General features: G+C 62.1%; 64 protein-coding genes (2 of these 64 cut by a window edge). 41 read left to right on the top strand and 23 right to left on the bottom strand.

The features are described 5' to 3' along the window. Nucleotides 1-381, bottom strand: the 5' portion of a protein-coding gene (gene rsxA, locus C0V76_RS15765; protein ID WP_101943641.1) for an electron transport complex subunit RsxA. 207 nt of this gene lie to the left of the window's left edge; only the first 381 of its 588 coding nucleotides appear in the window; the start codon lies at nt 379-381; the stop codon falls past the left edge of the window. 344 nt (nt 382-725) lie between these two features. Here rsxA and C0V76_RS15760 point away from each other — a divergent pair, with 344 nt between their 5' ends. From C0V76_RS15760 to fdx, 6 genes are all read left to right on the top strand, one after another. Further along, nucleotides 726-1934, top strand: coding sequence for an IscS subfamily cysteine desulfurase (locus C0V76_RS15760; RefSeq protein WP_170021976.1), 1209 nt, complete (start codon nt 726-728; stop codon nt 1932-1934). A 71-nt stretch (nt 1935-2005) separates the two neighbouring features. Beyond that, a complete protein-coding gene (iscU, locus tag C0V76_RS15755) occupies nt 2006-2446 on the top strand; it encodes a Fe-S cluster assembly scaffold IscU (RefSeq protein ID WP_101943638.1) in 441 nt (146 codons plus the stop codon). A gap of 11 nt (nt 2447-2457) precedes the next feature. Then, entirely contained in the window at nt 2458-2808 is a 351-nt protein-coding gene (gene erpA, locus C0V76_RS15750) for an iron-sulfur cluster insertion protein ErpA (RefSeq protein ID WP_101943637.1), read from the top strand. A 111-nt stretch (nt 2809-2919) separates the two neighbouring features. Next, nucleotides 2920-3240, top strand: a complete 321-nt coding sequence (iscA, locus tag C0V76_RS15745) for an iron-sulfur cluster assembly protein IscA (RefSeq protein ID WP_101943635.1) — start codon at nt 2920-2922, stop codon at nt 3238-3240. Nucleotides 3241-3326: 86 nt separating this feature from the next. After that, nucleotides 3327-5204: a Fe-S protein assembly chaperone HscA gene (gene hscA / locus C0V76_RS15740; protein ID WP_101943634.1), complete on the top strand. Its 1878-nt coding sequence runs from the start codon at nt 3327-3329 to the stop codon at nt 5202-5204. Further along, nucleotides 5201-5533, top strand: a complete 333-nt coding sequence (gene fdx / locus C0V76_RS15735) for an ISC system 2Fe-2S type ferredoxin (protein WP_101943632.1) — start codon at nt 5201-5203, stop codon at nt 5531-5533. The genes hscA and fdx overlap by 4 nt, the downstream gene beginning before the upstream one ends. Before the next feature lie 182 nt (nt 5534-5715). Here fdx and C0V76_RS15730 read toward each other — a convergent pair whose 3' ends face one another. After that, entirely contained in the window at nt 5716-6147 is a 432-nt protein-coding gene (locus C0V76_RS15730; protein WP_158239256.1) for a SoxR reducing system RseC family protein, read from the bottom strand. A 438-nt stretch (nt 6148-6585) separates the two neighbouring features. Between C0V76_RS15730 and nifA the strand changes: the two genes are divergently transcribed. The 4 genes from nifA to C0V76_RS15710 all read left to right on the top strand — a co-directional run bounded on the left by nifA (nt 6586) and on the right by C0V76_RS15710 (nt 10013). Next, on the top strand, nt 6586-8229 hold the full coding sequence (gene nifA / locus C0V76_RS15725; RefSeq protein ID WP_170021382.1) for a nif-specific transcriptional activator NifA: 1644 nt from the start codon (nt 6586-6588) through the stop codon (nt 8227-8229). A 45-nt stretch (nt 8230-8274) separates the two neighbouring features. Further along, on the top strand, nt 8275-8901 hold the full coding sequence (locus C0V76_RS15720; RefSeq protein WP_101943628.1) for a GNAT family N-acetyltransferase: 627 nt from the start codon (nt 8275-8277) through the stop codon (nt 8899-8901). Further along, the gene (locus C0V76_RS15715) at nt 8843-9436 is read left to right on the top strand and encodes a DUF938 domain-containing protein (protein WP_101943626.1); all 594 of its coding nucleotides are present in this window, start codon (nt 8843-8845) and stop codon (nt 9434-9436) included. The genes C0V76_RS15720 and C0V76_RS15715 overlap by 59 nt, the downstream gene beginning before the upstream one ends. 70 nt (nt 9437-9506) lie before the next feature. After that, nucleotides 9507-10013, top strand: coding sequence for a hypothetical protein (locus C0V76_RS15710; protein ID WP_101943625.1), 507 nt, complete (start codon nt 9507-9509; stop codon nt 10011-10013). A gap of 264 nt (nt 10014-10277) precedes the next feature. Here the strand turns inward: C0V76_RS15710 and C0V76_RS15705 are convergent, their stop codons facing one another. From C0V76_RS15705 to C0V76_RS15670, 9 genes are all read right to left on the bottom strand, one after another. Beyond that, nucleotides 10278-10985, bottom strand: a complete 708-nt coding sequence (locus C0V76_RS15705) for a hypothetical protein (protein ID WP_101943624.1) — start codon at nt 10983-10985, stop codon at nt 10278-10280. Between the two features lie 96 nt (nt 10986-11081). Next, nucleotides 11082-11504 carry a tetratricopeptide repeat protein gene (locus C0V76_RS15700; RefSeq protein ID WP_101943622.1) on the bottom strand — a complete coding sequence of 141 codons (423 nt, stop codon included), beginning with the start codon at nt 11502-11504 and terminating at the stop codon, nt 11082-11084. Nucleotides 11505-11834: 330 nt separating this feature from the next. Beyond that, nucleotides 11835-12131 (bottom strand): hypothetical protein, encoded by a 297-nt coding sequence (locus C0V76_RS15695; RefSeq protein WP_101943620.1) that lies wholly within the window; start codon nt 12129-12131, stop codon nt 11835-11837. 118 nt (nt 12132-12249) lie between these two features. Next, entirely contained in the window at nt 12250-12690 is a 441-nt protein-coding gene (locus C0V76_RS15690; RefSeq protein WP_101943618.1) for a DUF2628 domain-containing protein, read from the bottom strand. A gap of 74 nt (nt 12691-12764) precedes the next feature. Next, on the bottom strand, nt 12765-13052 hold the full coding sequence (locus C0V76_RS19695) for a hypothetical protein (protein WP_143707444.1): 288 nt from the start codon (nt 13050-13052) through the stop codon (nt 12765-12767). Nucleotides 13053-13449: 397 nt separating this feature from the next. Continuing rightward, nucleotides 13450-14016, bottom strand: coding sequence for a flavodoxin (locus C0V76_RS15685; protein WP_101943616.1), 567 nt, complete (start codon nt 14014-14016; stop codon nt 13450-13452). Nucleotides 14017-14034: 18 nt separating this feature from the next. Then, a complete protein-coding gene (locus C0V76_RS15680; RefSeq protein ID WP_101943615.1) occupies nt 14035-14481 on the bottom strand; it encodes a hypothetical protein in 447 nt (148 codons plus the stop codon). Between the two features lie 26 nt (nt 14482-14507). Further along, entirely contained in the window at nt 14508-17111 is a 2604-nt protein-coding gene (locus C0V76_RS20135; RefSeq protein ID WP_143707443.1) for a SagB family peptide dehydrogenase, read from the bottom strand. Further along, a complete protein-coding gene (locus tag C0V76_RS15670; protein WP_101943611.1) occupies nt 17089-17523 on the bottom strand; it encodes an Ohr family peroxiredoxin in 435 nt (144 codons plus the stop codon). Before C0V76_RS15670 ends, C0V76_RS20135 begins: the two co-directional genes overlap by 23 nt. Before the next feature lie 288 nt (nt 17524-17811). Between C0V76_RS15670 and C0V76_RS15665 the strand changes: the two genes are divergently transcribed. The 18 genes from C0V76_RS15665 to C0V76_RS15580 all read left to right on the top strand — a co-directional run bounded on the left by C0V76_RS15665 (nt 17812) and on the right by C0V76_RS15580 (nt 29565). After that, nucleotides 17812-19395, top strand: a complete 1584-nt coding sequence (locus C0V76_RS15665; RefSeq protein ID WP_101943610.1) for an FAD-dependent oxidoreductase — start codon at nt 17812-17814, stop codon at nt 19393-19395. A gap of 206 nt (nt 19396-19601) precedes the next feature. Continuing rightward, entirely contained in the window at nt 19602-21227 is a 1626-nt protein-coding gene (gene nifB, locus C0V76_RS15660; RefSeq protein ID WP_254048267.1) for a nitrogenase cofactor biosynthesis protein NifB, read from the top strand. Nucleotides 21228-21278: 51 nt separating this feature from the next. After that, nucleotides 21279-21482 (top strand): 4Fe-4S binding protein, encoded by a 204-nt coding sequence (locus tag C0V76_RS15655; RefSeq protein ID WP_101943608.1) that lies wholly within the window; start codon nt 21279-21281, stop codon nt 21480-21482. Between the two features lie 7 nt (nt 21483-21489). After that, nucleotides 21490-21897 (top strand): iron-sulfur cluster assembly accessory protein, encoded by a 408-nt coding sequence (locus C0V76_RS15650; protein WP_101943606.1) that lies wholly within the window; start codon nt 21490-21492, stop codon nt 21895-21897. A gap of 17 nt (nt 21898-21914) precedes the next feature. Continuing rightward, nucleotides 21915-22487: a tetratricopeptide repeat protein gene (locus C0V76_RS15645; RefSeq protein WP_101943605.1), complete on the top strand. Its 573-nt coding sequence runs from the start codon at nt 21915-21917 to the stop codon at nt 22485-22487. After that, complete coding sequence (locus C0V76_RS15640; protein WP_216821768.1) at nt 22484-23275, top strand: 4Fe4S-binding leucine-rich repeat protein; 792 nt, start codon at nt 22484-22486, stop codon at nt 23273-23275. Before C0V76_RS15645 ends, C0V76_RS15640 begins: the two co-directional genes overlap by 4 nt. Next, nucleotides 23268-23675, top strand: coding sequence for a nitrogen fixation protein NifZ (locus C0V76_RS15635; RefSeq protein ID WP_101943604.1), 408 nt, complete (start codon nt 23268-23270; stop codon nt 23673-23675). The genes C0V76_RS15640 and C0V76_RS15635 overlap by 8 nt, the downstream gene beginning before the upstream one ends. Beyond that, nucleotides 23659-23916 (top strand): nitrogen fixation protein NifZ, encoded by a 258-nt coding sequence (locus tag C0V76_RS15630; protein ID WP_101943602.1) that lies wholly within the window; start codon nt 23659-23661, stop codon nt 23914-23916. The genes C0V76_RS15635 and C0V76_RS15630 overlap by 17 nt, the downstream gene beginning before the upstream one ends. 16 nt (nt 23917-23932) lie before the next feature. Then, nucleotides 23933-24292 (top strand): hypothetical protein, encoded by a 360-nt coding sequence (locus tag C0V76_RS15625; protein ID WP_101943600.1) that lies wholly within the window; start codon nt 23933-23935, stop codon nt 24290-24292. Continuing rightward, nucleotides 24289-25428 (top strand): cysteine desulfurase family protein, encoded by a 1140-nt coding sequence (locus tag C0V76_RS15620; RefSeq protein WP_101943598.1) that lies wholly within the window; start codon nt 24289-24291, stop codon nt 25426-25428. The genes C0V76_RS15625 and C0V76_RS15620 overlap by 4 nt, the downstream gene beginning before the upstream one ends. A gap of 26 nt (nt 25429-25454) precedes the next feature. Beyond that, nucleotides 25455-25670: a putative nitrogen fixation protein NifT gene (gene nifT / locus C0V76_RS15615; protein WP_101943597.1), complete on the top strand. Its 216-nt coding sequence runs from the start codon at nt 25455-25457 to the stop codon at nt 25668-25670. Further along, the gene (locus C0V76_RS15610; protein ID WP_216821767.1) at nt 25667-25933 is read left to right on the top strand and encodes a hypothetical protein; all 267 of its coding nucleotides are present in this window, start codon (nt 25667-25669) and stop codon (nt 25931-25933) included. The genes nifT and C0V76_RS15610 overlap by 4 nt, the downstream gene beginning before the upstream one ends. A 17-nt stretch (nt 25934-25950) precedes the next feature. Next, the gene (locus tag C0V76_RS15605; protein ID WP_173894006.1) at nt 25951-27099 is read left to right on the top strand and encodes a DegT/DnrJ/EryC1/StrS aminotransferase family protein; all 1149 of its coding nucleotides are present in this window, start codon (nt 25951-25953) and stop codon (nt 27097-27099) included. Nucleotides 27100-27132: 33 nt separating this feature from the next. After that, complete coding sequence (locus C0V76_RS15600) at nt 27133-27969, top strand: SIR2 family protein (RefSeq protein WP_101943592.1); 837 nt, start codon at nt 27133-27135, stop codon at nt 27967-27969. Between the two features lie 19 nt (nt 27970-27988). After that, complete coding sequence (locus tag C0V76_RS15595) at nt 27989-28285, top strand: 2Fe-2S iron-sulfur cluster-binding protein (protein ID WP_101943590.1); 297 nt, start codon at nt 27989-27991, stop codon at nt 28283-28285. Nucleotides 28286-28417: 132 nt separating this feature from the next. Continuing rightward, nucleotides 28418-28660 (top strand): hypothetical protein, encoded by a 243-nt coding sequence (locus C0V76_RS15590; RefSeq protein ID WP_101943589.1) that lies wholly within the window; start codon nt 28418-28420, stop codon nt 28658-28660. A gap of 162 nt (nt 28661-28822) precedes the next feature. Beyond that, nucleotides 28823-29197, top strand: a complete 375-nt coding sequence (locus tag C0V76_RS15585; RefSeq protein WP_101943587.1) for a hypothetical protein — start codon at nt 28823-28825, stop codon at nt 29195-29197. Between the two features lie 17 nt (nt 29198-29214). Further along, on the top strand, nt 29215-29565 hold the full coding sequence (locus tag C0V76_RS15580; protein WP_101943586.1) for a hypothetical protein: 351 nt from the start codon (nt 29215-29217) through the stop codon (nt 29563-29565). A gap of 86 nt (nt 29566-29651) precedes the next feature. Here the strand turns inward: C0V76_RS15580 and C0V76_RS15575 are convergent, their stop codons facing one another. The 3 genes from C0V76_RS15575 to C0V76_RS15565 form a co-directional block, all read right to left on the bottom strand. Beyond that, nucleotides 29652-30659, bottom strand: a complete 1008-nt coding sequence (locus C0V76_RS15575) for an aldo/keto reductase (protein WP_101943584.1) — start codon at nt 30657-30659, stop codon at nt 29652-29654. A gap of 123 nt (nt 30660-30782) precedes the next feature. Continuing rightward, nucleotides 30783-31166, bottom strand: a complete 384-nt coding sequence (locus C0V76_RS15570; RefSeq protein ID WP_101943582.1) for a tautomerase family protein — start codon at nt 31164-31166, stop codon at nt 30783-30785. A gap of 94 nt (nt 31167-31260) precedes the next feature. Continuing rightward, nucleotides 31261-31875: a TetR/AcrR family transcriptional regulator gene (locus tag C0V76_RS15565; protein ID WP_101943581.1), complete on the bottom strand. Its 615-nt coding sequence runs from the start codon at nt 31873-31875 to the stop codon at nt 31261-31263. Between the two features lie 204 nt (nt 31876-32079). On the opposite strand from C0V76_RS15565, the gene C0V76_RS15560 reads away from it, so the two are divergent. The 7 genes from C0V76_RS15560 to C0V76_RS15530 all read left to right on the top strand — a co-directional run bounded on the left by C0V76_RS15560 (nt 32080) and on the right by C0V76_RS15530 (nt 38946). After that, nucleotides 32080-32868, top strand: a complete 789-nt coding sequence (locus C0V76_RS15560) for an SDR family oxidoreductase (protein WP_101943578.1) — start codon at nt 32080-32082, stop codon at nt 32866-32868. Next, the gene (locus tag C0V76_RS15555) at nt 32865-33878 is read left to right on the top strand and encodes an alpha/beta fold hydrolase (protein WP_254048266.1); all 1014 of its coding nucleotides are present in this window, start codon (nt 32865-32867) and stop codon (nt 33876-33878) included. The genes C0V76_RS15560 and C0V76_RS15555 overlap by 4 nt, the downstream gene beginning before the upstream one ends. Nucleotides 33879-33927: 49 nt before the next feature. Then, nucleotides 33928-34728 (top strand): SDR family oxidoreductase, encoded by an 801-nt coding sequence (locus C0V76_RS15550; RefSeq protein ID WP_101943575.1) that lies wholly within the window; start codon nt 33928-33930, stop codon nt 34726-34728. 65 nt (nt 34729-34793) lie between these two features. Further along, entirely contained in the window at nt 34794-35870 is a 1077-nt protein-coding gene (locus C0V76_RS15545) for an alkene reductase (RefSeq protein ID WP_101943573.1), read from the top strand. A 41-nt stretch (nt 35871-35911) separates the two neighbouring features. Continuing rightward, a complete protein-coding gene (locus C0V76_RS15540; RefSeq protein WP_101943572.1) occupies nt 35912-36724 on the top strand; it encodes an oxidoreductase in 813 nt (270 codons plus the stop codon). A 72-nt stretch (nt 36725-36796) separates the two neighbouring features. Continuing rightward, a complete protein-coding gene (locus C0V76_RS15535) occupies nt 36797-37783 on the top strand; it encodes an MDR family oxidoreductase (RefSeq protein WP_101943570.1) in 987 nt (328 codons plus the stop codon). Between the two features lie 161 nt (nt 37784-37944). Continuing rightward, a complete protein-coding gene (locus tag C0V76_RS15530; protein WP_101943569.1) occupies nt 37945-38946 on the top strand; it encodes an NADP-dependent oxidoreductase in 1002 nt (333 codons plus the stop codon). Nucleotides 38947-39356: 410 nt separating this feature from the next. On the opposite strand, the gene C0V76_RS15525 is transcribed toward C0V76_RS15530, so the two are convergent. Beyond that, nucleotides 39357-40265 carry a pirin family protein gene (locus C0V76_RS15525; protein WP_101943567.1) on the bottom strand — a complete coding sequence of 303 codons (909 nt, stop codon included), beginning with the start codon at nt 40263-40265 and terminating at the stop codon, nt 39357-39359. Nucleotides 40266-40438: 173 nt separating this feature from the next. Between C0V76_RS15525 and C0V76_RS15520 the strand changes: the two genes are divergently transcribed. From C0V76_RS15520 to C0V76_RS15510, 3 genes are all read left to right on the top strand, one after another. Next, a complete protein-coding gene (locus C0V76_RS15520; protein ID WP_101943566.1) occupies nt 40439-41140 on the top strand; it encodes a pirin family protein in 702 nt (233 codons plus the stop codon). Nucleotides 41141-41180: 40 nt separating this feature from the next. After that, on the top strand, nt 41181-41591 hold the full coding sequence (locus C0V76_RS15515) for a DoxX family protein (RefSeq protein ID WP_101943564.1): 411 nt from the start codon (nt 41181-41183) through the stop codon (nt 41589-41591). A 103-nt stretch (nt 41592-41694) separates the two neighbouring features. Then, nucleotides 41695-42639, top strand: coding sequence for a LysR family transcriptional regulator (locus tag C0V76_RS15510; RefSeq protein WP_101943562.1), 945 nt, complete (start codon nt 41695-41697; stop codon nt 42637-42639). Between the two features lie 347 nt (nt 42640-42986). Here C0V76_RS15510 and C0V76_RS15505 read toward each other — a convergent pair whose 3' ends face one another. Together C0V76_RS15505 and C0V76_RS15500 are read right to left on the bottom strand one after the other, a co-directional pair. Continuing rightward, nucleotides 42987-45191, bottom strand: coding sequence for an OsmC domain/YcaO domain-containing protein (locus C0V76_RS15505; RefSeq protein WP_101943561.1), 2205 nt, complete (start codon nt 45189-45191; stop codon nt 42987-42989). Between the two features lie 444 nt (nt 45192-45635). After that, nucleotides 45636-46595 (bottom strand): LysR family transcriptional regulator, encoded by a 960-nt coding sequence (locus C0V76_RS15500; protein ID WP_216821766.1) that lies wholly within the window; start codon nt 46593-46595, stop codon nt 45636-45638. A gap of 129 nt (nt 46596-46724) precedes the next feature. Here C0V76_RS15500 and C0V76_RS15495 point away from each other — a divergent pair, with 129 nt between their 5' ends. The 3 genes from C0V76_RS15495 (at nt 46725) to C0V76_RS15485 (ending at nt 49989) form a co-directional block, all read left to right on the top strand. Next, the gene (locus C0V76_RS15495; protein WP_101943559.1) at nt 46725-47873 is read left to right on the top strand and encodes an iron-containing alcohol dehydrogenase; all 1149 of its coding nucleotides are present in this window, start codon (nt 46725-46727) and stop codon (nt 47871-47873) included. Nucleotides 47874-48110: 237 nt separating this feature from the next. After that, the gene (locus C0V76_RS15490; protein ID WP_101943558.1) at nt 48111-48779 is read left to right on the top strand and encodes an NAD-dependent epimerase/dehydratase family protein; all 669 of its coding nucleotides are present in this window, start codon (nt 48111-48113) and stop codon (nt 48777-48779) included. 64 nt (nt 48780-48843) lie between these two features. Further along, a complete protein-coding gene (locus C0V76_RS15485) occupies nt 48844-49989 on the top strand; it encodes an MBL fold metallo-hydrolase (protein ID WP_101943557.1) in 1146 nt (381 codons plus the stop codon). A 69-nt stretch (nt 49990-50058) separates the two neighbouring features. Here C0V76_RS15485 and C0V76_RS15480 read toward each other — a convergent pair whose 3' ends face one another. The 6 genes in view from C0V76_RS15480 to cbiE are tightly spaced (at most 2 nt apart) and all read right to left on the bottom strand, a layout consistent with a single transcriptional unit that may run on beyond the window. After that, complete coding sequence (locus tag C0V76_RS15480; protein ID WP_101943555.1) at nt 50059-50445, bottom strand: ferredoxin; 387 nt, start codon at nt 50443-50445, stop codon at nt 50059-50061. After that, the gene (gene cobJ, locus C0V76_RS15475; RefSeq protein ID WP_254048265.1) at nt 50442-51446 is read right to left on the bottom strand and encodes a precorrin-3B C(17)-methyltransferase; all 1005 of its coding nucleotides are present in this window, start codon (nt 51444-51446) and stop codon (nt 50442-50444) included. Before cobJ ends, C0V76_RS15480 begins: the two co-directional genes overlap by 4 nt. Before the next feature lie 2 nt (nt 51447-51448). Further along, nucleotides 51449-52543 carry a 5,6-dimethylbenzimidazole synthase gene (bluB, locus tag C0V76_RS20255; protein ID WP_101943553.1) on the bottom strand — a complete coding sequence of 365 codons (1095 nt, stop codon included), beginning with the start codon at nt 52541-52543 and terminating at the stop codon, nt 51449-51451. Beyond that, on the bottom strand, nt 52540-53301 hold the full coding sequence (locus C0V76_RS15465) for a cobalamin biosynthesis central domain-containing protein (RefSeq protein WP_101943551.1): 762 nt from the start codon (nt 53299-53301) through the stop codon (nt 52540-52542). The genes bluB and C0V76_RS15465 overlap by 4 nt, the downstream gene beginning before the upstream one ends. Continuing rightward, on the bottom strand, nt 53298-54110 hold the full coding sequence (cobI, locus tag C0V76_RS15460; protein WP_101943707.1) for a precorrin-2 C(20)-methyltransferase: 813 nt from the start codon (nt 54108-54110) through the stop codon (nt 53298-53300). Before cobI ends, C0V76_RS15465 begins: the two co-directional genes overlap by 4 nt. Continuing rightward, a protein-coding gene (gene cbiE / locus C0V76_RS15455) for a precorrin-6y C5,15-methyltransferase (decarboxylating) subunit CbiE (protein ID WP_101943549.1) crosses the window boundary here: on the bottom strand, nt 54100-54128 show its 3' portion. Its footprint extends 1315 nt past the window's final position; only the last 29 of its 1344 coding nucleotides appear in the window; its start codon lies off the right edge, out of view; the stop codon is at nt 54100-54102. Before cbiE ends, cobI begins: the two co-directional genes overlap by 11 nt.

Genomic DNA, 54128 nt, shown 5'->3' with positions numbered 1-54128 from the left:
GTTGCCCTGCGCGTTAAGCAGCGGAATGCCCAGCACGGCACAGTTGGTGGTGATCAGCGGCAGATAGATCCCCAGTACGCGATGCAGCTCCGGAGAGCTTTTCTTGATCACCATTTCGACAAACTGAACCACAGCGGCAATCACCACGATGTAGGTCAGGATGCGCAGGTAGCCCAGATCGAAAGCCTGCAGCAACAGATGTTCGATGGCCCACGCCGCGGCGCAAGACAAAGTCATGACGAAGGTGGTAGCCAGCCCCATTCCCACGGCGCTGTCGACCTTGGTTGACACGCCCATGAAGGGACACAAGCCGAGGAACTTCACCAGCACTACGTTATTCACGAGCACGATGGCAACGATGGTCAAAAGCATTTCACGCATGGCACGGTCTCCTGTCTGGCCACGCCGTTGCATGCTTCGTGCCATCGGCTGGAAAGCCCTTGTGGCAAGCGCTTTGGCTCAATTCACGGCATTTCGCGGGAGGTCGCTTTTGTCATTCTTGAAGTGCCGGAATGTACACAACGGCCGGTGCGGGCCGCGCCGCCAGGGTCCGAACACAACTCTGACAGTTGCTACATTTGCTTCAACATTTCTGACAGCTGCACACCGACCGATCACCGCAAGCTAGCCGCAAACGCCGATCTGGCGGGGCATTCAAAAACTGGTTCGATATTTGCTGTAGCTCCTGCAAGCCCCCACAAGCCAGACGCAGGAGAAGCAGCATGATGCCCCGCCCCATATATCTGGATTACTCCGCGACCACGCCGGTCGATCCGCGAGTGCTTGCAAAAATGATTCCCTGGCTCTCCGAAAATTTCGGCAATCCGGCCAGCCGCTCGCATGCCTATGGCTGGGCGGCAGAGGAAGCGGTGGAGATTGCCCGTGAGCAGGTGGCCTCGCTGATCGGGGCAGACCCGCGCGAGATTGTGTGGACCTCCGGCGCCACCGAATCCAACAACCTTGCGATCAAGGGAGCTGCGCGCTTTCACTCCGCGCGCGGCAAGCATCTGATCACGGTGAAGACCGAACACAAATCGGTGCTCGATACCTGTCGCGAACTGGAGCGCGATGGCTTCGAGATCACCTGGCTGGATGTGCAGGAAAACGGCCTGATCGATTTCGACGTGTTTGCTGCCGCGATCCGCCCGGACACCATTCTCGCTTCGGTGATGCTGGTGAATAACGAGATTGGCGTGATCCAGGATATCGCCCGGCTCGGCACGCTGTGTCGCGAGAAAGGGGTGATCTTCCATGTGGATGCCGCCCAGGCCACTGGCAAGGTGGCCATCGATCTGGCCAGCCTGCCGGTAGACATGATGTCGCTCTCGGCGCACAAGACTTACGGCCCCAAAGGCATCGGCGCTCTGTATGTCAGCCGCAAGCCGCGCGTGCGGATCGACGCACTGATCCATGGCGGCGGCCACGAGCGCGGCATGCGCTCGGGCACCCTGCCCACCCACCAGATCGTCGGCATGGGGGAGGCCTACTGGATCGCCCGCGAGAATATGGGGGCGGACAACGAACGCGCCCGCTGGCTGCGCGATCGACTGATGCAAGGCCTGATGAAACTCGACCAGGTGTTCGTGAATGGCGACATGGATCAGCGCGTGCCACACAACCTGAACCTGTCCTTCAATTTCGTCGAAGGCGAGTCGCTGCTGATGGGCATCAAGGATGTCGCCGTCTCCTCAGGCTCGGCCTGCACCTCGGCCAGCCTTGAGCCCTCCTACGTGCTGCGCGCACTGGGCCGCTCGGACGAACTGGCACACAGCTCGATCCGCTTCTCGATCGGCCGCTTCACCACCCAGGACGAGATCGATGCGGTGATCGAGAAGATCAGCGCCTCGGTCAGCAAGCTGCGCGAGCTCTCCCCCTTGTGGGACATGCACCGCGACGGCATCGATCTCTCCACCGTGCAGTGGGCCGCTCACTGAGCCCGCAAACGGAACAAACCCCAGGCTGAAGCCCCCACGACAGCCCCCAACCCACACAACGGAGAATCACCATGGCATACAGCGACAAGGTTCTGGACCACTACGACAACCCTCGGAACGTCGGCTCGATGTCGGCCGGCGATGACGACGTCGGCACTGGCATGGTCGGCGCACCGGCCTGCGGCGATGTGATGAAGCTGCAGATCAAGGTCAATGCTGAAGGCATTATCGAGGACGCCAAGTTCAAGACTTATGGCTGTGGCTCGGCCATCGCCTCCTCTTCGCTGGTCACCGAATGGGTGAAGGGCAAGAGCCTGGCTGAAGCGCTCGAAATCAAGAACACCGCGATCGCCGAAGAACTGGCCCTGCCGCCGGTGAAGATCCACTGCTCAATCCTCGCCGAGGATGCCATCAAAGCCGCCGTGGCTGACTACCGCGCCAAGCAAGGCGTTGTTGAAGAAACCGAAAGCGGCGCCTGCCCGGCCGTCGTCGTCGAAAAAGCCGCCGCCTGAAAGGACTCATCATGAATGCACCAACTGAAATCCCCTCCCCTGTTTTCTTCTCCGACGCGGCCGCGGCCAAGGTGGCCGAGCTGATTGCCGATGAAGGCAATCCCGCGCTCAAGCTGCGCGTGTATGTGAATGGTGGCGGCTGCTCGGGTTTCCAATACGGCTTCGCCTTCGAGGAAGAAGACAAGGAAGACGATCTGGCCATCGAAAAGGGGGGCGTGAAGCTGGTCATCGACGGCATCAGCATGCAATACCTGATGGGCGCCGAGATCGACTATGAGGACAGTCTTGAAGGCTCGCGCTTCATCATCCGCAATCCGAACGCCACCTCCACCTGTGGCTGCGGAAGCTCCTTCTCGGTTTGAGGCCGCGGCGAGAACGCTTCTGGCCTTGTGGTGGCAGCGCTTCGCCCCGTGCGGCCAGAACACTGCGTTTCATTTTTTGTGCAACTTCATCTGTGTAGTGAGGACAAGACCATGATCACCGTCAGCGAAAAAGCCGCCCGCCATGTGCAGAAGAGCCTCGCCAAACGTGGTGGCGGCATCGGCCTGCGTCTGGCCGTCAAGACCAGCGGTTGCTCGGGCCTCGCCTATTCCCTGGAGTTTGTGGATCAGCCCGAAGCGGAAGACCAGCTCTTCGAGAGCAATGGCGTGACCATCGTGATCGATCCGAAGAGCCACGTCTTCCTTGATGGCACCGAGCTGGACTTCGTACGCGAAGGACTCAACGAAGGCTTCAAGTTCAACAACCCGAACGCCAAGGCGGCCTGCGGCTGCGGTGAGAGTTTCGCGGTTTGAGTGAAAGCCGCCGTCATGCCCACGTATGCAGGCATGACGGTAGCGCTGGAAGCGTCGCGCCAAAGGCGCCTCGATGGAGATGAATCATGGCCTTGCTGCAAATTGCCGAACCCGGCCTGAGCGCTGCCCCGCACCAGCATCGTCTGGCTGTAGGCATTGATCTTGGTACGACCAATTCGCTGGTTGCCAGCGTGATCAGTGGGGTGACTACGGTCATGCCTGACGAGGCCGGCAAGATGCTCCTGCCCTCGGTGGTGCGCTACGGCGAGGAGGCCGGTGGCATCACAGTGGGCTATGCGGCCCAGGCCGAACAGGTGACCGATCCGCGCAATACCATCGTTTCGGTGAAGCGCTTCATGGGCCGCCAGCTGGCAGACCTCACAGCCTCCGGCAGCACACCCTACGAGCTGCTGGACACGCCGGGCATGCTGAGTCTGAATACGCGTGCCGGGGCCAAGAGCCCGGTCGAAGTCTCAGCCGAGATATTGAGAGCCCTGCGCAGCCGTGCCGAGGCCTCGCTGGGGGGCGAACTGGTCGGGGCGGTGATCACGGTGCCCGCCTATTTCGATGATGCCCAGCGTCAGGCCACCAAGGATGCAGCGAAGCTCGCCGGCCTGAACGTATTACGTCTGCTCAACGAGCCTACTGCTGCGGCGATTGCCTATGGGCTGGACAACGCATCCGAAGGCACGTTCGCGATCTACGATCTGGGCGGCGGCACCTTCGATATCTCCATTCTCAAACTCACCCGCGGCGTGTTTGAAGTGCTCGCCACCTCGGGCGACGCTGCCCTCGGTGGCGACGATTTCGATCATCGCATCGCTGACTGGATGCGCGCCGAAATCGGTCTGGAGACACAGACCCCGCAGGATACCCGGCTGCTGATGGCGCTGGCACGGCGCGCCAAGGAGTCGCTTTCGAATGCTGCCAGCACCGTCATTCGTGGCGAGTTGGCCGATGGCCGCGCCTTCTCGCTGGAGCTCGCCAGAGCGCAGTTTGAAAGCATGACCCGCGATCTGATCGGACGCAGTCTCGCGCCGGTGCGCAAGGCCCTGCGCGATGCAGGCGTGAGGGCCGAAGACGTTGATGGCGTGGTGATGGTGGGAGGCTCCACGCGCATGCCGCAGGTGCAGGAAGCCGTGGCGAAGCTGTTCGGCCGCGCGCCGCTTAATAATCTCAATCCGGACGAAGTGGTGGCCCTTGGCGCTGCCGTGCAGGCCAATATTCTCGCCGGCAATCGCGGCACCGGAGATGACTGGCTGCTGCTCGACGTGTGCCCGCTGTCGCTGGGCCTGGAGACCATGGGCGGGCTGGTCGAGAAGATCATTCCGCGCAATTCCACCATCCCCACGGCGCGCGCACAGGAATTCACCACCTTCAAGGATGGCCAGACCGCCATGGCCATTCATGTGCTGCAGGGCGAGCGCGAGCTAGTTGCGGACTGCCGCTCGCTGGCGCGCTTCGATCTGCGCGGCATACCGCCCATGGTGGCGGGCGCAGCACGCATCCGCGTCACCTTCCAGATCGACGCGGATGGCCTGCTGTCGGTGGCAGCGCGCGAGATGATCTCCGGCGTCGAGGCGCAGATCCAGGTCAAGCCCTCTTACGGCCTCAGCGATGAACAGGTGGCCGGCATGTTGATGGACGCCTTCGGCAAGGCCGATACCGACATGGCCACCCGCATGCTGCGCGAAGCCCAGGTGGATGCACGCCGCCTGCTCGACGCCACCGAGGCGGCGCTGGCCGAAAACGGCCACGCCCTGCTCAGTCACGACGAGTACGCCAGGGTGCAGCAAGCGCTGTACGCACTGGCCGAAGCGCTCGAGAGCGAAAACGATACGGCCGCCCTCAAGCGCGTCACCGAAGGCCTCAACACAGCCTCGACCACCTTTGCCGAGCGACGCATGGATGCCAGCATCCGCAGCGCACTCGCCGGCACCTTGCTGACGGAGCTATCCGCATGAGCACCATCACCCTGCTGCCACATCCGGAACTGTGCCCGACGGGCGCCCGTATCGAAGCCCGTCATGGCAGCAGCCTGTGTGATGCCTTGCTCGGCGCCGGTATCGAAATCGAGCATGCCTGCGAGAAAGTCGCCGCCTGCGCCACCTGCCATGTGTATGTGCGCGCTGGGGGTGCCAGCATTGCTGCCCCGAGTGATGAAGAAGAGGACCAGCTTGACGACGCCTGGGGGCTGGAAGCGAGCTCGCGTCTGGCCTGTTGCGTAAAGCTGGGCGACAGCGATCTCACCGTGGAATTGCCAGTGCATACGCGCAATCACGCCCGCGAGTGAAGCTTACGGAGTCGGCTCGGGCAGCTGCAGCTCGGGCCGCATGGGTGCCCGTGAGCTTTTGGCCCCGGCCGGCTGACGCTGGCCCTACAGAATTCATGTACACAGACTGAGCCCCCGGGCTGCAGATTCAGCCGCACAGGCCCCATCCCCCTTTCAGGCCTGACTCTGGGAAGACAATCCCCTCAACCTGCACAGCCAGTGCGCGCAGCGCCTTGCACCGCTCGCACCTCGTGGAGAACGGTGCGTGCCTTGTGCCCGAGCAGGCGGGTCAGGCCCAGGCCTGTACAGAACCCGATCGCTCCGCTCAGCGCAGTCAGGCCATCACTGCCGCTGGCACTGCCAATCAAAAGTCCCGCCAGCAAACCCGCCAGCGATGGCAGATAAGCGCTCATAGCCATGCGCAGCAACTGGCCAGAAGGCAGGCTCACGCTGATCGTGTCCAGCACTCTCAGCGAAGCCATCTGCTCCGGAGCCACCCGGATTTCATGCGGCGTGCCGGCGTCCTGCCCGCACTGCTGCTTGCTATGGCAACTGCCGCAGGCCGAAGCCGCGCTGCTCTCCACCAAGAGGGTGTTGCCGCGAATGGCCAGAATGCGAACTTGCTGGGAAGCCATGATGTTCTCCATCTGATTCTGCCTGCCTCAGCGCAAGCCTTGTGCCAGACCATGCTTGCCCCCCGTGAGGCGGCCTTCGGGCATGTAAGCCGACGGTCTGTTGAGTCCGTGCCGGATTGTTGTGTCCACAATGTCACTTTTGGGTTACCAGACAAGCGTTTGGCCTGTTCAAGAACAGAGGACGAGGACCATCCCGGTGCGTGTTGCCCCGCTCTGATGCATAGCCCTGCCCGGCTGCGCCGCTGACGCGAAACGCGTGTATCCGGCGTGAAGCCCGTCACACAAGGCCTTAGGGTTTATAAGGTCATTTTCCAGCCCTTTCGGCACATCATTTGCTAGAGATCAGTCACCGGATCCAGGCACGTTTTCTTCCAGACCTGCACCGGAAAAGAGACAGCGCCAGCCCCCAGCTGTCTCGCCTAGCAGAGGATCGCCCCCATGATTGCGACGACAGGAAACCTGGTGGACAAACGAGCCTCGCTCGAGCTGGTCACCATCTACGAGATCAGCAAGATCCTCAGTTCATCCCTGGATGTCAGCCGGACCTTGCGTGAATCCCTCAACGTGCTCCAGTCCCTGCTCGGGTTTCGCCGCAGCATGGTGCTGCTCAAGGATGACGAGGCCGAAGATCTGGAGCTGGCGGTCTCGGTCGGCCTCACTGTGGCCGAGGCGCAGGCTGCGCGCTATCGCCCCGGCGAAGGAGTCATCGGGCGGATCTACTCGCTTGGCTCGCCCAATGTGATCCCGGATATTTCACAGGAGCCCCTGTTCCTGAACCGCACCCAATCGCTCAGCGAAACCGATGTGGTGCCGACAGCCTTCATTGGCGTGCCGATCCGCGCCACCACCAATGTGATCGGCGTGCTCACGATCGACCGCAAAGACGAAGACGGTAACGGCGGTTTCGGCCGCGATGTGCGCCTGCTCAGCATGGTGGCCAATCTGGTTGGTCAGGCCGTCGCCCTGCGCCGCATCGTCACCGAAGAGCGCGAGCGCCTGGTGCTGAAAACCGAGCAGGAGCGAGACGCCCGCCCTGCCGGCTTCACGCTCGACAATGTAGTGGGCGCTTCCGATCGCATGCAGCAGGTTTTTGCCGAAGCCCACCTGGTTGCACCTTCACGCTCCACCGTGCTACTGCGCGGCGAGAGCGGCACCGGCAAGGAAGTGATCGCCCGCGCGATCCACGAGCTCTCCCCCCGCAAGGATCAGCCCTTCATCAAGGTCAACTGCGCGGCGCTCTCCGAAACCCTGCTCGAATCCGAACTCTTCGGCCATGAGAAAGGCGCGTTCACCGGTGCCGCCGGCGTGCGCAAGGGGCGCTTCGAGATGGCCGATGGCGGCACCCTGTTCATGGACGAGATCGGCGACATCTCCGCAGCGTTCCAGACCAAGCTGCTGCGTGTGCTGCAGGAGCGCGAGTTCGAGCGGGTGGGCGGCAGCAAACCGATCAAGGTCGATGTGCGCCTGATCTGCGCCACCAACCGCAACCTGGAAAAAATGGTCAGCGCCGGCACCTTCCGCTCCGACCTGTATTTCCGCATCAACGTGATCAGCATCTTCCTGCCGGCCCTGCGTGAGCGCCCGAACGACATTCCTGCGCTGGCCAGTCACTTCATTCAACGCTTCAATGCCGAGAATGATCGCCACATCGCGCTCACGGACTCGGCGCAATCCGTGCTGCAGCACTGTTACTGGCCGGGCAATGTGCGCGAGCTCGAAAACTGTATCGAGCGCGTGGCCACCATGACCCGCAACGATAGGGTCGACATGCAGGATTTCCCCTGCACCCACAACCGCTGCCTGACGCAGGTCCTGCACTTCGTGAAGAAGGATGACGCTGTCGCCCCGGCGGAAACCGAGATGATCAGCTACGAAGCACCGCAAGCGCCCGGCCAGGCAGGCGCACGGCCCGCCGAGCCGGCCGTCGGCGACGGCAAGCCCGAGGGCGAGCGCGAGCGCCTGATCTGGGCCATGGAGCAAGCCCGCGGCGTGCGCGCCAAGGCCGCGCGCCTGCTGAACATCACCGGCCGCCAGATGGGCTACGCGCTGAAGAAATACGACATCAACGTGCCGCGCTTCTGAGCGGCTGCAGGCAAGCCGGGCACGTCAGGCAGGCTCGGTTTCAGGATGAACTGGCCACCAGCCGAACTGCGTACGCCGCGCCTGCTGCTACGCAAACCCCTGCCGTCCGACGCAGAAGCCGTCTTCGCGCGCCTCTCAGGCGAAGCACAGGTCACCCGCTACCTGGGCTGGGCGCCACACGCCGAGCTACGCCAAACCCGCCAGCAGATCAGCCTCGATCTGCTGCGCTGGGATCGTGGGGCCGGCTGGACCTGGCTCATCGAAGAAGATGGCTCCGTCATCGGTCTGCTCCAGCTCGCCCGAATCGAGCCCCACCTGCTGCGTCTGGGCTGCATGCTCACCCCCACTCACTGGGGCCGCGGCCTGATGAGCGAAGCCTTGCGCGCCCTGCTCGCCACGGCCTTCACTCAGCCCTCCTTGCAACGCATCGAGGCGCTGTGTGATGTGGATAATCTTGCCTCGGCGCGCATGCTCGAGAAAGCCAGCCTGCGCCAAGAAGGGCGCCTCGCATGCCACACCCTGCACCCCAATATTTCGAGTCGGCCACGCGACATGCTTCTGTACGCGATCACCCGCAGCGACAATGGCGACCCGCCCCTTTTCACATCCGAAGATGAATCAGTCCAGACCCGACGCGCCCTCGGTCGCCCGCAACCGCGAGCCCATTCTTGAGGTGCTGCGCGAACACTTCGCCGGGTGCCGCAAGGTACTCGAGATTGGCAGTGGCACCGGCCAGCATGCCATCCACTTCGCCGCCGCCCTGCCGCATCTGGCTTGGCAATGCAGCGAACGAACCGAAGCCCTGCCCGGCATCGAAGCCTGGCTGGCCAGTGCCGCTCTGCCTAACACTTTGCCACCGCTACAACTGGACGTGAGCGAACCCTGGCCGGCGAGCGGCTATGACGCAGTGTTTTCATCCAACACGCTCCACATCATGGCCTGGCATGAAGTGGAGCAGTTCTTCGCCCGCCTGCCGGACGCGCTGGGGCGCCCTGCTCGCCTCGTGATCTACGGCCCGTTCAACTACGGCGGGCAGTACAGCAGCCCCAGCAATGCCGAGTTCGACCAGTGGCTCAAGGCTGGCGGTGCGCATCGGGGCATCCGTGATTTCGAAGCCGTTTGCGCCCTGGCGGAGGCACAGGGTCTCACGCTCATTGAAGATCGGGCCATGCCGGCCAACAATCGCTGTCTGGTGTGGACCTTCTGAGCCGCCAGTGCTCCAGCCTGATGCGGTTCGGATCTTGCTAGAAGAAGGCACCTCTCACAGGAGCCGCACCATGCCCAGCATCGCCACCGTACAGGCCATCGAAAACGCCACCGGCGTGCATCTCTACGCTTTTGACCAGGATGACAATTGTGTACAGGCCATCGACGGCCTTCAGGCGCAGGCAGCGGCCTCCCTGGCGGCACTGATGCAGGCCTGCCTCGCCGGGCGTGGCGAAACGCTCGGCCGCGCAGCCAGTGATCCGGTGCAGGATTACCAGCAGCTCACCGACGAAGCACACGCCTGGGAAATCATCGCCGAACTCGAGGGCGGGCAATACACCGCCTTCGAGGCCGACATGGGGCGCGCCGGCCTGCGCCTCGCAGGCGCAGGCTATGTGCTGGGCCTGCTCCACCGGCAGCCCGAGGGCAACTGGTTCGAGCACGCCGGCGAAGGCAGCATCTGGCAATACGTTTTTGCCAGCCCGGTCGCCGCCGAACAGGTGCTCGACGAAGTCGGCCTGGACTGCGAGATTCACGCCATCCCGCGTCTGCTCGAAGCAGGCTGTCAGCTCATCTGAAACGCCGAACGATCCCAAACCCGGTGCAACGGCGGCTTCATTGCCCTAGTGCAAAATCGGGTCATTCGCGAGCGCCTGCCGGGCTCACTGGATGAACGCGCTCACGGTATCTGCCCACTCCGCTGAGCAGCTTTCGACCCAACCTGGGCGCTCAGTCTCTCGGAAAGCAGACGTTCAACGTTTGACGTGAGGGACCGCCGTAGCGCGAAGCCGCGAAGGGAACTCACAAGCGCAGCTTGTTGGCTGTCCCACTCGACTGTAGGGTTAGAGGGCTGCTTGTTCGAGAACACGGGAGGCCAGTTCTGGATGTCCGCGAGATTGCATGTCTGACGCGGCCTCTGCTTCAAGTTTCTTGGCTGCATCATGCCACCCGGAATTTCTTAACGCTCCGATAAGGTTGCCAACATCTCGCACATACCAGCCTTTGATTTGCTCCGCGAACTCATTGCCCCCAAAGGTGGAATCGGAGACGCAAATCTGCATCGTTTGGTCAAACCTAAAGAGCGCACTTTCGTACTTTGATTCGAAATCATGGAGGTATGCTGAACAGATGTCCCACCTTTTTGCTTCGACAAGTCGATTCCACATTAGCCTTAGCGCTTGACTTGCTAAGTCAGGTTTCGATTTGTGGTACTGAATGAACTGAGATAGCACCGACTCCTCTTGACCTAAGTTTTCGCGGATCGATTGGAAGTCATGAAATTTCTCGCTATCCCCAGTTGCTTCAAAAGCAGCTAGTGCTTCAACTGCCTTTGCCTCTAGACGCTCTCGCGCAGCAGGATATTTCTCTCCTAGGCGGGCCCACTCATGAAGGCAGTAGGAAAGTCGAACTCCGTAGTAATTGTGATCCTCACCTTGATCTAAAAGCGCGCGATCGAAGAATCTCTCATAGTTTTCGAGTGCGAGGGCGTGATTTTCTGCCTTTGCAGCTGCACGAGCATCATCCAAAACCTGACCAGGAGGCACGATCATTTCTTTTCCCTCTAACGTGGAGATGAGGGGCGGCCGGAGCCAAAGGCGGAGGGGACCGCAAGCGCCAGCTTGCGGACGCCCCTCTCGATTGCAGGGTTAGATGCTTCGATGCTCAAGCAATTGCTCCGCCTCTGTAACTGCATCTTGATCATCTAGCTGCTTCGCTATCTGTAGCGCTTCAACAAGCAAAATTTTGGCTTCCTTGTCTTTGCTAATCTCCATTAGACGCTCAGCCAAGCTGATCTGCTTTGTGTGTATGGGCTCTTCAGGAAAACCGGGGCATAGCGCCAAGGCGGATCTGTAGAGCGCAATGGCTTCACTTGGAGACTCAGTGAAGTCGGCGACAGTCTCCGCTACAAAAGGATCTGCTTCTCCTTTTTCAAGCATTATTTGATGAAGAGCGTGCAACTCTCCCTGTGCTGATTCTTCATCTCCAACGTCGCCTGACTCCATAGCATTTACGATGCGAGAGCTCAGATCAAAAATCTGTGAATAGAGCTGATCAGGAATTTTGCGCATAGCATCTAACGTTTGAGCTAAGGGGCGGCCGGAGCGCGGAGGGAACCCAAAGCGCAGCTTTGGGCCGTCCCTTTAAGCGAATTGTTAGGCGGATGGGTGAAGAAACCGGCTTTTCACGCCCAACGAATACGCTGCGAAGCGAAGGCAACCACTCAGAAACAATCACGGCTCGCCTGGACGAGCCACCGGTGAAACAACGTGCAGCACTCACAGCCCGCACGACGCTGCCCTCAAATTATCACAGGCAAAGTGACGCGAGCGATCAAGCAAAACTTTGAACCAACAAAATGCCGGCTGGTATAAGAAAAGCAGCGATCAAGACGCCTCGCATCACCGGATTTCCTTCTCACCCCTAATTGAAATAGAAATTGTTTGGAGATTTTTCTGCTTTGAGCGCTTGTTGCCAATTAAAAATCCGTTGATTTTTACAAACTCGAAGTGGCCTGTAATGTTTCCGATCATGAAGCCATTGACTATAAGTTTTGAATTTAAATCAACATGGATATTCCCAATGATAAATCCATCAACAGTGAGTGTTGAAGCAGGCGCAATTGCGATGTTCCCAATGTGAAACCCGCTCATGCGTTGTGTTGTATTAATGACTTTATTGCCAATGTAAAATCCCATTGCTATCTCCTTGTGAGTTCGCCTAACGTTTGACGTGAGGGGCCGCCGCAGCGGCGAAGCCGCGAAGGGAACCCACAAGCGCAGCTTGTGGGTTCCCTCTCGACGGAAGGGTTAGCCATTACCACCAGCCATTGTCACTAAGAACCATTTTCTTGTAGTAATCGGTGTTAGCGCGCACGGCAAAAACAGCACATGCGCCATACCCGGCAGCCTTTGATAATCCGCCAAATCCGAGCGCATCAAGGATCAACTCAACAACCGTAATTACAATAACCATCAGGGAAAGCAAGGACACCCCCCTTTTCCACATGCCTTTTGAAACGTAATAGAGCGGACCAAAAAGGAACCCAAGCACGTTGAAAGAAATTGCATTCTTTCTGTCCTGCTTAGAAAGACCCTTTAAATGTGGAAGCTTTGGGCCGCCAGCCTTCGATATGGCCCTGAATCGCTCTTTCCAATTTTCAGAAACCGGAAGAGATTCAATCTCAGAAAGCTCCAGATTGCTAGACGATTCACCCACATCGGAACGTGGAGTTGCGTATGGATTATGTGCTTGCATTCGAGCCTCCTTGATTTGGCTATCGTAAAAGTAAGGGGCGCGCAGCGAAGCGGAGCGTCCCTTTGACTGCCTTGTTAGGGCCCATGATGAGCTACTAACGCAAATGCAACCACATAAAACAAACCTGCGGCAGCCATGACCCAGCCAATGTATTTATTAGCGGCAATTCGCCATGCAGACATGGTGCGCCCAGATTTTCGCGCAAATATCGTTGCCACCATTCCAATTACAAGAAAGACAAGCTGTGCATCTGTAAGCAGCCAGCTGAATCGCTCAAACTCGACTGGACTCCCCAATAGAACAGAGCCCCACATGATTGCAAACGCTGCGATTGTTGGGCTAATCGTGAAAAGGGCAATCAAATTGCGCACCTAACGTGTTATAGGGATCAGTTTTGCCGCATAACATCGGAATGTGCTCCCTAACATGGCACGACCGACCAGCGAAGATGGTCTCCCAGAGTGACTTTCCACGACCCTGCTGTAAATATGAACAGCATTAACAGAATCGACAAAAACCTCACTCTCCAGAATCCGGGCTAAATGGGCTGAACGACTGCTTTGTGGCTACGAGATTAAGCGTCCACCGTCGACAGATTTCCGCCGACTGAGCATGGCAACCAATACGCTGAAATCATATCAACAGCAGCGTAAGCATGTCATTTCAGAACGGATGATCCAACCATCAATTGATAGCGCATCAAGGCCCTTACTGCGGGCTTGAGCGCACCTTGGCTTCTCTTGGCTGGAAAAATACGCGCTAGCTCGCCACCCCCTCAAGCGCAATCTTCTCCAGCAGCACGGGCCTCACTTCTTCCAGCCAGGCCGCGAGGCGCGTATCGGTGAGCTGGCTCTGGGTGCGCTGATCAAGAATCAGGCCGAGAAATTTTCCATCTTCCACTGAAGCCGAATGCTCGAACACATAGCCTTCGGTGCTCCATTGGCCGACGATTTCGGCACCCCGCTTCTTGAATGCGTCATGCACGAGTCGCAGCGAACTCGCGAAACGCTCGGCATAGCGCTCCTGGGCACCGAGCGCGAAGAAGGCGATCCGCTTACCGGCGAGGCTAAGGTCCTCCGGCAGCTCGGCGAGAAACTCCTCCCAGCTCGATTCGAGGCAGCCCGCGCTGCGCCCGGGAATCTGCCCCACGCCATAGCTGGGTGTGCCAAGCAGCAAACAGTCGTACGCCAGCATCTGCGCAGGCGCTATCCGATTGACATTGAGCGGCTTGTCGGCGATCTCATCGCCCAGCAGTTTGTGAAGTTTCTTGGCAATCAGGCGCGTCGTGCCGGTTTCGGTGCCGAAGAAAATGCCGATTCTGCTCATGGTCCAGCCCCTTGCTGATTAGGTCGTGGCGCGCTGGGCGCCGCCGACCAGGATATTGAAAACCTCGCGCAGCAAGAGCAGCTCGCTCATCGCGGCACCGCGCAGGGCACTGATGGCGCGCATGACTCCGCCCTGCTCTGCGATCAGCTCCACCGGCGCTTCGAAGCCGGTAAAGCGCAGCACATGCACACGGATCAGCTGGCCCTCTTTCTGATACCAGGCATCGAAATCCTCCATGCGGGTGACTTCAGCCGGATTCAGCCCGTAATGCACGATTGCAGCTTGGAGCACCGCCGCGCCCTGATGCTCAGGCGCGATCTGTGCGGGAGCCGCTGCCGGCGTTGCCGTGGCTGGCAGTGCGGCCGGGCCCAGCAGGCCATGCTCCCAGCGTGCGAACAGCAAGGCGGCGCTGTAGGAATCGAAATGCGCCAGGATCACGCGATTGGTTTGCAGCAAGTCACTCATGGTGCTTCTCCTTGCGGTACTGCGTATCAGGTGGGCAAATCGGCGGTATGGCGCAGCAGATTCAGGCATTCGAGGCTGGCACACAGATCCACGGCACGCGCATCGTCAAAGTTCGTCACCATTGGATCGGCGCCAAGCTCGAGCAGCAGCGCCAGCATCGCGGGCTTGGCACTGGAGGCGCAGTACATCAGCGCGGTGGCACCGGTGTCGTTACGGCTATCGAGCTGTGCGCCGGCTTCGGCCAATGCGCGCACGGCCTCTTCGCTCGCCGCCACACAGGCCAGCCAGACAGCGGTGTTGCCATCGGCATTACGGCACTGCACGTCGGCACCCAGCGCGATCAGCTCGCGGAGCAAGGCCACCTCCCCGCGCCAGGCGGCATGCATCAGTGGCGTGAGCCCATGTTCGCGGGCTTCGTTGAGCTTTTCCTGCGTGAAACCTCGGGCACTGAGGAAATTGCGCAATGACGCGCTGAGCTCACCGGGCGGGCCTGCTGGTACGGGCGCTGCGGGCTGCGCCAGCGCCGCCGCCAGCGCATCGTGGCCGCCATCGACGCTATACACCTCGGTGTAGCGGAAGTCCGCAAACATGCCGGCCCAGGTCTGGCTGGCATTGCCACGGAAGCAGTACAGCATGATCGGTGTGCTGCGCGGCAGGCCGGCCATGATCTGGCCAAAGCTGGCGTCACTGAGAAACTGGGCGCCGGCAATATGACCCGCGTCGAAGCTCATGCGATCACGTGTATCGAACAGTGCCAGGGTCGGTGGGCTGGCCTGGCGATGGCGCTGGATCAGCTCGGCAGCGCGCTGGGCGCTGATGCGCTGAAATCGGGGGGACATTTCCGGAGAGGCTTCTTCCGTGGTGCTCATGATGGGCTCTGCTGTGACGTTGGGGGCGGTTGAAACGGCCGTTTCCCTGTTGGTATAGGCGGCGAGTGTCTCGATGCGCTCGTCCAGCCGTGGCTTGCCGACAGTGAAGTGGTAGAGGGATTGGTAATGCGTGTCTTCAAGGCCCAGCATCTCGTGCACCGCATCGTCGAAATAGCAGCCGATTCCGGTGCCACGCAGGCCCATGGCCTCTGCTTCGAGATACAGCACCTGGCCGAGCAGACCCGCCTGGCGGAAGAGCTCCCGGTAGCTTGCGGGGCTGGCTTCCAGCGCCGGATCGAATTCGCACAGCATGCCCAGCGCGAAGCTGGCGTGGGCGGCGATGTCCTGATGGCAATGCAGGCTGCGCGCGAGGCGCTGTAAAGCGGGCGCCTCCATGGCTGCGATGAGTTGCAGATCAAGGCCGGGCGGCAGGCCTGCGACGGGACTCAGGGTGTAGTGCTGGTTCAGGCGCTGCTGCAGGGCATTGCCGGCCGTCCCCCGGGTGAGCAGATAAGCGCCGCAGGGCAAATCTTCAACCCGGTGCACGAAAAGCAGCAGATGCATTTCCCATACGGCTGGCAGCACATCCCAGGGGGCCGCCGGTTGCGCCATGAGGCGACTCATCAGGTGCATGAAGGCGGTGCGTGGCATGCGGAAAGCCGGATCGAAGTGCTGCGCGCTGCGCCGCCCAAGCACCACTTCGGCAAAGCCCGGACCCTCCCCTGAGGCCGCATTTTCGTGCTCACCGCCCTGCCCGGGTGGCAAGGCCAGGCTGCTCTGGCGTGCCGTGGTGCACAGGGCTTCGCGGGTCAGCGCTGCCACTTCCGCGATCACTGGCCAGTGATACATCGGGTGGCGATCGATGCTGCTGGCCGTTCCCATCCAAACCGCTGAACTGCTGGCTGCACGCAGGGCACGGGCCGTGGGCACTGGGGCGGGCGAGTTATCCAAGCCGAGGCTGAGCAGTACTTCGGCTTCCTCCAGCTCGGTCGCTTGCGCACGGCGGGCGGGAAAGTCTGCCAGCCGATCGAGGCCCAGCACGCTGGCCAGCAGGTGATTATCGAGCTGAGGCTGTGCGGTGAGGCTCCAGCCCATGGCGGCGCAGGCATAGCGCAGTGCCGCCATGGCGTGGCCGGTATCGAGCTGGCAATAGCGGAAGGCGCGCTCACCGTATTTCCAGGCTTCCCGCCACATCACCGAGCTCAGCGCAATATGCAGACCGGGTGGCAGGGAGCCAGTCGAAAGATGGCGGGCGCGGCACTCCAGCGCATGCTGTTCGGGTTCGTAGTGATAGAGACCATTGGCGAGGCCCGGCACCTCGCAGGCGATCAGGTAGGCCTCCACCGGATGCAGGTTACCACTGGAAGGATTGGCGCGCACCGCCCAGCGATCCGGGCCATAGCGCTTCCAGGCCGTGATGCCCAGCGCCAGATGCAGGCAAGCCCCCAGGCTGGCCAGATCAAACGGAACATGCTGCGTCACGGGCGCTGCAAAAGGCCGCCGCAAGGCTTCGCCAAGCGCGCCCTGCTGCGTCGGCTCAGCGAGCGGCAAGGGAATGCTCCGGACGCCCTCGAAATGGCGGAAAGCAGCCGGCTGATCGTCCCAATCCAGCGTTTCCGGGCCGGCGGCATAACGCTCGAAGCGATGCTTGGTGCGGCGATGATAGGCTCGCACGAGATCCGCCACGCTGGGTGGCGGCAGGTCGGGCGGGAGTTCGGCGGGCGGTGTGTCCTGCATCTCAGGCGGTTGCGGGGGCTTCAAGTACAGCCACCGCCTTCACGGTGATGTTGTTCTTGGTGGCATCGGTGTAGGGGCAGACCTTCAGCGCCCGCTCGACCAGCGAATCGGCCGTCACCTGATCAATGCCGTGCAGGATGGTGGCGAAGGACAGCGAGAAGCGGTAGGCGTCTTCGAAATTCTTGTACAGCGACACTTCTGCTTCGACCATGCAGCCCTTCACCGGCAGGCGGTCGGCACGGATGATGTGGCGCACCGAATTCTCGAAGCAGGCGGCATAGGCCGCAGCAAACAGCTGCTCGGGGTTGGCCCCCGGCTTCTTGCCACCCATTTCGGCGGGTTGGGCCAGATCCACCTTGAGCAGGCCGTCTTCACTCTGCACGCGGCCATTGCGGCCACCCTGGCTGAATACACGGGTTTTGTAGACGAGATCCATGACAGCTCCTTGGAGGCAAACAGGGGGTTGGATAAACGCGGCTCGCAGCTCTCCTAGCAAGACTCGTACGCAAGGCCCCTCCTTGCAGTAAAACAGGCTGAGTCTGGGGTTTCGTTCGGGCGCGCCCAGCTTGTCTGAAAGATATGTTCCAGGGCGCTCAGCCGAAAGTGACAAAAGTGACGCGGCAACACCCTGTGCACGCCGCCGCTACACGCCAAGCCGGAATCACAGGCATGGCATCAAGCTTGCAAGTAGCCGCCTGATGAACTTCACACGGGGAGCAGAATCATGCTGGATACGCTTGTCGTCGGTGCCGGGCTCTGTGGGCTGAGTCTGGCCGGAAAACTGCAGTCTGCCGGGCATGACTATCTGCTGATCGATGCGCGCCAGCGCCTTGGCGGGCGTATCGAGAGCGTGCCTGAAACCGCCACGGCGGCAGCGGCCGATCTCGGCCCGACCTGGTTCTGGCCCGCCACCCAGCCGCGCATCACGCGCCTGGTTGCCGAGCTGGGGCTCTCCAGCTTCCCACAGCATGACAGCGGCACCATCCTGCATCTTCCCAAGGGGGACGGCAGCCCCGAGCCGCTGCCACAGAGCAGTGTACACATCCAGGCACGGCGCCTTGGCGGCGGTATGGGCACGCTGGTCCAGGCCCTGGCCCAGCGCCTGGCCCCCGAGCGTGTGCGCCTTGGGCTGGAAGTGAAGAAGCTGCAGGCGTACCCGGATCACATCGAGGCGGAGTGCTGGAACGGCACTGAAGCGCTGCGCATCACCGCGCGCCATGTGGTGCTGGCCCTGCCGCCACGCCTTGCAAGCACCCGCATCGCTTTCGCACCTGAGTTGGCCTCAACCCTGCACACCACACTGCGCGCCACACCCACCTGGATGGCCGCGCAGTGCAAGGCCGTGGCCCGTTATCCGCTGCCGTTCTGGCGCAGCAGCGGGCTAGCCGGCAACGCCTTCGTGACCCACGCCCAGGCCGTGCTGGGCGAAGTCTTCGATGCCTGCGGCGAGAACGGCAGCCCGGCCGCGCTGGGCGGCATCTCGGCCCTGCCCCCAGCGGTACGCATCGCCGTCAGCCGGGTACATGAGCTGATGGTCTTCAGCCAGTTCGCCCAGCTCTTCGGCCCGGCCGCCGCCGAGGGCGAGTTGTTCATGCGCGACTGGGCTCAGGAGCCTTTTACCTGCTCGGCGCTGGATATCGCCGAGCCTGCCGCCCATCCCCAGGATGGCGTGGCCGAATTGGCCGCGCCCCAGTGGGGCGACAAACTGATCTTTGGGGGCAGCGAAACCGCCGGGCAATCGGCCGGCTATCTCGAAGGAGCGCTGGATGCCGCCGCACGCATCTGGCAGCAACTCTCGGCCCCCTCCGCCCTGCGTCACTCCTCGCGTGCCGACCTGCGGGACAACCATCTCGGGCTGGAAAAATTTGCGCGCATGGTGGCCTTGTTGCGCGAGGAGTCGATCGACAAATATGTCTTCGGTTTCAAGCAGGCATTGATCCGGCAGCAGCGTGAAGACATCACGCAACTGGTGCTGACCGAGGTGGTTGCGGGCACCTACAAACAGGCCCTGGAATACCTGCACACGCTGCCGCTGGAACTCGCCGAAGCCGTCGTCGAAAACGGCCGTGCAAGTCTCACGCCCGCCTTGTTGGCGCCATTCATGGGCTTCTCGACCGATCTGCTGAGCCAGGCCCAGACGCATAACGCCAGCTCCTGCGCCATCTCCGGTTTTCCCCTGGAACAGACGCTGAACCACGCTTATGTACAAGCGATTCGCCGAGATCTGGCAGCGCTGTGGCGCGAATTCGCGCTGGCGCTCAACGAGGACTTGTTGCAACGCATGGAAGCTGCCAGCCAGCCGATCTGAAATCAGATGCCGCAATACGCGAGGCCGCCTTCGGGCGGCCTTCTCATTTCTGCTGCGGCGCAGATCGGCCAAAGCTGACGCATGCCTGTCAGCCCTGTTCGCTTTGTCGTCGCGATTGCCTGTTTTGTCGCGCCTGCGCAATTCCAACAAAACATCTCAAGTGTTTGATTTAAAGCAAATAAACGGCGTGGCACGGAACTAGCTATGTGGGAATCACCCGCCCCAATGCCCGCGTCAAGAAGATCAAGGAGTCCGCCATGCAAGCTGCCGCCAGTTACATCAACATCGCCGACCTGAAGTCCAGTGGCAATGCCCTGGCGGCTCCCGCAGATCTGCCCGCCACCGGCGGTGGTTGTGGCACCCATGGCGGTGAAGGCAAAGCCAGCTGCGGCTCCTCCGGCGGCCCGGATGACATGCCGCAGGAGATCTGGGACAAGGTCAAGAACCATCCCTGCTACTCCGAAGAGGCTCACCACCATTACGCCCGCATGCATGTGGCGGTAGCGCCCGCATGCAACATCCAGTGCAACTACTGCAACCGCAAGTACGACTGTTCCAACGAGTCGCGTCCGGGCGTGGTGAGCCAGAAGCTTACCCCCGAGCAGGCGGTGAAGAAGGTGCTGGCCGTCGCCAGCGAGATTCCGCAGATGACGGTGCTCGGCATCGCCGGCCCGGGAGATTCGCTGGCCAGCCCGAAGAAAACCTTTGAAACCTTCCGCATGCTTCAGGAGCAGGCGCCGGACATCAAGCTGTGCCTCTCCACCAACGGCCTGGCCCTGCCTGATCTGGTCGACGAGATCTGCAAATACAACATCGATCACGTGACCATCACCATCAACATGGTCGACCCCGAGATCGGCGCCAAGATCTATCCGTGGATTTTCTGGGACCACAAGCGCGTCACCGGCGTCGAGGCCGCCCGCATCCTGCACGAGCAGCAGATGAAAGGCCTCGAAATGCTCACCGCACGCGGCGTGCTCACCAAGATCAACTCGGTGCTGATCCCTGGCGTGAATGACGAGCACATGATCGAGGTGAACAAGGCAGTGAAGGCCCGTGGCGCCTTCCTGCACAACATCATGCCGCTGATCTCCGAGCCGGAACACGGCACCTACTTCGGCCTCAACGGCCAGCGTGGCCCGAGCGCCCAGGAACTCAAGGCAGTGCAGGACGCCTGCATGGGCGGCGCCAACCTGATGCGTCACTGCCGTCAGTGCCGTGCGGATGCCGTCGGCCTGCTTGGCGAGGATCGCAGCGAAGAATTCACCCTCGACAAGATCGAGGAGATGGAAGTGGTATATGACCTTGATCGTCGCCGCAGCTATCAGGACAAGGTCGAAACCGAACGCCAGGCCCAGCACGCCGCCAAGGTCGAAGCACTGGCTTCGCAAGGCGAGCTGGAAGTTGATGACAGCATCAAGGTGCTGGTGGCGGTGGCTACCAAGGGCGGCGGCCGCGTGAATGAGCACTTCGGTCACGTCACCGAATTCCAGGTCTTCGAAGTTTCCGCAGCGGAAGCGCTGTTCGTGGGCCATCGCCGGGTCGATCAGTACTGCCAGGGCGGCTTTGGTGAGGACGAGCAACTGCCCTCGGTGGTGCGCGCGATCAACGATTGCCACGCCGTGCTGGTGGCCAAGATCGGCGCCTGCCCGCGTGACGAACTCAAGGGCGCCGGTATCGAACCGGTGGATGCCTACGTCGATGAGTTCATCGAGAAGGCCGCTTTGTCCTGGTTCGCCGATTACAGGAAGCGCATCGCCAGCGGCGAGATCGAGCACCAGGCGCGAGGCGATGCCTCGATCCGCCAGGGCGCTTATACCGCCGCAGCCTGAGCCAGCACAACTTCCCTCCCCCTCGTCGCCCCCCGAAAAGGAGAGATCGCCATGTCACTCAAGATCATCGCCGAGTTGTGTACCGGTTGTTCGGCTTGCGAGCCGGAATGCCCCAACGAAGCCATCAGCGAGCTGAAAAACTATTTCATCATCGATCCGGATAAATGCACCGAGTGCGAAGGGGATTACGACACCCCGCAGTGCCTGGCGGTTTGCCCGGTTGATGAATGCATCCTGCCACTGGTAACCGCCTGAGGAAATCATGACCAACGTCACGCTCACCCCTGCAGCAAACAAGTTCATCTCGCGCATGGTGCGCTTCTCCGGTCAGCCTGAAGGCGCCGGCTTCCGCCTGCATGTTACGGAAGGAGGCTGCTCCGGCTTCAATGCCGAATTCAGCGTCGAAGCCGCACCGCAGGCGGGCGACTCGATCGTCGAAGTCGCTGGCGTGAAGATGTTCTTCACCTCGGCCTCGCGCCTCCTGCTGGAAGGGGTGACGATCGACTTCACGGATACGCCGACTAAAAGTGGGCTGAGCTTCATCAACCCGAACCAGGCGCCCTGCGCCTGCAGCAGCAGCGGCCCGAGCGATCACGCGCATGGCCACAGCCATGGCGCCTCGGCACCGGCGGTGGCGACCGTGTCCATCGCCTCGATCCGGCGCAGCTGAGTCAGGGAGACGAAACCATGTCCGGCACCCCGGTGAATCACGAACTGCCTGGCGACGACCTGGATTTCGGCGGGCTGGATGCCGCCGTACTGGGCGCCGGGCTGCCGGCGCAAGCTGAGTTCCTGATCGCCCAGGCCGGCATGATTCGCCATCAGGTGGCGGAAGCCCAGGCTCTACTCGAAGGCGCCCATCAACTGGCACCGCAGCACCCGGCCACCCTGATCGCGTTGTACCGCTTCCACTTCTACGGCAACCGTATCGCCGAGGCGCGCGCAATTGCCCTGCGGGCGCTGGACATGGCCAGCGCGGCACTGGGCGTCGCACGCGAATGGAGCGCGGTTCAGCCTGACCCGCGCTTCACCGCACTCGAAGCCTTGCCGCGCTTCTACCTCTTCAGCCTCAAGGGCCTTGCCTATCTCTCCCTGCGTCTGGGCGAGATCGAGGCTGGCCGCGCAATGGTCGCCAAGCTCGCCGAGCTCGATCCGCGCAACAAGGTGGGGCACGAAGTGCTAGCTGGCGTGATCGCCCGTATCGGCCGTGAAGATGCCGATTACGAGGATGAGGACGAACGCAGCGAGGTGATCGCATGATGATCAATGGCGAATGGCATGCCGACGACCCGGACATCCCGGTGCTCGACTGGGAAGGTGGCGAACTCGATTGCGCAAGCTGCCCGGTAGCGGAATCCACCGCGCGCTGCGAGCGTGGCCACGCTTGCGTGCATGATCGTTACGCCAAACGCATCGACCGCTTCTTCAAGTGGAATCCGGGCCTTGGCAACGACTACCTCGACCATCCCTACTTCGAAGTGCGTGCGATTGCCTGCCGCCATGCCGATGTGTTCCGCCTGCAGCACCTGATCGGGGATGAGGATGAGACCGTGCGCCTGTCGGTGGCGGTGCGTCTGCCACTGAACCAGGTGGTGCGCCTGCGCCGCGATCCACACCGCGAGGTCCGCATCCGGGTGGCGATGCGCCTGGAAGGCAGCGAGCTCCTGGCCATGGCCGATGACGAGGACTACTACGTGCGCAAGCTCGTTGCCCGTCGCCTACCCAAGGCCCTGCTGCCGCGCATGCTGCGGGACTCCGAATGGGAGGTTCGGCTGGAAGCGGTCAAGCGCCTCGAAATGCCCGAGCTGCTGCGCCTGTGCGACGACCGCGAACTGGCGATCCGGCGCGAGGTGGTGCAGCGCCTGCCTGAGAGTTTCCTGGAGCGCATGGCCGGCGATCCGGCCTGGGAAGTGCGCTGGGAGCTGGCGCAGCGCGCCGGTGTGGCACTGGCCCGCCGCCTCGCGCTCGATCACGAAGAAGAGGTGCGCCACGCAGCCTGTGCGCGCCTTGAGGAACTGGGCATTCACGAAGGAGCCTGCCATGGGTGATATCAGCCGCGACAGCGATACGGTGGAACTCACCGCACCGCCCGAATTCAGTTATGGCGAGCGCGTGGTTACGCGCTACACGATCCGCAATGACGGTACTTACTGCGGCAAGGACATCGGTGAAGTCCTTGCCAAGAAGGGCGATGTTGGCTTCGTGACGAGCATCGGCAATTTCCTGCAGCAGTACTACATCTACGCCGTCGAGTTCATCGAAACCGGCAATCGCGTTGGCATGCGCGGGCGCGAGCTGGTGTCGATCGACAAGCTGCCGGAGCACGTCATGGAAGCGCTCGGCGAAGAGAAGATCGCCCGCCTCAAGAATCTGCGCCCCGGCGTGGAGGCGGCCGATGAAGAGAACCTTTCTGTAGAAGGAGCCCGCGATCATGTTCGAGCTGCGTGAAGCGAAATTCCAGTGGGGCCAGCGTGTTACCGCGCAGGTCGAGATTTTCAATGATGGTTCCTACCCCGAAGTGGAAGCCGAGGCGCTGCTGGTTGGCCTCGGCACTGAGGGCGAAATCGTTCAGATCGGCCATCACGAAGAGGCCAACATTCCGGTCTACATGGTTGAGTTCAGCGGCCACACGCCGGGTAATCGCCCCTGTGTGATCGGGGTGCTTGAAGAGGAGATCGCGCCTCTGTGAGGCGCGAGTCAGGCACATGGCCGTGGCCCGCTTGCCCAGCCTCCTCAAGCCGGCGAATCCACTCGTCAGCGAACGGGAGCTCACGCGCCGGCGCATCGCCCGTGCGCTGGGTGAGCGCAAGCGCTACCGCTACGTGAAACCCGCTGTCACCACCACTGAGGAAGGCTGGCTGATCACCAGCCCCTGTTGCTCGCGCAATGTGGATCCGGACGGTGGCGTAATCGATATCGCCCGCCTCAGCCGGCATGAGGGTGAATGGAGCCTGCTGGCGCGGGATGCAAGCCGCAGTGGCTGGCTCATCCACGCCACCGCCACCCGGCTCGAGGCATTGCTGAAGATCCTGTGTGAAGACGAGGAAAGGGTGTTCTGGCCATGATTTATCTCGACAACAACGCCACCACCCGCCCGCTGCCCGAAGTCGTGGACGCCATGACCGCCGCGCTGGCCTGCTGGGGCAACCCCTCCTCCAAGCACGCCCTCGGCGAAGAGGCCAAGCGCCTCCTCGCCGGCGCCCGCGCCCAGGTGGCCGCACTGGTCGATGCCCAGCCGGTGGAGCTGATTTTCACCAGCGGCGCCAGCGAATCCAATCACCATGCCCTGCTCGGCGCACTGCGCCGCCCGGGTGCGCCGCAACGCGTGATTCTCTCAGCCATCGAGCACTCGGGCTACCTGAAGTCCGCCCTGCAACTGCGCCAGCAAGGCGTGGAGGTGGTGCTGCTGGATGTGGATGGCGCCGGCCGGATCCGCCCCGAATCCCTCCAGCATGCGCTGCATGAAGATGCTGCGCTGGTTTCGGTGATGGCCGCCAACAACGAAACCGGTGTGCTTCAGCCGGTTGAAACCCTGGCCGAGCTGGCACGCGGCCGCGGCGTGCCGGTGCATGTGGATGCCACCCAGATGGTGGGCAAGCTGCCACTGAGTTTCTCGCGCTGGCATGTGGACCTGGTGTCTTTCTCGGCGCACAAGTTTCATGGCCCCAAGGGTGTGGGCGCCCTGCTGATCCGCAAAGGCCTCAGCTGGCCGGTGCTGCTGGGGGGCCAGCAGGAGCGGGCTCGCCGGGGCGGCACCGAAAACCTGCCTGGTATCGCCGGCTTTGCAGCGGCCGCGCGCCACGCCATGGCCAGCCAGGTGGCCGAAGCTGCTCGCCTCGCCAGCCTGCGCGAAGGCCTTGAATCGGTGCTGGCAAGGATTCCCGGTTGCGTGATCCATGGCCGCGCCGCACGCCGCCTGCCTAACACCACCAGCCTCAGCATCGCCGGCCTGTCTGCCGACAAGATCCTCGGCGAACTCGCCCGTGCTGGCATCTGTGCATCCTCCGGCGCCGCCTGCTCCTCGGGTGGCTCAGACCCCTCGCATGTGCTGCTGGCGATGGGCGTTGAACCCGCACTGGCGCTCGGTGCGGTGCGCCTTTCACTGGGCAGCGATACCGATGCCCACCAGCTTTCACGCCTTGCCGAAGTACTGCAGGGCATGTGCCATTCACAGCCCATGCCGGCAGCCGCCCTCGGCTAACACACTCACCACGGGAGCACGCCACCATGAAAGTCATGATCCGCAAGAACGCCAAGGGCGAACTCTCCCTCTACGTCCCCAAGAAGGACCTCGAAGAGCCCATCGTGTCGATGGAACGCCCAGAAATGTGGGGCGGCATGGTCACCCTCGGCAATGGCTGGGAAATGGCCCTGCCCGAGATGGCAGCAGACACCCGCCTGCCGATCACGGTGGAGGCCAAGCGTCTGTCGGGAGAAGCATGATGGCCATCACTGCCGAACAACTCACCCAGGTCGCCCGCCTCACCCTCGCCGCCGAAAGCCTCGGCGCCGCCGTGAGTGCAGTGCGCACCACGCTGCCAGGCCTGCGCGTTTCATCGGTCGATGCCATGGACATGAAGCATGAAGAGCCCGCGCTGAACATCGGCGAGCGCGCCCTGTTCCTGATGGAAAGCGATGGCCACTGCTGGTCGGTAACGCGCGATCCGGCGCTCGCGGCCGGCATCGTCCTCACCCAGAAAATGTAAGCCCGAGGAGTCTGAGCATGGACAGCGACTGGATCCCCCTCTCGGTAGCCGACACCGCCGAGCGCGAAACGCAGCTGGTGCAGCACGCCCTGCTCTCGGGCCATCTGTCCAGTGGCAGCATGGTTGAAGCCTTCGAATCAGTGTTTGCCGATTTTCACGAGCGCAAGTATGCGGTAGCGGTCTCCAGCGGCATGGCGGGCGCCTGGATGGCGCTGCGGGCGCTGGGGATCGGACCTGGCGACGAAGTCATTGCCAGCGCCTACAGCTGGCATCACCTTGCGCACGCAATTGCCCACGTCGGCGCTACCCCGGTGCTGGCGGATATCGACTACTGGTCTGGTTGCCTCTCGCCCACCAAGGCTGCCGAAAAGATCGGCCCGAAAACCCGCGCCATCCTGGTCAACAACTGCAACGGGCATCCGGCGGCGTGGAACGAATTCCGCGCCCTGGCCGATCAGCACGGTCTGAGCCTGATCGAGGACTCCTCCGAGGCCATCGCCTCGCGCTATTACGACGACATGGTCGGCAGCTTCGGCGACATTTCGATCTTCGATCTCTCACAACCGCTGGCGATCTCCTGCGGCGAAGGCGGCATGGTGCTCACCGACGATGCCCGCCTGGCTTCCGAGCTGCGCTATTTGCGCTCGCACTCGCTGGCCGACCGGATGTCCGTCTCGGTGGGCAGCCGCGTGCCGCTGCAGGCCTGCCTGAGCGATATCGCTGCTGCCGTCGGCATCGCCCAGCTCGAGCGCATCTACGAGATTCTGGCGCGGCGCAAGCAGGTCGAAACCCTCTATCACCAGATCATGCAGACCTTCGAAGGCATCAAGCCGCCCTACATCGCTGAGGGCGTCACCGAAGTGCACTGGATGCTCTACGTGGTGCACCTGGGCAAGCGTTTCACGGCCAGCGCGCGTACCCAGCTCATCGAGGATCTGGACGACGAGGCGGTGGAAGTAGCCGCCTACAGCCGGCCCCTGCACCAGCAGTTCCACTACGCCAGCTACGGCTACGCCAAGGGCCAGCTCTCCAACACTGAGCGCATCGCCGATCGTTCCCTGGCCCTGCCCTTTCACAGCTTCCTGGACGAGGACGAAATCCGTTTCGTCGTCGGCACCCTCAAGGATGCTGCCACCAACGTCGGCGCTGGCGTGCCGATCTATTGAGATCCGCCCTTCCATTCTCCCGAGGACACAGCCATGACGCTCCCTACCGAACTCGAAGCTAGCCTGCGCGCCGGCACCCTGATTCCCTACCTCGGGCCAGACGTGCTCTCGCTCGCACCGGACTACGCCGTGCCCAACACCCCGGAAGCCCTGGTGGCGCTTCTCACTGCCAAGGTTTCGGTGCCACACAAGATCCGCACCCGGCTCACCCAATCCGCCCAGTTCATCGAAAACTTCAAGCATCGCAAGACCCTGATCGACCAGATGAACGCCGCCTTCCTTGCCGAGCCGGTGCCCTCACCCTTTCATCACTGGCTCGCCGCCCAGGGCTTCCCGCTGATCGTCGATACCTGGTATGACGAAGCCATGGCCCGCGCACTGCAGGACAAGGGGGTGAAATGGGGCGAAGTCCAGGGCCTGTCGCAGTCCGAACACTTCGGCACCTGGACCGGCTGGTACGACGGCAACGGCAATGCCGTACCCGAACGCGCGCCGGAATGGAAAACCCTGCTCTACAAGCCCATCGGCAGCAGCAGCCCGGCGGCCAACTACCTCGTCTCTGATACCGATTACGTTGAAGTACTCACCGAGATCGATATCCAGACCCCGATCCCGGCCGAAATCCAGGGGCTGCGCACAGGCAAGAATTTCCTCTTCGTTGGCTGCCGTTTCAACGATCAGCTCACCCGCAGCTTCGCGCGCCAGATCATGAAGCGCTCCTCGGGTCAGCACTGGGCCGTGATGCCCGAAGAGCTCACCCGCATGGAGAAGCTCTTCATCGCCGAGCAGAACATCACCCGTATTCCGCTTCCCCTTGCCGAGTTCGTCGCCCAACTCACGGCGAGCACGGCTGAACTTCAAGCAGCCTAAACCCTCAAGGAGCCCTGTTATGCCCGTTCTGACCCTCATGCCCTCCGGCAAGACCGCCGAAGTCCCCTCCGGCACCGTCCTGCTCTCCACCATCCTTGCCAGCGGTGAAAAGCTCGGCTGTACCTGTGGTGGCACTGGCGGCTGCGAAGCCAGCCACGTCTTCGTGCTCGAAGGGCGCAAGAGCCTCTCCAAGGCTGAACGCCCCGAGCACGCCACCCTCGATGGCCTGGTCGGTGTCAGCTCCAAATCGCGTCTGGCCTGTCAGGCCAAGATGGGCGAAGAGGATGTAACGATCGAAATTCTCAGCTTCATGTGAAACGTATCCGGGAAGCTACTGCGCGACTCAATCCTGATTGAGTGCTGCTCGACGCATGTACGTCTGCGCTTCCCGGACGCGTTCTGCCCCGGCTGAAAACAAAAATACCAACCCCGACAGAGAGAACCCATCATGAGCTACGACGCTATCAAGGCCGATCGCCAACTGTGCACTGGCTACCGCAAAGGCGGCCAGGCCGCAAAGTGCAACGGCCAGCTGTATCGCTGCACCGCCTGCTCCACCACCGGCTGCCGCCAGACCTATGTTGAAGGCTGTTCCGAACAGGCTTTTGATGTGAACTGGAAGTGCACGAAATGCGGCGCCCTCAACCAGAAGGAAGGCCCGCTGAATTTCGTCAATCGCATCGGTGCCTGAAGGGTTTAAAGGTCTGGCCTCATGCTTGCGCAGGGCCGGCCCTTGAACTCGATCAGAAGCGCTTTCAGCCGGCAGAGCCCGCACGTCAAAGAGGTATCGCCGCCTGAGGCCACAACGGCGGTCGAGCCTCGGCAGGATCACCTCACACCCGGAACCCGGATCATGAACGCCCCCGCCAATGCCCTCTTCAATGCCGCCACCCTCGCCAACATCGAAGAGGCCGGTAGCTCTGTGCTGATCCTGGCTGAAGGGCTGGAGAAGGAAGAGCTGCTCCACTCGCGCATCACCCGCGTCGAAGCCACGCGCCTGCTGCAGGTGCTGGCGGAATGCCTCGCGCAGCTGCCCCCCGAACTGCATGAGGCCATGCCAGAGCTGGCCTGGGATGGCTGGCGCAGCACCGCCCGCCAATTGCGACAAACCGGCCAGCCTTGCGACGAAGCGCTGTGGTTTGCCGTGCTCTCGCTGGTCCCGGCCACCCTGATGTGGCTGCGTACCTATCGCCACAACCAGCCGGAGCTGTTCAGCTTCGCCGCCTGAGATTCCGGAGTCTCCCGATGTCCCGCACCTGCCGCATCCGTCTCGCTAGCGTGCCCACCCCTGCCGAGCTGCAGAGCGGCCTGAAAGTACTTGGCTACAAGCTGAATCTCGAAGGCCTGGACCTTGCCAGTGCCAGCGGCTTCCAGGGCTGCGTGCTCGATGGTGAAGATGCCGGTTTCTCGGTGACCCAGGAAGGTGATGGCCTCAGCCTGCGCTGGACAGGCGATCCGCGCGAGCACTGCGCCGCGCTGATGGTCGCCTCAGCCCTGCAAAAGCTCAGTGAAGCCGAAATCTGCCTCGGCTCCGGCGCGCCCCTAAGCGCCGCGACGCTCCACAGCCGCGTGCTCGAATTGCTGGACGAGATGTAATTCAAGCTGCACTTGCTTGCAGCCTGAATTACACCACCTGGGCCAATAGAAACCAGGCTACTCAGGACATGCCTGAACGCCCAAACTCAGGCCACAGCGCGTTCGGCAGTGGCCTCGGCCCAGGGGATGGGGCTTCTTGCTGGCGCTGAAGACTGCAGGCTGCTCACCGCGTCGAGGCGAGCAATCTGCTCGGCCGACAGGTTGAGCGTCAGCGCGCCGAGGTTGTCGCTGAGCTGTGCCAGCGAACGCGGCCCGAGGATCGGCACCGCGCCGTGTGTGCCGGCCCAGGCGATGGCGACCTGGCCGGGGCTGGCGTTCAGTTCGCCGGCAATGGCCAATACGGTGTCGAGAATCTGTGTGCGTTGCGCGGAGTTCTCTGCCTGGAAAACCCGGCCGCCGAAGCCTTCGGCGCGCCCCTTTTCACCTTGTCGGTACTTGCCGGTCAGCATGCCGCCGCCCAGCGGCGACCAGGTCACGATGCCCAGATCCAGTGCGTGCGAAGCCGGGAACAGATCGGCCTCCGGCTCGCGATGGACCAGACTGTGTTCGAACTGTGCAGCTGCAATGGGGACCGCATGGCTCAGTTCGGCCAGGGTGACGGCGCGGGCCAGGCGCCAGGCGGGAAAGTTCGACAAACCCGCATAGAGAATCTTGCCTGCGCGGGCCAGATCCTCAAAACCGCGGACGATCTCTTCGATCGGCGTGATGCCATCGGGACGATGCGCCCAGTAGAGGTCGATCCGGTCGGTCTTGAGGCGCTTGAGGCTCGCCTCCACGGACGCGACCATCGCCTTACGGCTGTTGCCGGTCACCAGGCGGTTGGCATTGGGCGCGGCGCCGTTGGTGAATTTGGTGGCGAGCACGAAATCCTCGCGCCGCCCTTGCAGGAGCTTGCCGAGCAGTTCTTCGGCCTGGCCGAACTGGTAGGCGTCCGCCGTGTCGATGAAGTTGCCGCCGGCCTCGGCGTAGGCGTTGAAGACGGCCTCTGCTGCATCCGGATCGGCGCCGTGGCCCCACCCGGTACCGAAGTTGCCGGTGCCCAATGCGACTTGCGATACCCGCAGGCCAGTCTTGCCAAACGCTGTGTATTTCATACCTTGCTCCGTTGTCAGGAATATTCGTTTTACGAATCACGCGATGCGGCTGACGGCATTCGAAAACCTGCCGTCAGCGCAAGGCTTGAAGTAGTTCATGGGTTCAGGATCGCGCGCCGCGCATCAGCTCGCGTACTGGGCCACTCCACCGCCGAACGACCAGTTCTCTTTTTTGACCTCGACCAGATTGATGAAAACATCCTCCGGCCGAACCCCCGCCTCTCGCTTAAGCCCCTCGGCAATCGTCGTGTAGAGGAGCTTCTTCTGGTCCGTCGTGCGTCCTTCATTGAGCGTGATCTGGATAAACACCACGCCATCGGTTCGATTGATCCCGAGATAGGTCGGGTCATAGACGAAGTGATCGTCGTCGTGCTCCGTCAGAACCTGAAAGTTGTCTTTGTCAGGGACGTTGATCGCGGCCTTCATTGACTCGTAAACCACCTTGCCCAGCTTTTTGACATAGGACGCGTCAGGATTCTTTTTGATGTCGATACGAACGAGGGGCATCTACTTCTCCTTCACGGTTGCTTGAGGGTTTGGCCAGGCTGCGATCAATAGGTAATAGATGTGCTCGGATCGGCTACAGGGGCTTCCGCTGCCTTCAAGCGTCGGGCTCATACACCGGCGCGTTTTCTGTGCTCGGCGTAGTCAGCGCGGCGAGGATCCGGTCGCGGCACACCGCGAGGATTTCGTCGGCCAGCGGCGCATCGTCCGGGCAGGCGCGCGAGATGACGACGGCACCCACCGCCTGCGCCAGGATGGCGAGATGGCGAATCCGCGTCGCGTCGGCATCTGCGCCTGCAGCGTCCGGCGAGGCGGGCGCGGGGGTCAGCGTCGCCAGCAGGCTCTCGATGCCGGCCGCAAAAGCGGCCCTAACCGTTTCCGGCTGGCGTGCGGCGTCCCCGCTCAAAGCTGCGATGGTGCAACCAGTGGCGCGGCCATCGCGGTGCTCGCGCGAGAGATAGCTCCGCACGAATTCCGGGATGTCCGCCCCCGCCGATACGGCGGCGTTCTGGGCGATGCCGCACGCGGCGGACTCCGCGATCAGATCGGTCTTGGAGCCGAAGTTCTTGTAGAAGCCGCCGTGGGTGAGGCCGGCGGCGGCCATCAGATCGGCCACGCCAACGCCGTCGTAACCGCGCTCCCGAAACAGGGTGGCGGCCGTTTCAACCACGCGCGCCCGGTTGGCCTGCGCCTGTGCCTTGGTGACTTTCATGTCCGTTCCATATGAGTAGCTGCCTGCATGGGGTCTCACTATACATTGATGACGACCGTAATCAAAGTCTTGACTTTTTAGATTACGAACATCATCATTGATTCACCTTAAGGCCAGCAGCCGAGACCTTGTGCCCGAAAAAACCTTTTCGGCCCTGTGCTTGGCGAACCAGCCGCCCCAACGACTCATGCCAGGAAAGAACCCATGAACAAGCTTCCGACTGTCCTCATCACCGGCGCCTCCAGCGGCATCGGCGCCACCTACGCCGAGCGCTTTGCCCGCCGTGGTCACGACCTCGTGCTCGTCGCGCGCGACGAAACGCGTCTGAACGCGCTGGCCGCGCGTCTGCGTGAAGAAAACGGCGTGGCCGTCGAGGTGCTGCCGGCTGACCTGACCCGGGCCGCCGATCTCGCCATGGTCGAGGCATGTCTGCGCGATGACGAGCGCATCGGCGTCCTGATCAACAACGCAGGCATGCCTCAAGTCGGAGGTTTCTTGACGCAATCTGCCGAAGCCATTGAAAGCCAGATCGCGCTCAACGTCACTGCGCCGACGCGGCTCGCAGCGGCGGTTGCGCCGCGCTTCGCGCAGTCCGGCAGCGGCGCCATCGTGAACCTCGGCTCGGTGTTGGGTTTTGCGCCCGAGTTCGGCACCACGATCTACGGCGCCACCAAGGCCTTCGTGCTGTTCCTGTCGCAAGGCCTGCATCAGGAGCTTTCGTCCTCAGGCGTCTATGTGCAAGCCGTGTTGCCGGCGGCCACCCGCACCGAAATCTGGGAACGTGCCGGCGTTGACGTCAACACCCTGCCCGAGGTGATGGAAGTGGGCGAACTGGTCGATGCAGCCTTGGTCGGTTTCGACCGCCGCGAACTGGTCACGATCCCGCCGCTACATGTCGCCGAGCGCTGGGACGCGCTGGAAGCTGCACGCCAAGGCTTGATGTCGGACCTGCGCCAAGCCCATGCGGCAGCGCGCTACCAGCCACAAGCGTGAGCATTGCCGCCATTTTTCACGCCACGACCCCTTCATTCGGAATTCACACCATGCCTCATTTGATGAAAAGAGCGCTTAGCCTCTTTGCTCTTGCCGCTGCGCTGGTCTCACCCTTCGCCACGGCAAACGATGTGATTTCGGCCGATCAGGTCGTGGCCACTGCAAGCACGCCAAAAGTGACTACGTGGAAAGACGTCCCTACCCAGACTATTTCTGCGGGTGGCGTGGATTTCGCGTACCGCGAGCTTGGGCAACAGAACGGCGGCACCCCCGTGGTGTTTCTCGCGCATCTGGCGGCGGTTCTGGACAACTGGGACCCGCGAATCATCGACGGTATTGCGGCGAAGCATCACGTGCTCACCTTTGACAATCGCGGCATCGGTGCATCCACGGGAGAGCCTGCCAGCACGATAGAGCAAATGGCCGATGACGCCATCAGCTTCATCAAGGCCAAGGGATTCACACAAGTTGATCTCTTCGGATTCTCAATGGGTGGAATGGTTGCCCAGGACATCGTGTTGAAAGACCCTCAACTCGTCCGAAAAATGGTGCTTACCGGGACGGCGCCCAGGGGAGGAAAACATATCAGCGCTCCCTGGCTGACCTTCTACGACATGATGCGCGGCTTTTTCACCGGGCAGGATGCAAAGCAGTTTCTCTTCTTCACGCGAACGCCCAACGGCATCGAGGCAGGCAAGGCATTTCTGGCGCGGCTGAAAGAGCGCACTGAGGATCGCGATAAAGAAATTGCCGTGAGTGCGTTCCTGGCGCAATTGAAAGCCCTGAGCGCCTGGGAGGCCGAGCCGCCCGCCGACCTGTCTGTTGTCACACAGCCAGTCCTCATCGCCAACGGCGAGAGCGACAGGATGGTTGCCTCGGAAAACTCGCCTGACATGGCCAAACGATTTCCGAATAGCCAGCTCATCCTTTATCCCGATGCGGGTCATGGCGGGATCTTCCAATTCCATACCGACTTTGTGCCAAGCGCGCTTGCGTTCCTTGCGCAGTAAGTCAGATACGAACATTCCTCAGATCGATCACTTCATTAGAAAGCCACTCATGACCAACCCCAACACCCCCAAAACCGCCTTGATTACCGGAGCCTCCTCCGGCATCGGAGCCGTCTACGCAGATCGCCTCGCAGCGCGTGGATATGACCTCATTCTTGTCGCCCGCCGCGCTGACCGCCTGGAGGCCCTCTGTGCGCAGCTCACAAAAACGCACGGCATCAAAGCCGAGCCCGTTGCGGCCGATTTGACCAAGGATCAGGATCTGGCGCGCATCGAGACGCTGCTGGCCAGCCGTGAGGATGTGCAAGTGCTGGTCAACAACGCTGGCATTGCGCGCCTGGCGCCTGCGGCCCAGACCTCTGCGAATGACGCGCTGAGCCAGATCGCCCTCAACATCACCGCCCTGACACGCCTGACGCAAGCTGCGGTGCCAGCCTTCGTCGCAAGGAAGCAGGGCCTGATCATCAACATCGCGTCCGTCCTGGCCGTCCACTCGCTGCCCATCAGCGCCATCTACAGCGGTACCAAGGCTTATGTCCTGCAATACAGCCGAGGCCTGCAGCAGGAATTGGCCGAAACCGGGGTAAAGGTTCAACTGGTTTTGCCCGCGTCCACCGCCACCGAACTCTGGGACTTGTCAGGCGTTCCGTTGGCTGCCCTCAACAAGGACACCCTGATGACGACCGAAGACATGGTCGACGCGGCGCTCGCGGGTCTGGATCAAGGCGAAACCATCACCTGGCCATCGGTGGCCGATGCCAGCCTGTGGGACAAGTACGACGCCGCGCGCACCGCACTGTTCGCAAGCACCCAAGCGGGCAAGCCGGCCCCTCGTTACAACATTGCTTGATTCCAGCGAACTGACTGTTGCTGCGCTTAGCTTCTTCTCCTATTCCATTTTTCCAAGGACAAACCATGCTTTTCGAACCCTTCCAGCTGCGTTCCACTCCGCTCAGCAATCGCATCGTGATGGCGCCACTCACGCGCAGCCGCGCAAGCGAAAACAACATCCCAACCAGCCTGATGGCCGCCTACTACGCCCAGCGTGCGAGCGCCGGTCTCATCATCACGGAAGGCACCTCACCGTCACCCAATGGCTTGGGCTATGCCCGGATACCGGGTCTGTTCAATGAGGCTCAGGTACAAGGCTGGAAGCTGGTGACCGACGCGGTGCATGCCCAAGGCGGCAAGATCGTGGTGCAGCTGATGCATACCGGCCGGGTATCTCACCAGGCCAACCTGCCTGCCGGTGCCGAGGTGCTGGGGCCTTCGCCCGAAACCTGCCCTGGAGAGATGTGGACTGATACGCAAGGCAGCCAGCCGCATACGCCGCCGCGCCCCATGACCGAGGCCGACATCCAAGCCGTCATTGGCGAATACGCCACCGCCGCGCGCCTTGCCATCCAGGCGGGTTTTGACGGCATCGAGTTGCATGCCGCCAACGGTTACTTTCTCGAACAGTTCCTCAACGCCAACATCAACCGCCGCACCGATGGTTATGGCGGCACGGCTGAAGGGCGCAACCGCCTGGTGCTCGAAGTCGCCCGCGCTGCAGTGAAAGAGATCGGTGCCGAGCGCGTCGGCATCCGCCTGTCGCCCCACGGCGTGGTCAACAGCGCCGGCGCATTCGACGGCGTGGATGAACAGTACCTGGCGCTGGTGAAGCAGCTCTCGGCACTGGGCCTCATGTATGTCCACGTTCTGGACCATTCCGCGATGGGTACCCCGCCGGTTCCGGCGAAGCTGAAGGCCGATCTGCGGGCTGCGTTCGACGGCCCCTTCATCCTCGCCGGTGGGCTCGACAAAGCCAGTGCCGAACAGGCCTTGAGCGACGGCCTCGCCGATCTGACAGCCATGGGCAGGCCCTTCATCGCCAACCCCGATCTGGTCGAGCGCATGCGCCAGGACGCAGCCTTGAATGCGCCGATGCCGGACACGTTCTACACGCCCGGCGCCAAGGGCTATACGGACTATCCGACGCTGGCGGCTTGAACCTCAAAGATTACTGGCAGAAAACACTCAGGAGCTTTTCCATGCAGACAAACAAACGCGTCGCCCTCGTCACGGGCGCTTCCTCGGGCATCGGCGAAGCCGCCGCCCTCAAGCTCATTGCTGCCGGCTACAAGGTGTACGGCACCAGCCGGCGCGGTGCCCAGGCGGGCCAGCGCGCCTTTCCGATGCTGGCGCTGGATGTGACCGACGACGCTTCGGTCAAGGCCGCCATCGACGAACTGCTGCGGCTGGAGGGGCGCATCGATCTGCTGGTCAACAATGCCGGCTTCGGTCTTAGCGCTGCAGCGGCAGAAGAAAGCTCGATTGATCAGGTGCGGGCGCTGTTCGAAACGAATGTGTTTGGTGTGGTGCGGGTCAGTAATGCGGTCTTGCCCACCATGCGCAAGCAGGGCAGCGGCCGCATCCTAAACGTAGGCTCCGGGCTGGGGATCATCCCGGCCCCCTTCAACGCCCATTACGCAGCCACCAAGCATGCCCTCGAAGGCTATTCCGAATCGCTCGATCACGAAGTGCGCGGCTTCGGCGTGCGCGTCGCGGTCATTCAACCGGGCGTGACCCGCACCGCATTCGATGCCAGCGTGACCCCTTCCGATCGACCGCTGGCCGCCTACGAAGCCAGCCGTGAGAAGTATCTCGTCGCCTTTGAGAGCGCAATGCGCGCTGCGGACAGCGCCGAGAGCGTAGCCGACACCATCGTGCTGGCCGCCAATCGCCAGACGCCGCTGCTGCGCTACCCCTCCGGCAAGGTCGCACGCCAGGGCGCGTTCGCTCGCCGCTTCCTGCCGCGCGGCTTCTTCGACAAGGTGCTGCACAAGCAATTCGGTTTGGGCTAAGCCACCCCGGGCTTCACTGAACACCGGCAGCCGCCTGCCCGGAACGGACCCACGCACACAGGAAAAACGATCATGAGTTTCAAAGCGCTACTGGCCAGCAAGGTCGGCGACACGATTTCCACCGCCCTGGTCGACTTCGACGAGGCCGATCTGATGCCCGGCGACGTTACTGTCGCGGTCGACTATTCGACGGTGAACTACAAGGATACGATGGCGCTGAGCGGCCGCGCGCCGGTGATCCGCCAGTTTCCGCTGATCCCCGGCATCGACTTTGCCGGCGTCGTGGAAAGCTCCGCGCATCCGGGCTTTGCAGTGGGCGACCGCGTGCTGGCCAATGGCTGGGGCCTGAGCCAGACGCATCACGGCGGCTTTGCCCAGAAGGCGCGCGTCAGCGGCGACTGGCTGGTCAAAGTGCCCGAGGTTTTTTCAACCCGCGACACCATGGCCATCGGCACGGCGGGCTACACCGCGATGCTGTCAGTACTCGCGCTGGAGCATGCGGGCGTCACGCCGGAGCAAGGCGACGTTCTGGTCACGGGCGCCAGCGGCGGCGCCGGCTCCATCGCCATCGCCTTATTGTCCAGACTGGGGTATCGGGTAGTCGCGTCGACCGGGCGCCTGAGTGAGGCGGACTACCTGCGCGAACTGGGCGCGGCCGAGGTCATCGACCGCCGCAGCCTGTCCGAACCGAATGCGCCGATCGGCAAGGAGCGCTGGGCCGGCGCGATCGACTCGGTGGGCAGCCACACCTTGGCCAACGTGCTCGCGCAGACCCGCTATCGCGGCGCCGTGGCGGCTTTCGGACTCGCCCAGGGCGCGGACCTGCCGGGCTCGGTGCTGCCCTTCATCCTGCGCAACGTAACCCTGGCCGGCATCGATTCGGTCAATGCGCCGCAAGACGTTCGCGTGCAGGCCTGGGCGCGTCTGGCCCAAGACCTGGAGCCGGGCAAGCTCGCCCGCGCGACGCAGATCGTTGGCCTGGCTGAAGTGCCCAATCTTGTAACCCCTGTGCTGCTCGGCCAGGTGCGCGGCCGCACGGTCGTGGACGTCAACGCATGACCGACCTGCCCAAGGAGGCGAAAACGCCTGCCTGGGGCAGGATGAGCAAGCGGATTCGCGGCACGCAACTATCCTGAATCAACCGATCACCCACGCCTTGCGCCGGGCTGTTTTCAGCCCTGCCGCGCGAGCGACCCAATCCACATCGAAAAGAGCACAACATGAAAGCACTCACCTTCAAACGCTACGGCAAGTCTCCCGAAATCGGCTTCTCCGAACTTCCCCGCCCCACGCTCAAGCCAGATGAAATGCTGGTCGAGGTGCATGCAGCAGGCCTGAACCCGATCGACAACATGATCCCCACCGGCATGTTCAAGCCGGTGCTGAAGTTCCAGTTGCCAGCCACCGTCGGCAGCGATCTCGCCGGCGTGGTGGTCGAAGTCGGCAGCCGGGTCACGCGCTTCAAGAAAGGCGACGCCGTTTTTGCCAGCCTCTTCGATCTGGGGCTCGGCTCGCTCGCAGAATTCGCCGTGGTGCCGGAGCGCGTGGCAGCACTGAAGCCGGAGAATCTGGACTTCGTGCAGGCGGCCTCGATTCCGATGGTCGGGCTGACCTCCTGGCAAGCCTTGAAAGAGCGCGCGCGAGTTCAGAAGGGGCAAAAGGTGTTCATCCCGGCCGGGGCCGGCGGGATCGGCAGCTTCGCGATCCAATTGGCCAAGCACTTCGGCGCCAAGGTCGGCAGCACGACCAGCACCGGCAATGTGCAGCTGGTCAGCAGTCTCGGCGCAGACGAGGTGATTGATTACAAGAAGCAGCAGTTCGAGAAAGTGCTGCGCGGCTATGACATGGTGCTGGGTACGCTCCGGGATGAGGAGCTCGAAAAAGCCATCGACACGCTCAAGCCCGGCGGCAAGATCGTTTCGCTCGTCGGGCCGCTCGATGCGGCCTTCGCCCGCGCCCGCGGCCTGAACTTCGTGCTGAAGTTCGTCTTCGGCTTGATGAGCCGCAAGATCATGCGGCTTGCGGCCAAGCGGGAGGCTTCCTATTCCTTCCTGTTCGTGCGCCCCGATGGCGGGCAGTTGTCCGAAATCGGCGCCTTGCTCGGCGCGGACCGCATTCGGCCGGTGATCGACAAGGTGTTTCCGTTTGCCGAGGCCAAAGAGGCGCTCGAATACCTGGCCCAAGGTCGCGCCAAGGGCAAGGTCGTGGTGCGGCTGAAATGAATGGTTGATGAATCGGCCTCACGCTCCAAAGGCGATTCTTTAAAGTCGGGCCGCTCTAGCGGCCTGACTGGCGATCGCTGAGAGCCGGTATGCAATCGTAGCGGCCTGTTCATCTACCAAGTGTTGTGCCCAGAACGGCAAGTATCCAAGCAAAGAAGCCAAACGCGCTAACAGCCCTGCTCACGATCTTTTGAAAATCCTAGACTGGCTGGATGAGGAAAAGATACCCGATCGGCATCAGCAAAGAGGCGTTTGAGCAGATACAGCCGATTCTCGAAAAACACGGAGCGTCAGCTCAATACCAGCCTCCAGACAATGCAAATATCATTCCCAACCTTGCTGCTGAAAAAATCGTGAACAGCTTCTAAGTCAATGCCTTCCACATCCATCCTGCTACGGCATGGCTTGCCTCATTGCGCCCAAGGAATTTTCGGCGGTGCGATGCGCCGCCCCTCTCCTCCTTCGACCTTGCCAAAACGTGCGGCTCCCGCCTCCCAATCGGCCTGTGCCTGGGCAACATAAGGCTTGGAGTAGCCAACGAAATTCCACCACATGGTGATCGGTGTTTCGAGCGGCTCCCCTCCCAGCAGCAACGCTCGTGATCCCGCGGCCATCTCCAGCTCGAGCTGATTCAGACCTTTCCCCATATACGCAAATTCGCCAGCGCTGAAGCTTTGCCCGGCCAGCCTCAGCTCACCTTCAAGGGGCAGCAAGGCGTACTCGAAATCACTGCGCAGGGGCAGCACAGCGTGGACATGCCCTTCGCTCCGGATGTCCACTCCGAGCAAGGGCGAATACACCCTGACCGGTGCCGAGCGGCCGCCAAAATCGCCCACCAGCAGGGTCAGGCCTAGGCCCTGCTCCAGCCAGCCGGGCAGATCGGGGTAATGCTCGAAGGCCGGCGCGATATCGATCTGCTCTGGCGGCAAGGCAATCCACAGTTGCGCCGCATGCAGCGTGCTGGCACCCGGCACAGAGTCTTCGGTGTGGGAAATGCCACGCCCAGCAGTCATCAGATTCACCTGCCCCGGGCGGATGATCTGCTCCGAGCCCAGGCTATCGCGGTGCAGGATTTCGCCCTCCATCATCCAGGTAAAGGTTTGCAGGGCCGTATGCGGGTGAGCGCCAACGTGCAGCCCCTCCTCCTTGCCAAAGTGCACCGGGCCGATGTGATCGAGGAAACACCAGGCTCCCACCATGCGCTGCTCGCGTGTCGGCAGTGCACGCCGGATGCTCAAACCCGCGCCCAGTTCGGCACTGCGCAGGGCGATACGGGTGATCGGTGAAGGCGAATCCTGATTTGCGTGCGATTCAGACATACGACGCTCCTTGGCAAGCTTTCACGAAGCCTAGCGCAAGACGCTGGCGAGCTGCGCGCCGGAAAATCAATCATTCAATTATTCTGAATGATGGCGACAAAATCATTGCATCCAGTCAGAGTACTTGAGGATTAAAGTCACTCCATCGCCACTGCATCACTCAGGAGACAGACATGCTGACCCTTCGCAAATCCCAGGACCGCGGCCACGCCGATCACGGCTGGCTCAAAAGCCAACACTCCTTCTCTTTTGCCGACTACTACGATCCGGCCCACATGGGCTGGGGCAATCTGCTGGTCATCAATGAAGACCGCATCGCCCCCGGCACTGGTTTCGGCACCCACGGCCACCGCGACATGGAAATCATCAGCTATGTGATCTCCGGAGCCCTGGCGCACAAGGACAGCATGGGCAACGGCACGGCCATCCTGCCCGACGAAGTCCAGCGCATGAGCGCCGGCAGCGGCGTGCGCCACAGCGAGTTCAACCATGCCGCCGATGCCACCACGCACTTCCTGCAGATCTGGATCCAGCCCAACGAGAAAGGCATTACCCCCGGCTATGAACAGAAGCATTTCGCCTCCGACGAAAAGCGCGGCCGCCTGCGCCTGATCGCCTCATCGGATGGTGCTGAAGGCTCGGTCACGATTCATGCCGATGCCACGCTAAGGGCAGGCTTTTTCGACGCAGAGGAACGGGCGGAGCTGGCGCTCGACCCCACTCGCAAGGCTTATGTTCATCTGGTCCGCGGTAGCCTCACGGTCAACGGCGTACGCCTGAACGCCGGTGATGCGGCCCGCCTCGAGGCTGAAAGTCTGATCGTCCTGTCCGCAGGCCAGGATGCCGAAGTACTCGTGTTTGATCTGGCCTCCTGAAGGCGTGCCGCTCTCTTCTTCACTCAAAAAGGAAACCATCATGTTCAAGACTCTGCAAAACCCGCTCTCCTTCGCCTCCCGTCTTCTGCTGGCAGCGCTTTTCCTGCCCGCAGGCATCGGCAAGCTCACCGGATTTGCAGGCACCGTCGGCTATATCGCCTCCGTCGGTCTACCGCTGCCAGCCGTGGGCGCAGCGCTCGCCCTGGTCGTCGAAATCGTCGGCAGCCTGGCCCTGATCGCCGGCTTCGGCACCCGCATCGCAGCACTGGTGCTGGCGGCCTTTACCCTGGTGGCCTCGTTCTTCTTTCACGCTTACTGGGCAGTTCCGGCAGACCAGCAACTCGTTGTGCAATTGTTGTTCTTCAAGAACATCGCCGTGGTCGGTGGCCTGCTGAGCGTAGCGGCCTGGGGCGCTGGTGGGTGGAGCCTGGACGCACGCCGCGAAGCCTGATCGGTGCAACAACCAGCCCTCCGGCTTGCCGGAGGGCTTCATCGCTTGCAGCAGCGCACCCCGTAATGGCAGCATTCAAAAAAATTGAGCGTTTGAAAGCCTTATGGCAACTCCTCGTGATGTGCTGACACCCGCATCGCTCCACCTGCTGCAGTTGATTGCCGACACCGGAAGTTTCGCCGCTGCCGCCCGTGCCAGCGACATGGTGCCCAGCGCCCTCACCTATCGGGTCCGCCAGATCGAGGACGCGCTGGATGTGCTGCTGTTTGACCGCAGCTCCCGCCAGGCCCGGCTCACCCCGGCAGGCGCCGAACTGCTGCGTGAAGGCGCAAGCCTCCTGGCCGGCATCGACGCAGTGGCCAATCGCGTCAAACGCGTCGCCACCGGCTGGGAGCCTCAGCTGACCATCGCGGTGGACAGCATCATTGATCGGAGCACGGTGATGGAATTGTGTTCAGGCTTTCTGAGCCTGAATCCTCCTACCCGGCTCAAGCTGCGCGCTGAAACCCTGTCCGGCACGCTGGCCGCACTGAGTTCCGGGCAAGCTGACCTGGCCCTCGGCGTGGTAATGGATCAGCAACCACGCCCCGGCCTGTTACGCGAGTCACTGGGCGTCGTGCGCTTCGTGTTTGCGGTCGCTCCGCACCACCCTCTGGCACAGGCTCCAGAGCCTCTTTCCGACGACATCATCCGCCAGCACCGGGCCGTCGCGATTGCGGACTCCATCCAGCACGGAGACAGCCTGAGCATCGGCCTGCTCACGGGTCAGGATGTCTTCACGGTAGCCGACCTGCCTGCCAAGGTGGACGCGCAGATCCGTGGCCTTGGCGTAGGGTTCCTGCCGACCTGCCTGGCGCAGAACTACATCGACACCGGCCGGCTGGTCGTCAAGCGCGTGGAGCGGGCGGAGCAGCAGATCCAGTCCAGCTACGCCTGGCGCAAGGGTGGCCAGGCAGAACAAGGGCGCGCCTTGCAATGGTGGCTCGAACAACTCCAGGCGCCACTAACGCGGGCCGCGCTGCTCGGGGTACGCAGCAGGCGGGTCTGATCGCCCGCTGCGGGCGTTTTGAGCAAGTCAGATACGCACCAGGGCAAACGCCAGAATTAATAGTGAAGCCGCGCAGTGGCTTCAAAGGCAGTGCCAGCGATCGGGCCATGCGGTTTTACAGTAAGACCATGAACCTAGAGGCTATTCATGGTCTTACTGCGCAGATCGTGCCCCCTCTAAAGCCGGAGCACATCACTTTCTACGAATCCGTACGGCGCATTTCGTCGGAAAGCTGGTGATGAACCTGCTTTTTGCTACAACTGCCCTGCCCTGTCAGAGCGCGAAGCAAGGTCGCCCCCTCGTCCCAAACGGACTTATGCCAGGCGGAAGGCTATGGAGTCTCGATCCTAACCGGGTAAAGCCGCGCTACGAGCTCGCGCCGAGTGCAGCTTCTTGTAGCTGTCGATCAGACGCTGGTGTCGATCAAGGCCTTCCAGCTTCATGCTCGTGGGCGTCAAACCGAAGAAGCGCACGCTGCCGTCCACCGAGCCCAAAGCTGCATTCATACGCGCATCGCCAAACATGCGCCGGAAATTCTGCTCGTAGTCGGCGAGTTCCAGCTCGTCATCCAGAACGACCTCCAGCACCACGTTCAGAGCCTGATAAAACAAGCCGCGCTCGACCGTGTTTTCGTTGTACTGCAGCCAGGCTTCCACCAGCTCTTTCGCTTCGTCGAACTGCTGCAAGGCGAGACGAATCAGCAGCTTCAGCTCCAGAATCGTGAGCTGCCCCCAGTCCGTGTTCTCGTCAAACTCGACGCCGATCAGGGTGATGATGTCGGTGTAATCATCCAGTTCGCTGTCTTCCAGCCGTTCCAGCAGCGCTTCCAGGCTGGCGTCGTCCAGGCGATGCAGGTTCAGGATGTCGGCGCGGAACGCCAGCGCTTTGTTGGTGTTGTCCCAGATCAGGTCCTCGACCGGGTAAATCTCGGAATAGCCCGGCACCAGGATACGGCAGGCCTTGGCGCCGAGCTGGTCGTACACCGCGACATACACCTCCTTGCCCATGTTCTCGAGAATCCCAAAGAGGGTCGTAGCTTCTTCGGCGTTGGAACTTTCACCGTGGCCGGAGAAATCCCACTCGACGAATTCATGATCGGCCTTGGCGCTGAAGAAGAGCCAAGAGACCACGCCGCTGGAATCGATGAAGTGTTCGACGAAGTTGTTAGGCTCGGTCACCGCATTGCTCTCGAAAGTGGGTTTGGGCAGATCGTTCAGGCCCTCAAAGCTGCGGCCCTGTAGCAGCTCAGTGAGGCTGCGCTCCAGCGCCACTTCGAAACTCGGGTGGGCGCCAAAAGATGCGAAGACTCCACCCGTGCGTGGGTTCATCAGGGTGACGCACATCACCGGAAACTCTCCGCCCAGCGAGGCATCCTTCACTAGCACCGGGAAACCCTGCTTCTCCAGTGCTTCGATGCCGGCGACGATGCCGGGGTACTTCGCCAGTACCTCTTGGGGGACATCCGGCAGCGCGATTTCGCCTTCGAGAATTTCGCGCTTCACCGCCCGCTCGAAGATTTCCGATAGGCATTGCACCTGCGCCTCGACCAGCGTATTGCCAGCACTCATGCCATTGCTGAGGAAGAGGTTGTCGATCAGGTTGGTGGGAAAATACACCACCTCACCATCGCTTTGCCTCACATAGGGAAGACAGCAGATGCCACGTTCGGTATTGCCGGAGTTGGTGTCGAAGAGATGCGATGCGCGTAGCTCACCATCGGCGTTGTAAATCGCGAGGCTGTAGTCATCGAGCATGCCTTTTGGCAGCGCATCGCGGCGCCCCGGCTTGAACCAACGCTCTTCCGGGTAATGCACAAAGGCTGCATTGGCGAAGTCTTCGCCCCAGAACTGGTCGTTGTAGAAGTGATTGCAGCTCGCGCGCTCGATGTATTCACCCAGCGCCGAGGCCAGGGCACTCTCCTTGGTCGCGCCCTTGCCATTGGTGAAGCACATCGGCGAGTGCGCATCGCGGATATGCAGTGACCAAACGTTCGGCACCAGATTTCGCCAGGAGGCGATCTCGATTTTGATGCCCAGGCCAGCCAGGAAGGCCGACATGTTGGAGATGGTTTCTTCGAGTGGCAGATCCTTGCCCGGAATAAAAGTACGTGCTTCGGAGTCCGGCTTCAGCGTGAGCAGCGCCTGCGCATCGGCATCCAGATTTTCCACCTCTTCAATCACGAAGTCGGGGCCAGTCTGCACCACCCGTTTCACGGTGCAGCGCTCGATCGAGCGCAGGATGCCCTGGCGATCCTTGGCGGAGATATCCGTCGGCAGCTCGATCTGGATCTTGAAAATCTGTTTGTAGCGGTCTTCCGGATCAACAATGTTGTTATGCGAGAGGCGGATGTTTTCGGTCGGGATATCGCGCGTGTCGCAATACAGCTTCACAAAGTAGGCCGCACAAAGGGCCGATGAGGCCAGAAAATAGTCGAAGGGCCCCGGCGCGGAGCCATCGCCCTTATAGCGGATAGGCTGATCGGCGATAACGGTGAAGTCATCAAACTTGGCCTCAAGGCGAAGCTTGTCGAGAAAATTGACCTTGATTTCCATGTGGGAATCCTGACGTAGCGTTCAAAACGAATTGGCCGCCATTATCGGGGTTTCACTGAAGAAATACCGCGCTTCGCAAGCGTTCAAGCGCAGTCACCGAGCGCTTGCGTGCATAGCACGGTACTGCGGGCCGGTGCAGAGTCGGGTTGTGTTTCCAGCGATCTCACCCGCTGTGCTGACGGGCCCAGTCATGGCTCCATATGTTCATCCCAGTACGGTGGTTTGTCCTGCGCCGAGGCGCGAAAACTATCCGGCGCCTACCGATCGCAAAACAGCCCGCAATGCGTTCGCTATCGCACATACAGGTCTATTCAACAGGACAAGAAACAGATCTCGACACCATGCATTGCGTAAGCCCTGCTGGCTCTCGCTCCTGGCGTGCAGAAGGCCTGAGTGCGGGTCGCTAAGTCAGGAAAACGAACGCCGTGGCCAAGACCGGACAAGTCATGCTCCGGCAGGCCTTGCGCGGCTACTCGCGAGCTCCTCGGCGCTTAGAACAAAGTCCTTGCTGTCGCTAAGCCGGTCAACGGCCAGATCGATGAAGCGCCTCACCCGTGATGGGATTGCAGTACGGCTGCCGTAGTAAACATAGAGGCTGTAGTTGTCCGCCACATGCTCGACCAGCACTGGCACCAGCCTGCCAGCGCGGATGTAGGGGGCTGCAGTCGGCGCAGCAAGCTGGCCAATCACCTCGCCGGCGAGCACGGTCTGCAACTCCAGCATCTCGTCATTGGTACAGAAGACCGGGGCCACCGGCCACTCCTCCAGGCTATCTCCGATCTTGAGATGCCAGGGCACAAGACAACCGTTACCGGGATGACGGAATACGCTGCAGCGATGCTGGTTGAGGGCATGACGGTTTTCCGGCACGCCGTACTTGCGCAAATAGCTGGGGGCGGCGCAGATGACCAGTTGCATCGGAAACAGACGACGGGCGATCAGCCCTTCCTGCGGCGAGGCGCCGATGCGGAAACCCACGTCGACGCGATTTTCCACCCAGTTTCCAATGCGGTCGTCGAGTTGCACGTCCGGCTGAACTTCGGGATAGAGGCGAAGATATTCGTCCATTACCGGGCTGATGACGGGCTGCAGCACCGAGCGCGGGCCAACGATGCGCAATGGCCCGGCAAAGTCTTCGCGCGTCTGGCGCACCGACAACAGCGCCTGCTGCAAGCCGAGCAAGGAGGGCTGTGCTGCTTCAAGAAAGCGCTGGCCCTCCTCCGTCAGCGACATGCTGCGTGTCGTGCGGTGAAACAGGCGTACGCCGAGGTACTGCTCCAATTGCCCCAGCGCCTTGCTGGCGGCCTGTGGCGTGATCTGCTGCGCCTCTGCAGCTTTGCTCAGACTGCCCAGTTCGGCGGTGCGGATGAAGGTGGTGATGGAGCGCAGCTCATTGATCGACATGGCAGCCAGAGGCGTTATTTACATCTTTTGGTTGTAAATCATTCAATCCATATCTGTCTAGTTTGATGTTTGTGCAGAGCCTAAAGTGCAGTCCATCAAGCCAATCCTTCCATCCCTCAGGAACGCCTCATGGACAACTTCACTTTCTACAATCCGACCACCATCGATTTCGGCACCGACAAGGAACAACAGATCGGCCAGCATCTCGGCGCTCACGGCATCAAGAAGGTGCTGCTCACTTACGGCAGCGATCGCATCAAGCGCGATGGCTTGTTCGCCACCGTCACCAAGAGCCTCGCGGCACAGGGCATCGCCTTCGTCGAATTCGGTGGCATCGTCAGCAATCCGGTGATCTCTACGGTGCGCGAGGCGATTGCGCTGGCCCGCACCCATCAGGTCGAGGCCGTGCTCGCCGTGGGCGGCGGTTCGGTGCTGGACAGCTCCAAGGCGATTGCCGCCGGCGTGCTGCATGAGGGCGATGTGTGGGAACTCTTCTCCCGCGAAGCTTCCATCCAGGCTGCACTGCCAATCTTCAGTGTGCTGACCCTGGCCGCCACCGGCAGCGAGATGAACAACGGTGCGGTCGTCACCAACGAGGACACCAAGGAGAAGTTCGCCATCGGCTCGCCGCACACCTTCCCCAAGGTGTCGATCGTCAATCCGGCGCTGATGCAGACCGTGTCGCGCGATTACCTCGTGTATTCGGCGGCCGACATCATCGCCCACTCGATCGAGGGCTACTTCACCGCCAAGGTGCAGCCGCGCTTCCAGTCGCGTCTGGTCGAAGCCGTCATCAACACGGTGATCGAGACCACCGAGATCCTGCTGGCTGATCCAGCTGATTACGATGCCCGCGCCCAGTTTGCCTGGGCCTCCACGCAGGCGCTCAACGGCCTGACCTATGCCGGCACGGCCGGCTTCAGCTACCCGAACCACATGATCGAGCACTCGCTCTCGGCGCTCTTCAACGTGCCGCACGGCGCGGGCCTGTCGGTGATCATGCCGGCCTGGATGAAGTGGTATCACAGCCGCAATCGGGAGCAGTTCCAGCGTTTCGCCAAGGAAATCTTCGGGCTTGAAACGGCGGAGCAAGGCATCGCCGCGCTGGAGAAATGGTTCGACAAGATCGGCACGCCGACCCGTCTGTCGCAACTGGGCATCACCGAGGCCGACCTACCCGCAACGATCGAAAACGTGCTGGGCAATGCCAAATGGTTCGGCATCGCCGAGATCTTCACCCGCGATGTGGTGAGCCGCATTCTCAAGAGCGCCCTGTAAGCCCCCTGGCATCAGACGGTCAGCTCAAGCGACCGTCTGATCTGGTGGTGGTTTTTACCAGCGGTAGGCTGATCAGCCATGAAGCGGCAGACATGGCCCGACGCACTGACACAACACTGGAGGTCAGCGCCTTGCTGGTTTTCGTGGCTTTGCTGGTTTCGGCACGCTATCTATTGACTCGCAGCTCACACCTTCATCTTGCGTAACGAGCAGCTCAAATTTCTTCAGGAGCAGGAAATGACAAACTCAACCCCTTCCCCAGCACGACGCGCGGTCATTGCAGGCGCCTCCGGGCTGGTCGGGCAACACATCCTGCAAGCGCTGCTGGCAGATGAAACGGTGGGCGAAGTGCATGCGCTGGGCCGACGCGGCCTGGCCATCAAACACCCGAAGCTGATTGTGCATCGGGTCGATTTCAAAGCCCTGCCCCCTCTTCCGCCAGTGGACGAGGTCTATCTGGCGCTCGGCACCACAATCGGGGACGCAGGCAGTCAGGCCGCCTTCCGCGCGGTGGATTTCGACGCCAACCTGAGCGTCGCGCACGCCGCACTTGCGGCAGGCGCAAGGCGCATAGCTCTAGTCAGTGCTGCAGGTGCAAATGCCGGCTCCCGCATGTTCTACAACCGCGTGAAAGGCGAGCTCGAAGACGTGCTGGCTGAACTCGATACCGATGCGCTGCTGATCGCCCGCCCTTCGCTGCTGCTGGGTGATCGTGTGGCCCTAGGGCAGAAGCCTCGCCTGGCCGAGAAAGTGACTGCAGCCGCATTCAGGCTGCTCGGACGCGCAATCCCGCTCGGCCTGCGTCCTGTTACGGCGCAGCGCGTTGCCCAGGCGCTGACTTCAAGCCTGCCCTCCGTGCGGGGCAGATCCGTACTGAGCTCCGCGCAGATCCAGACGGGTGCCTGAGATGCCGCACTTCCGCCTCAAGCCTCGTTGGCTACTCATGCCTTTATTACTTGGAACAAGCATCATGGCCTACTCATCGATCTTTGAAGCCGCACCGGACATCCAACGCGAGCGGCCAAGCGCCAGCCAATATGCCAATGGTCAGTTCCACAATCTCGCACAGGAGCGGGGGCTTAATTTCGCCGACAGCCTGAAAGGAGTCTGGCGCTACCTGACGGGAAAATCACCCGATGCGAGCCCCGGCGCTGCACTTGAAGTCGCGCCCCTGACTCCCACTGATCTGCAGCAGGCCCCGGACCAAAGCCTGTGGCGCCTGGGGCATTCCACCGTCCTGCTCAAACTGGAAGGCAAGTTCTGGCTGACGGACCCGGTTTTCGCCGAGCGTGCCTCGCCTTTTTCCTTTGCCGGGCCGAAGCGCTTTCACGCGGCTCCGATTGCCCGCGAAGATCTGCCTCCCATCGAAGCCGTCATCCTTTCGCACGACCACTACGACCATCTTGACCGGGAAAGTATTCTCGCCATCGCAGACAAGGTAGGCATGTTTGTCACGCCCTTGGGCGTTGGCGAACGGCTGATCGGCTGGGGGATTGCGGCCACAAAGATCCAGCAGCTCGACTGGTGGGAAGAAACACAGGTCGGCGCCTTACGCCTGATCGCCACCCCCGCACAGCATTTCTCAGGGCGCAGCCTGAGTGACCGCAACCGCACCCTGTGGGCATCCTGGGTGCTGATCACGCCGCAAAGCCGCGTGTTTTTCAGTGGCGACAGCGGCTACTTCGCCGGCTTCCGGGAGATCGGCGACAGGTTTGGCCCTTTCGATCTCACGCTGATTGAAAACGGAGCCTACAACGAAGCCTGGGCCGATGTGCACATGCAGCCCGAGCAGAGCATTCAGGCACACATTGACTTGAAGGGCCAGCGACTGGTGCCGATTCACAACGGGACATTTGATCTCGCCCTGCACGCCTGGACCGAACCACTGGAGCGCATCACTGCGCTGGCCGAACAAGGCGGCCTAGCCCTGAGCACGCCACGATTCGGCGAGCGGCTGGATATCCACGCCGGCAACAGCACACATGCATGGTGGCACCAGCACGAAGGCGGAACTCGGCACACCGGTGCTGCAACTGCTCAAGGACGCGCAAGAGGCGAACAGCCCTTCAGCCAGACTGGCCCCGCTGGTCTGGCGAGTCTTCGGCATGCAGAATGAGCTCGACGCTCACCGCAATACGCAGCCAGAAGATACGTCCATGGTTCCAGACTGAAGCCAAACTGCCGATTACTCCATGCCCTCACCACCACCGGCAGGCGAGGAGCAAGGGCCTTGGTGGAACACCAGTTCGCTGACGGAGCGGCCACCCGCGAGATGCTCGGCGATGATGCGATCCATGTTTTCCGGCGTGACCTGGTAATACCAGGTGCCATCTGGCTGCACACACATGATCGGCCCGCCTTTGCAGGCCGCAAAGCAGCTGACCCGGCTGCGCTTGACGCGCAGCGGCCCGGAATCGAGCCCGGCAGCCTTGAGTTTCTCGCCCAGGCTGTCGAACAAGGCTTGTGCTGCGCCATCCTGCGCACAGCGCGGGCCGGTACACACCAGCAGGTGGCGTCCATAGTCAGCAATGCGCGGTTTCACCACGGCCATATCCTTCTCCTGGCTACTCATTCGCCGCCCTCCTCTGACACGGCTTCAAGCGCCTCGGGTAGCGGCTCGGCGAGCGTGTCGCGCAGGTATTCGAGTGGCAGGCGATGGCACCTGGCCAGCTCCTCCAGGGCGATTCCGTCTGCCACATCCGCCTGCAGGTTCTGCAGCCAGCCGAGTAGCCCGGTCGACAACGAACGCCCGGCCTTCTCTCCTTCGTGCGTGCTGCCTTCTGCAAGATCGTATTTGTTGGCATAGCCGCGCGGGGTGACCATGCAGCCATGCCGCACGAAGGTACTGCTGTTGCCGATCAGCACCGTGCTGAGCATGCCGATATCAGCCTCGACCATCTGTGCCAGGGTCGTGAACACGATGTTTTCGCGACGCCGATAGGCACTCTTGACGATAGCCACCGGCGTATCGGGGCGGCGATGACGCAGGAACAGGCGCTGCGCCTCGATGATCTGACGTGTGCGCCGGCCGCTGCGGGGGTTGTACAAAGCCACCACGAAATCGGCCGCGGCAGCGGCATCCAGGCGTCGCGCGATGACCGGCCAGGGGGTGAGCAGGTCCGACAGGGAGATGGCGCAGAAATCATGGGTCAGCGGCGCCCCTACCCGGGCGGCGCAGCTGTTGATCGCCGAGGCTCCCGGCACGATCTCGACCTCGATACCCGAGTCCGGCGTCCATCCGGCCTGGAATAACACCTCGTAGGTGGGCCCGGCCATTCCGTAGACGCCGGCGTCTCCCGAGGACACCAGCGCCACTTTCTTGCCAGCGCGCGCCCGCTCCAGCGCCTCGACGGCGCGATCGAGCTCTTCGGTCATGCTCTTGCGGATGACTTCCTTGCCTTCGATCAGATCGGCCACCAGCTTGATATAGGTGACGTATCCAATGATCGTATCGGCCTCGGCGATCGCCGCCCGGGCGCGGCCAGTCATGTGCTCCACGCTGCCAGGGCCGATGCCCACCAGCATGATCTTGCCGGCGCCGGTGGCGCCCTCGGTTTGAATTGCGGACTGCATCACTACTCCTGCTTCAAGGGCCCGGCAGATGCACAGGCATCTGCCGCGGAATCTTCGGAAAATGCCCAGCGGTTCTCGCCGAATAATGCGGCGGGTGCGCGTGGCTGGCGCCAGTCGGCGAGGCTCAGCATCGGTGCCGGATAAAAGCTCGCCACCGGGCCGATGCACAGCAGGCCCAGAGCCTGGGTGCCCGGCGGCAACTGCAACAACACGGCCAGCTCCGCCGGCTCGAACAGCGACACCCAGCCCAAGCCCAGGTTCTCGGCGCGGGCGGCGAGCCACAGGTTCTGCACCGCCGCGCCAACCGAACACCAGGCCATTTCCTGCGGCATCGTGCGGCGGCCGAACACGGTGCCGTCATCCGGGGCCAGCAGCACTACCCACAGCTCGGCGCACTCGCGCACACCCTCCACCTTGAGCGCGCGGAAGGCCTCTTCGCGTGATCCCAAGGCCTGTGCCGTACGCTCGCACTCTGCGCTCACGCAGTCGGCCAGGCGTGCGCGCAGCCCGGTATCGCTGATGCGCAGCACGCGCCAGGGCTGCATCAGGCCAACCGAGGGCGCCTGCATCAAGGCTGCGGCCAGGCGCTCGCGGGTTGCCGCATCGATGCTGCAGCCGCTCTGGAAATGACGCATGTCGCGCCGCGCGGCCAGCAGCGCATGTGTCGACTGGCGGGCCTGCTGATCGAACAGAATGCGCTCGGCATCTACAGCGGCCACCGAGACCGTGGCGTTCCGCCCGTCCGCCCCCTTTACGCGATGCTTTTCGACCCGCAGGGCCCGCGCATCGGTAGCCTGCGCCGCGAGCAAGGCCGCCGCTTCGCTCACCGAGGGGGTGCCGGTGTAATGCCGCACCGTTTCCGAAGGATTGGGCACCGCCACTTCGGCCAGCAGCGCCGGCGGATAGAAGCACAAGGGCCAGCCACGCGCCTGTGCCAAAGCCAGCAGCCCGGCTTCGTCAGCCTTGAGCGTGATGCTGGCCAGTGCCACGACTTCGCTGGCCACGGCGCCGGCCATCTCAAGGGCCTCATCCACTGCACGCTCAAGCGTTGCCTGCGGCGTGCCGCGATCACAGCCCAGACCAATAGCGATTTTCATGCGCCCCCCAGCGGCGGACGATAGACCACCAGGCGCTCGCGGAGGACTTCCCACTGCGCGGGCGCGATCTCGGCATGAGTCACCCACAGCACGGCGGCATAACGTTCCAGCGGCACCTCGTCAAAACGCGCATACAGATGGATGTTGGGCGGCAACGGCGTGGGCCGGGTCCACCAGTGTGGGGAGCCTGCCTCCTGCACGAAGGCCACCGCTTCTTCGTTGACTACCGCGGCGGACACCCGGGTGATATTGATTTTCGGCGCCTCAACGCGCCAGCCGAGCTCGCGACCGAGGATGTCGACCGGAATGGTCTTGCCCACGTCGGAAGCGGTGGTCAGCACCGGCGCTGCGCCCAGCAAAGCGGCGAGGGTCTCGGCCATTGCGTTGGCGCCGCCCACATGGCCCGAGAGCACCGGAATCACAAACTGGCCAGCGTCATCGATCACCAGCACGCCAGGGTCTTCATCCTTGTTCTTGAGGTGCGGGGCGATCAGGCGCACCACCGCGCCGAGCGAAACAAAGAAAACGATCTGGTCGTAAGCCGCAAACAGCGCTGCGATTTCGTCGCGAAACGCACCGGTGTAGGTGTGCACGCGATTCGGCAAACCTTCCAGTGCTTCACCGAATTTTGCTGCCACGCACAGCTCGGCCAGCGGCAGGGCTGCGGCCAGCCCGGCAGCCTGCGCCGCACCATGGCGGGTGATCGCCACCAGCACCAGCCGCGGCAATACCGGTGACACGGAATCCGTCGTGCTCATGCCGGCTCCGCAGCGGCTTGCGCCTGGCTCGTATTTTTCTTCAGGCAGCCCCGGATCCGCTCGCCACGAATCCGGTGCGGGCTATGCACCAGCATCAGCGACAGATAGCTGACCGTGCTGCCACGCAAAGCAAGCATCTCCTCACCACGCAGGATGCGTTCGTCGGGCGCGCCGCAACGTTCGATAAGGCTGGCACCCGCGAGCAGCTCACGCGCCTCCAGCCAGTCGAGGAGATCTTCGATCAAGGGTTTGACCTTGAGCAGCACCAGCGAATCGAAATCCTCCAGCAGGCGGTCGATCGCGCTCACGCCATAGGCCGCGGGCACGATGGCCACCGTATCGTCCTGCTCGCACAAGGGGCGGGCCAGTGCCGCACTGGCGGCGCTGAAGGAATTCACGCCCGCCACCACCTCCACCGCCAGACCGTCCTCGCGCGCCCGCAAACTGCGCACCAGATGGCCGAAGGTCGCATAGGTACTGGCGTCCCCCTCCACCAGGAACATCACATCCTGCCCGGCCTGCAGACGTGGCAGCACGTAGTCAGCCGCACGTTCCCAGCTGCGCACCAGCTTCTCGGCATCATGCGTCATCGGAAACAGCAGTGCCTGATGCTCAGCCGGCGGCAGCAGGCCAGCTCGCCCAACAATGTCGTAAGCATAGCTGGGCGACTTGCTGCTGCGCGTGGGATAGACCCATAGCGCATCGCGCCGCTCCAGCAACTGCCAGGCACGCCGCGTGATCAGGCCAGGATCGCCCGGGCCCAGGCTGAGCCCGTACAGCGTGCCCATGCGTGAAGCTTCATTCACCATCCATCATTTCCTTGTTCA

Source organism: Uliginosibacterium sp. TH139, from assembly GCF_002855595.1.
GTDB classification, from domain to species: Bacteria; Pseudomonadota; Gammaproteobacteria; order Burkholderiales; family Rhodocyclaceae; genus Uliginosibacterium; species Uliginosibacterium aquaticum.
The sequence above is the reverse complement of the archived record's forward strand: the minus strand, read 5'-3'. Positions and strand labels throughout refer to the sequence as shown.

Excerpts from the sequence above, each read along its gene's own strand:
- C0V76_RS15760 (WP_170021976.1), top strand. The coding sequence starts at position 726 with ATGCCCCGCCCCATATATCTGGATTACTCCGCGACCACGCCGGTCGAT.
- iscU (WP_101943638.1), top strand. The coding sequence starts at position 2,006 with ATGGCATACAGCGACAAGGTTCTGGACCACTACGACAACCCTCGGAAC.
- erpA (WP_101943637.1), top strand. The coding sequence starts at position 2,458 with ATGAATGCACCAACTGAAATCCCCTCCCCTGTTTTCTTCTCCGACGCG.
- iscA (WP_101943635.1), top strand. The coding sequence starts at position 2,920 with ATGATCACCGTCAGCGAAAAAGCCGCCCGCCATGTGCAGAAGAGCCTC.
- hscA (WP_101943634.1), top strand. The coding sequence starts at position 3,327 with ATGGCCTTGCTGCAAATTGCCGAACCCGGCCTGAGCGCTGCCCCGCAC.
- fdx (WP_101943632.1), top strand. The coding sequence starts at position 5,201 with ATGAGCACCATCACCCTGCTGCCACATCCGGAACTGTGCCCGACGGGC.
- C0V76_RS15730 (WP_158239256.1), bottom strand. The coding sequence starts at position 6,147 with ATGGCTTCCCAGCAAGTTCGCATTCTGGCCATTCGCGGCAACACCCTC.
- nifA (WP_170021382.1), top strand. The coding sequence starts at position 6,586 with ATGATTGCGACGACAGGAAACCTGGTGGACAAACGAGCCTCGCTCGAG.
- C0V76_RS15720 (WP_101943628.1), top strand. The coding sequence starts at position 8,275 with ATGAACTGGCCACCAGCCGAACTGCGTACGCCGCGCCTGCTGCTACGC.
- C0V76_RS15715 (WP_101943626.1), top strand. The coding sequence starts at position 8,843 with ATGAATCAGTCCAGACCCGACGCGCCCTCGGTCGCCCGCAACCGCGAG.
- C0V76_RS15710 (WP_101943625.1), top strand. The coding sequence starts at position 9,507 with ATGCCCAGCATCGCCACCGTACAGGCCATCGAAAACGCCACCGGCGTG.
- C0V76_RS15705 (WP_101943624.1), bottom strand. The coding sequence starts at position 10,985 with ATGATCGTGCCTCCTGGTCAGGTTTTGGATGATGCTCGTGCAGCTGCA.
- C0V76_RS15700 (WP_101943622.1), bottom strand. The coding sequence starts at position 11,504 with ATGCGCAAAATTCCTGATCAGCTCTATTCACAGATTTTTGATCTGAGC.
- C0V76_RS15695 (WP_101943620.1), bottom strand. The coding sequence starts at position 12,131 with ATGGGATTTTACATTGGCAATAAAGTCATTAATACAACACAACGCATG.
- C0V76_RS15690 (WP_101943618.1), bottom strand. The coding sequence starts at position 12,690 with ATGCAAGCACATAATCCATACGCAACTCCACGTTCCGATGTGGGTGAA.
- C0V76_RS15685 (WP_101943616.1), bottom strand. The coding sequence starts at position 14,016 with ATGAGCAGAATCGGCATTTTCTTCGGCACCGAAACCGGCACGACGCGC.
- C0V76_RS15680 (WP_101943615.1), bottom strand. The coding sequence starts at position 14,481 with ATGAGTGACTTGCTGCAAACCAATCGCGTGATCCTGGCGCATTTCGAT.
- C0V76_RS15670 (WP_101943611.1), bottom strand. The coding sequence starts at position 17,523 with ATGGATCTCGTCTACAAAACCCGTGTATTCAGCCAGGGTGGCCGCAAT.
- C0V76_RS15665 (WP_101943610.1), top strand. The coding sequence starts at position 17,812 with ATGCTGGATACGCTTGTCGTCGGTGCCGGGCTCTGTGGGCTGAGTCTG.
- C0V76_RS15655 (WP_101943608.1), top strand. The coding sequence starts at position 21,279 with ATGTCACTCAAGATCATCGCCGAGTTGTGTACCGGTTGTTCGGCTTGC.
- C0V76_RS15650 (WP_101943606.1), top strand. The coding sequence starts at position 21,490 with ATGACCAACGTCACGCTCACCCCTGCAGCAAACAAGTTCATCTCGCGC.
- C0V76_RS15645 (WP_101943605.1), top strand. The coding sequence starts at position 21,915 with ATGTCCGGCACCCCGGTGAATCACGAACTGCCTGGCGACGACCTGGAT.
- C0V76_RS15640 (WP_216821768.1), top strand. The coding sequence starts at position 22,484 with ATGATGATCAATGGCGAATGGCATGCCGACGACCCGGACATCCCGGTG.
- C0V76_RS15635 (WP_101943604.1), top strand. The coding sequence starts at position 23,268 with ATGGGTGATATCAGCCGCGACAGCGATACGGTGGAACTCACCGCACCG.
- C0V76_RS15630 (WP_101943602.1), top strand. The coding sequence starts at position 23,659 with ATGTTCGAGCTGCGTGAAGCGAAATTCCAGTGGGGCCAGCGTGTTACC.
- C0V76_RS15625 (WP_101943600.1), top strand. The coding sequence starts at position 23,933 with ATGGCCGTGGCCCGCTTGCCCAGCCTCCTCAAGCCGGCGAATCCACTC.
- C0V76_RS15620 (WP_101943598.1), top strand. The coding sequence starts at position 24,289 with ATGATTTATCTCGACAACAACGCCACCACCCGCCCGCTGCCCGAAGTC.
- nifT (WP_101943597.1), top strand. The coding sequence starts at position 25,455 with ATGAAAGTCATGATCCGCAAGAACGCCAAGGGCGAACTCTCCCTCTAC.
- C0V76_RS15610 (WP_216821767.1), top strand. The coding sequence starts at position 25,667 with ATGATGGCCATCACTGCCGAACAACTCACCCAGGTCGCCCGCCTCACC.
- C0V76_RS15605 (WP_173894006.1), top strand. The coding sequence starts at position 25,951 with ATGGACAGCGACTGGATCCCCCTCTCGGTAGCCGACACCGCCGAGCGC.
- C0V76_RS15600 (WP_101943592.1), top strand. The coding sequence starts at position 27,133 with ATGACGCTCCCTACCGAACTCGAAGCTAGCCTGCGCGCCGGCACCCTG.
- C0V76_RS15595 (WP_101943590.1), top strand. The coding sequence starts at position 27,989 with ATGCCCGTTCTGACCCTCATGCCCTCCGGCAAGACCGCCGAAGTCCCC.
- C0V76_RS15590 (WP_101943589.1), top strand. The coding sequence starts at position 28,418 with ATGAGCTACGACGCTATCAAGGCCGATCGCCAACTGTGCACTGGCTAC.
- C0V76_RS15585 (WP_101943587.1), top strand. The coding sequence starts at position 28,823 with ATGAACGCCCCCGCCAATGCCCTCTTCAATGCCGCCACCCTCGCCAAC.
- C0V76_RS15580 (WP_101943586.1), top strand. The coding sequence starts at position 29,215 with ATGTCCCGCACCTGCCGCATCCGTCTCGCTAGCGTGCCCACCCCTGCC.
- C0V76_RS15575 (WP_101943584.1), bottom strand. The coding sequence starts at position 30,659 with ATGAAATACACAGCGTTTGGCAAGACTGGCCTGCGGGTATCGCAAGTC.
- C0V76_RS15570 (WP_101943582.1), bottom strand. The coding sequence starts at position 31,166 with ATGCCCCTCGTTCGTATCGACATCAAAAAGAATCCTGACGCGTCCTAT.
- C0V76_RS15565 (WP_101943581.1), bottom strand. The coding sequence starts at position 31,875 with ATGAAAGTCACCAAGGCACAGGCGCAGGCCAACCGGGCGCGCGTGGTT.
- C0V76_RS15560 (WP_101943578.1), top strand. The coding sequence starts at position 32,080 with ATGAACAAGCTTCCGACTGTCCTCATCACCGGCGCCTCCAGCGGCATC.
- C0V76_RS15550 (WP_101943575.1), top strand. The coding sequence starts at position 33,928 with ATGACCAACCCCAACACCCCCAAAACCGCCTTGATTACCGGAGCCTCC.
- C0V76_RS15545 (WP_101943573.1), top strand. The coding sequence starts at position 34,794 with ATGCTTTTCGAACCCTTCCAGCTGCGTTCCACTCCGCTCAGCAATCGC.
- C0V76_RS15540 (WP_101943572.1), top strand. The coding sequence starts at position 35,912 with ATGCAGACAAACAAACGCGTCGCCCTCGTCACGGGCGCTTCCTCGGGC.
- C0V76_RS15535 (WP_101943570.1), top strand. The coding sequence starts at position 36,797 with ATGAGTTTCAAAGCGCTACTGGCCAGCAAGGTCGGCGACACGATTTCC.
- C0V76_RS15530 (WP_101943569.1), top strand. The coding sequence starts at position 37,945 with ATGAAAGCACTCACCTTCAAACGCTACGGCAAGTCTCCCGAAATCGGC.
- C0V76_RS15525 (WP_101943567.1), bottom strand. The coding sequence starts at position 40,265 with ATGTCTGAATCGCACGCAAATCAGGATTCGCCTTCACCGATCACCCGT.
- C0V76_RS15520 (WP_101943566.1), top strand. The coding sequence starts at position 40,439 with ATGCTGACCCTTCGCAAATCCCAGGACCGCGGCCACGCCGATCACGGC.
- C0V76_RS15515 (WP_101943564.1), top strand. The coding sequence starts at position 41,181 with ATGTTCAAGACTCTGCAAAACCCGCTCTCCTTCGCCTCCCGTCTTCTG.
- C0V76_RS15510 (WP_101943562.1), top strand. The coding sequence starts at position 41,695 with ATGGCAACTCCTCGTGATGTGCTGACACCCGCATCGCTCCACCTGCTG.
- C0V76_RS15505 (WP_101943561.1), bottom strand. The coding sequence starts at position 45,191 with ATGGAAATCAAGGTCAATTTTCTCGACAAGCTTCGCCTTGAGGCCAAG.
- C0V76_RS15500 (WP_216821766.1), bottom strand. The coding sequence starts at position 46,595 with ATGTCGATCAATGAGCTGCGCTCCATCACCACCTTCATCCGCACCGCC.
- C0V76_RS15495 (WP_101943559.1), top strand. The coding sequence starts at position 46,725 with ATGGACAACTTCACTTTCTACAATCCGACCACCATCGATTTCGGCACC.
- C0V76_RS15490 (WP_101943558.1), top strand. The coding sequence starts at position 48,111 with ATGACAAACTCAACCCCTTCCCCAGCACGACGCGCGGTCATTGCAGGC.
- C0V76_RS15485 (WP_101943557.1), top strand. The coding sequence starts at position 48,844 with ATGGCCTACTCATCGATCTTTGAAGCCGCACCGGACATCCAACGCGAG.
- C0V76_RS15480 (WP_101943555.1), bottom strand. The coding sequence starts at position 50,445 with ATGAGTAGCCAGGAGAAGGATATGGCCGTGGTGAAACCGCGCATTGCT.
- cobJ (WP_254048265.1), bottom strand. The coding sequence starts at position 51,446 with ATGCAGTCCGCAATTCAAACCGAGGGCGCCACCGGCGCCGGCAAGATC.
- bluB (WP_101943553.1), bottom strand. The coding sequence starts at position 52,543 with ATGAAAATCGCTATTGGTCTGGGCTGTGATCGCGGCACGCCGCAGGCA.
- C0V76_RS15465 (WP_101943551.1), bottom strand. The coding sequence starts at position 53,301 with ATGAGCACGACGGATTCCGTGTCACCGGTATTGCCGCGGCTGGTGCTG.
- cobI (WP_101943707.1), bottom strand. The coding sequence starts at position 54,110 with ATGGTGAATGAAGCTTCACGCATGGGCACGCTGTACGGGCTCAGCCTG.